The organism is Bradyrhizobium sp. HKCCYLRH3061 (genome assembly GCF_051168015.1).
Taxonomy (GTDB): domain Bacteria; phylum Pseudomonadota; class Alphaproteobacteria; order Rhizobiales; family Xanthobacteraceae; genus Bradyrhizobium.
Genome location: NZ_JBNPUE010000004.1, coordinates 227,682 through 284,045, shown reverse-complemented (window position 1 = coordinate 284,045; position 56,364 = coordinate 227,682). Strand labels below are relative to the sequence as shown.

At 66.5% G+C, this 56,364-nt stretch carries 54 protein-coding genes and 1 riboswitch (2 of these 55 running past the window's edge); of the genes, 31 read left to right on the top strand and 23 right to left on the bottom strand.

Translation table 11 applies throughout. The features are described from left to right. The 9 genes from ACQR2C_RS10605 to ACQR2C_RS10565 all read left to right on the top strand — a co-directional run. Positions 1–1,530 carry the 3' portion of a methylmalonyl-CoA mutase family protein gene (locus ACQR2C_RS10605; protein ID WP_434881072.1) on the top strand. Its footprint begins 339 nt before the window's first position, so only the last 1,530 of its 1,869 coding nucleotides appear in the window; its start codon lies beyond the left edge, outside the window; the stop codon is at positions 1,528–1,530. Continuing rightward, on the top strand, positions 1,527–1,991 hold the full coding sequence (locus tag ACQR2C_RS10600; protein WP_316218108.1) for a GFA family protein: 465 nt from the start codon (positions 1,527–1,529) through the stop codon (positions 1,989–1,991). Before ACQR2C_RS10605 ends, ACQR2C_RS10600 begins: the two co-directional genes overlap by 4 nt. 19 nt (positions 1,992–2,010) lie before the next feature. After that, on the top strand, positions 2,011–4,167 hold the full coding sequence (gene scpA / locus ACQR2C_RS10595; RefSeq protein WP_434881071.1) for a methylmalonyl-CoA mutase: 2,157 nt from the start codon (positions 2,011–2,013) through the stop codon (positions 4,165–4,167). 125 nt (positions 4,168–4,292) lie between these two features. Next, a complete protein-coding gene (locus ACQR2C_RS10590) occupies positions 4,293–5,069 on the top strand; it encodes an RsiV family protein (RefSeq protein ID WP_434881070.1) in 777 nt (258 codons plus the stop codon). 50 nt (positions 5,070–5,119) lie between these two features. Further along, positions 5,120–5,434, top strand: a complete 315-nt coding sequence (locus ACQR2C_RS10585) for a nucleotidyltransferase family protein (RefSeq protein ID WP_315804232.1) — start codon at positions 5,120–5,122, stop codon at positions 5,432–5,434. Between the two features lies 1 nt (position 5,435). Continuing rightward, positions 5,436–5,777: a HepT-like ribonuclease domain-containing protein gene (locus ACQR2C_RS10580; protein ID WP_434881069.1), complete on the top strand. Its 342-nt coding sequence runs from the start codon at positions 5,436–5,438 to the stop codon at positions 5,775–5,777. Position 5,778: 1 nt separating this feature from the next. Continuing rightward, complete coding sequence (gene meaB, locus ACQR2C_RS10575) at positions 5,779–6,762, top strand: methylmalonyl Co-A mutase-associated GTPase MeaB (protein WP_316238696.1); 984 nt, start codon at positions 5,779–5,781, stop codon at positions 6,760–6,762. After that, the gene (locus tag ACQR2C_RS10570; protein ID WP_434881068.1) at positions 6,759–7,406 is read left to right on the top strand and encodes a pyroglutamyl-peptidase I; all 648 of its coding nucleotides are present in this window, start codon (positions 6,759–6,761) and stop codon (positions 7,404–7,406) included. The genes meaB and ACQR2C_RS10570 overlap by 4 nt, the downstream gene beginning before the upstream one ends. Positions 7,407–7,518: 112 nt before the next feature. Next, entirely contained in the window at positions 7,519–8,895 is a 1,377-nt protein-coding gene (locus ACQR2C_RS10565) for a TIGR03808 family TAT-translocated repetitive protein (RefSeq protein ID WP_434881067.1), read from the top strand. A 13-nt stretch (positions 8,896–8,908) separates the two neighbouring features. Here the strand turns inward: ACQR2C_RS10565 and ACQR2C_RS10560 are convergent, their stop codons facing one another. The 6 genes from ACQR2C_RS10560 to ACQR2C_RS10535 form a co-directional block, all read right to left on the bottom strand. Next, complete coding sequence (locus tag ACQR2C_RS10560; protein ID WP_434881066.1) at positions 8,909–9,775, bottom strand: DMT family transporter; 867 nt, start codon at positions 9,773–9,775, stop codon at positions 8,909–8,911. 70 nt (positions 9,776–9,845) lie between these two features. Next, on the bottom strand, positions 9,846–10,406 hold the full coding sequence (locus tag ACQR2C_RS10555; protein ID WP_434881065.1) for a TetR/AcrR family transcriptional regulator: 561 nt from the start codon (positions 10,404–10,406) through the stop codon (positions 9,846–9,848). 177 nt (positions 10,407–10,583) lie between these two features. Further along, on the bottom strand, positions 10,584–11,156 hold the full coding sequence (locus ACQR2C_RS10550; protein WP_434881064.1) for a TIGR03809 family protein: 573 nt from the start codon (positions 11,154–11,156) through the stop codon (positions 10,584–10,586). Positions 11,157–11,643: 487 nt separating this feature from the next. Then, entirely contained in the window at positions 11,644–13,281 is a 1,638-nt protein-coding gene (locus ACQR2C_RS10545) for a S8 family serine peptidase (protein ID WP_434881063.1), read from the bottom strand. 33 nt (positions 13,282–13,314) lie between these two features. Further along, positions 13,315–14,154, bottom strand: a complete 840-nt coding sequence (locus ACQR2C_RS10540; protein ID WP_434881062.1) for a hypothetical protein — start codon at positions 14,152–14,154, stop codon at positions 13,315–13,317. Beyond that, positions 14,151–14,720: a sigma-70 family RNA polymerase sigma factor gene (locus ACQR2C_RS10535; RefSeq protein WP_008961196.1), complete on the bottom strand. Its 570-nt coding sequence runs from the start codon at positions 14,718–14,720 to the stop codon at positions 14,151–14,153. The genes ACQR2C_RS10540 and ACQR2C_RS10535 overlap by 4 nt, the downstream gene beginning before the upstream one ends. Positions 14,721–15,042: 322 nt before the next feature. Between ACQR2C_RS10535 and ACQR2C_RS10530 the strand changes: the two genes are divergently transcribed. Next, the gene (locus tag ACQR2C_RS10530) at positions 15,043–16,206 is read left to right on the top strand and encodes a GGDEF domain-containing protein (protein ID WP_315804239.1); all 1,164 of its coding nucleotides are present in this window, start codon (positions 15,043–15,045) and stop codon (positions 16,204–16,206) included. Then, complete coding sequence (locus tag ACQR2C_RS10525) at positions 16,203–17,312, top strand: DUF2336 domain-containing protein (RefSeq protein WP_434881061.1); 1,110 nt, start codon at positions 16,203–16,205, stop codon at positions 17,310–17,312. Before ACQR2C_RS10530 ends, ACQR2C_RS10525 begins: the two co-directional genes overlap by 4 nt. Positions 17,313–17,317: 5 nt before the next feature. Here the strand turns inward: ACQR2C_RS10525 and ACQR2C_RS10520 are convergent, their stop codons facing one another. After that, on the bottom strand, positions 17,318–17,956 hold the full coding sequence (locus ACQR2C_RS10520) for a DUF1109 domain-containing protein (RefSeq protein WP_315804241.1): 639 nt from the start codon (positions 17,954–17,956) through the stop codon (positions 17,318–17,320). A 2-nt stretch (positions 17,957–17,958) separates the two neighbouring features. After that, positions 17,959–18,504 (bottom strand): sigma-70 family RNA polymerase sigma factor, encoded by a 546-nt coding sequence (locus ACQR2C_RS10515; RefSeq protein ID WP_315804242.1) that lies wholly within the window; start codon positions 18,502–18,504, stop codon positions 17,959–17,961. Positions 18,505–18,841: 337 nt separating this feature from the next. On the opposite strand from ACQR2C_RS10515, the gene ACQR2C_RS10510 reads away from it, so the two are divergent. The 6 genes from ACQR2C_RS10510 to ACQR2C_RS10485 all read left to right on the top strand — a co-directional run bounded on the left by ACQR2C_RS10510 (position 18,842) and on the right by ACQR2C_RS10485 (position 23,705). Then, positions 18,842–19,231: a hypothetical protein gene (locus tag ACQR2C_RS10510; RefSeq protein ID WP_316218115.1), complete on the top strand. Its 390-nt coding sequence runs from the start codon at positions 18,842–18,844 to the stop codon at positions 19,229–19,231. 83 nt (positions 19,232–19,314) lie between these two features. Continuing rightward, the gene (locus ACQR2C_RS10505) at positions 19,315–20,094 is read left to right on the top strand and encodes an enoyl-CoA hydratase (protein ID WP_434881060.1); all 780 of its coding nucleotides are present in this window, start codon (positions 19,315–19,317) and stop codon (positions 20,092–20,094) included. Positions 20,095–20,343: 249 nt separating this feature from the next. Beyond that, a complete protein-coding gene (locus ACQR2C_RS10500) occupies positions 20,344–21,762 on the top strand; it encodes a TolC family outer membrane protein (protein WP_434881059.1) in 1,419 nt (472 codons plus the stop codon). A gap of 116 nt (positions 21,763–21,878) precedes the next feature. Then, on the top strand, positions 21,879–22,166 hold the full coding sequence (locus ACQR2C_RS10495) for a DUF3303 domain-containing protein (protein ID WP_316218117.1): 288 nt from the start codon (positions 21,879–21,881) through the stop codon (positions 22,164–22,166). After that, positions 22,163–22,570, top strand: coding sequence for a hypothetical protein (locus ACQR2C_RS10490; RefSeq protein ID WP_315804247.1), 408 nt, complete (start codon positions 22,163–22,165; stop codon positions 22,568–22,570). Before ACQR2C_RS10495 ends, ACQR2C_RS10490 begins: the two co-directional genes overlap by 4 nt. Positions 22,571–22,697: 127 nt before the next feature. Beyond that, positions 22,698–23,705, top strand: a complete 1,008-nt coding sequence (locus ACQR2C_RS10485) for a hypothetical protein (RefSeq protein ID WP_434881058.1) — start codon at positions 22,698–22,700, stop codon at positions 23,703–23,705. A gap of 36 nt (positions 23,706–23,741) precedes the next feature. Here the strand turns inward: ACQR2C_RS10485 and ACQR2C_RS10480 are convergent, their stop codons facing one another. The 4 genes from ACQR2C_RS10480 to alaS all read right to left on the bottom strand — a co-directional run bounded on the left by ACQR2C_RS10480 (position 23,742) and on the right by alaS (position 31,409). After that, positions 23,742–24,941 carry an adenylate/guanylate cyclase domain-containing protein gene (locus ACQR2C_RS10480; protein ID WP_434881057.1) on the bottom strand — a complete coding sequence of 400 codons (1,200 nt, stop codon included), beginning with the start codon at positions 24,939–24,941 and terminating at the stop codon, positions 23,742–23,744. Between the two features lie 195 nt (positions 24,942–25,136). Next, positions 25,137–26,483 (bottom strand): carbohydrate porin, encoded by a 1,347-nt coding sequence (locus ACQR2C_RS10475; protein ID WP_434881056.1) that lies wholly within the window; start codon positions 26,481–26,483, stop codon positions 25,137–25,139. Between the two features lie 1,015 nt (positions 26,484–27,498). Then, the gene (locus tag ACQR2C_RS10470) at positions 27,499–28,728 is read right to left on the bottom strand and encodes a cyclic nucleotide-gated ion channel (RefSeq protein WP_434848778.1); all 1,230 of its coding nucleotides are present in this window, start codon (positions 28,726–28,728) and stop codon (positions 27,499–27,501) included. Positions 28,729–28,730: 2 nt separating this feature from the next. Further along, on the bottom strand, positions 28,731–31,409 hold the full coding sequence (alaS, locus tag ACQR2C_RS10465; protein ID WP_434881102.1) for an alanine--tRNA ligase: 2,679 nt from the start codon (positions 31,407–31,409) through the stop codon (positions 28,731–28,733). A 181-nt stretch (positions 31,410–31,590) separates the two neighbouring features. After that, positions 31,591–31,702, top strand: a riboswitch (glycine riboswitch). 146 nt (positions 31,703–31,848) lie between these two features. Here alaS and gcvT point away from each other — a divergent pair. From gcvT to gcvP, 3 genes are all read left to right on the top strand, one after another. Then, on the top strand, positions 31,849–32,997 hold the full coding sequence (gene gcvT / locus ACQR2C_RS10460; protein ID WP_434881055.1) for a glycine cleavage system aminomethyltransferase GcvT: 1,149 nt from the start codon (positions 31,849–31,851) through the stop codon (positions 32,995–32,997). 9 nt (positions 32,998–33,006) lie between these two features. Further along, the gene (gene gcvH, locus ACQR2C_RS10455; protein ID WP_316238711.1) at positions 33,007–33,372 is read left to right on the top strand and encodes a glycine cleavage system protein GcvH; all 366 of its coding nucleotides are present in this window, start codon (positions 33,007–33,009) and stop codon (positions 33,370–33,372) included. 157 nt (positions 33,373–33,529) lie between these two features. Then, complete coding sequence (gene gcvP / locus ACQR2C_RS10450) at positions 33,530–36,403, top strand: aminomethyl-transferring glycine dehydrogenase (RefSeq protein ID WP_434881054.1); 2,874 nt, start codon at positions 33,530–33,532, stop codon at positions 36,401–36,403. Here gcvP and ACQR2C_RS10445 read toward each other — a convergent pair. Then, complete coding sequence (locus ACQR2C_RS10445; protein WP_434881053.1) at positions 36,382–37,461, bottom strand: DUF1835 domain-containing protein; 1,080 nt, start codon at positions 37,459–37,461, stop codon at positions 36,382–36,384. The genes gcvP and ACQR2C_RS10445 overlap by 22 nt on opposite strands. Before the next feature lie 287 nt (positions 37,462–37,748). Continuing rightward, complete coding sequence (gene recA / locus ACQR2C_RS10440; RefSeq protein WP_315804259.1) at positions 37,749–38,837, bottom strand: recombinase RecA; 1,089 nt, start codon at positions 38,835–38,837, stop codon at positions 37,749–37,751. Positions 38,838–39,401: 564 nt separating this feature from the next. Between recA and ACQR2C_RS10435 the strand changes: the two genes are divergently transcribed. Together ACQR2C_RS10435 and ACQR2C_RS10430 are read left to right on the top strand one after the other, a co-directional pair. Further along, complete coding sequence (locus ACQR2C_RS10435; protein WP_315804347.1) at positions 39,402–39,695, top strand: hypothetical protein; 294 nt, start codon at positions 39,402–39,404, stop codon at positions 39,693–39,695. 1,268 nt (positions 39,696–40,963) lie between these two features. After that, positions 40,964–41,203 (top strand): DUF6894 family protein, encoded by a 240-nt coding sequence (locus ACQR2C_RS10430; RefSeq protein ID WP_012045383.1) that lies wholly within the window; start codon positions 40,964–40,966, stop codon positions 41,201–41,203. A 339-nt stretch (positions 41,204–41,542) separates the two neighbouring features. Here ACQR2C_RS10430 and ACQR2C_RS10425 read toward each other — a convergent pair whose 3' ends face one another. Next, a complete protein-coding gene (locus ACQR2C_RS10425; protein ID WP_315804260.1) occupies positions 41,543–41,788 on the bottom strand; it encodes a hypothetical protein in 246 nt (81 codons plus the stop codon). Positions 41,789–41,899: 111 nt separating this feature from the next. Further along, positions 41,900–42,196, bottom strand: coding sequence for a hypothetical protein (locus tag ACQR2C_RS10420; RefSeq protein WP_316182504.1), 297 nt, complete (start codon positions 42,194–42,196; stop codon positions 41,900–41,902). A 272-nt stretch (positions 42,197–42,468) separates the two neighbouring features. Between ACQR2C_RS10420 and ACQR2C_RS10415 the strand changes: the two genes are divergently transcribed. Together ACQR2C_RS10415 and ACQR2C_RS10410 are read left to right on the top strand one after the other, a co-directional pair. After that, positions 42,469–42,909: a PaaI family thioesterase gene (locus tag ACQR2C_RS10415; protein WP_315804262.1), complete on the top strand. Its 441-nt coding sequence runs from the start codon at positions 42,469–42,471 to the stop codon at positions 42,907–42,909. A gap of 147 nt (positions 42,910–43,056) precedes the next feature. After that, positions 43,057–43,308 carry a PilZ domain-containing protein gene (locus ACQR2C_RS10410; RefSeq protein ID WP_315716061.1) on the top strand — a complete coding sequence of 84 codons (252 nt, stop codon included), beginning with the start codon at positions 43,057–43,059 and terminating at the stop codon, positions 43,306–43,308. A gap of 15 nt (positions 43,309–43,323) precedes the next feature. On the opposite strand, the gene ACQR2C_RS10405 is transcribed toward ACQR2C_RS10410, so the two are convergent. Together ACQR2C_RS10405 and ACQR2C_RS10400 are read right to left on the bottom strand one after the other, a co-directional pair. Further along, positions 43,324–45,297 (bottom strand): pyrroloquinoline quinone-dependent dehydrogenase, encoded by a 1,974-nt coding sequence (locus ACQR2C_RS10405; protein ID WP_316218156.1) that lies wholly within the window; start codon positions 45,295–45,297, stop codon positions 43,324–43,326. 279 nt (positions 45,298–45,576) lie between these two features. Then, positions 45,577–47,073: a caspase family protein gene (locus ACQR2C_RS10400; protein ID WP_316218125.1), complete on the bottom strand. Its 1,497-nt coding sequence runs from the start codon at positions 47,071–47,073 to the stop codon at positions 45,577–45,579. Between the two features lie 243 nt (positions 47,074–47,316). Between ACQR2C_RS10400 and ACQR2C_RS10395 the strand changes: the two genes are divergently transcribed. The 3 genes from ACQR2C_RS10395 (at position 47,317) to ACQR2C_RS10385 (ending at position 50,338) form a co-directional block, all read left to right on the top strand. Continuing rightward, positions 47,317–47,706, top strand: a complete 390-nt coding sequence (locus ACQR2C_RS10395) for a hypothetical protein (RefSeq protein ID WP_316182498.1) — start codon at positions 47,317–47,319, stop codon at positions 47,704–47,706. Positions 47,707–47,916: 210 nt separating this feature from the next. Continuing rightward, complete coding sequence (locus ACQR2C_RS10390) at positions 47,917–48,963, top strand: HD-GYP domain-containing protein (RefSeq protein WP_316182497.1); 1,047 nt, start codon at positions 47,917–47,919, stop codon at positions 48,961–48,963. Between the two features lie 139 nt (positions 48,964–49,102). Further along, positions 49,103–50,338, top strand: a complete 1,236-nt coding sequence (locus tag ACQR2C_RS10385; RefSeq protein ID WP_434881052.1) for a GNAT family N-acetyltransferase — start codon at positions 49,103–49,105, stop codon at positions 50,336–50,338. Here the strand turns inward: ACQR2C_RS10385 and ACQR2C_RS10380 are convergent. Together ACQR2C_RS10380 and ACQR2C_RS10375 are read right to left on the bottom strand one after the other, a co-directional pair. Next, positions 50,316–50,981 carry a DsbA family oxidoreductase gene (locus ACQR2C_RS10380; protein ID WP_434881051.1) on the bottom strand — a complete coding sequence of 222 codons (666 nt, stop codon included), beginning with the start codon at positions 50,979–50,981 and terminating at the stop codon, positions 50,316–50,318. The two genes, ACQR2C_RS10385 and ACQR2C_RS10380, sit on opposite strands and share 23 nt — an antisense overlap. 66 nt (positions 50,982–51,047) lie before the next feature. Beyond that, the gene (locus tag ACQR2C_RS10375) at positions 51,048–51,866 is read right to left on the bottom strand and encodes a helix-turn-helix domain-containing protein (protein ID WP_315804268.1); all 819 of its coding nucleotides are present in this window, start codon (positions 51,864–51,866) and stop codon (positions 51,048–51,050) included. 100 nt (positions 51,867–51,966) lie between these two features. Between ACQR2C_RS10375 and ACQR2C_RS10370 the strand changes: the two genes are divergently transcribed. The 3 genes from ACQR2C_RS10370 (at position 51,967) to ACQR2C_RS10360 (ending at position 53,359) form a co-directional block, all read left to right on the top strand. Then, the gene (locus tag ACQR2C_RS10370; RefSeq protein WP_316218128.1) at positions 51,967–52,197 is read left to right on the top strand and encodes a hypothetical protein; all 231 of its coding nucleotides are present in this window, start codon (positions 51,967–51,969) and stop codon (positions 52,195–52,197) included. Positions 52,198–52,224: 27 nt separating this feature from the next. Further along, on the top strand, positions 52,225–52,623 hold the full coding sequence (locus tag ACQR2C_RS10365) for a hypothetical protein (RefSeq protein WP_316218129.1): 399 nt from the start codon (positions 52,225–52,227) through the stop codon (positions 52,621–52,623). Positions 52,624–52,741: 118 nt separating this feature from the next. After that, positions 52,742–53,359, top strand: a complete 618-nt coding sequence (locus tag ACQR2C_RS10360) for a class I SAM-dependent methyltransferase (protein WP_316182487.1) — start codon at positions 52,742–52,744, stop codon at positions 53,357–53,359. A 26-nt stretch (positions 53,360–53,385) separates the two neighbouring features. On the opposite strand, the gene ACQR2C_RS10355 is transcribed toward ACQR2C_RS10360, so the two are convergent. The 3 genes from ACQR2C_RS10355 to ACQR2C_RS10345 all read right to left on the bottom strand — a co-directional run bounded on the left by ACQR2C_RS10355 (position 53,386) and on the right by ACQR2C_RS10345 (position 55,335). Continuing rightward, on the bottom strand, positions 53,386–54,051 hold the full coding sequence (locus tag ACQR2C_RS10355) for an SET domain-containing protein (protein ID WP_434881050.1): 666 nt from the start codon (positions 54,049–54,051) through the stop codon (positions 53,386–53,388). Positions 54,052–54,288: 237 nt separating this feature from the next. Next, on the bottom strand, positions 54,289–54,573 hold the full coding sequence (locus tag ACQR2C_RS10350; protein ID WP_434881049.1) for a hypothetical protein: 285 nt from the start codon (positions 54,571–54,573) through the stop codon (positions 54,289–54,291). A gap of 45 nt (positions 54,574–54,618) precedes the next feature. Continuing rightward, the gene (locus tag ACQR2C_RS10345) at positions 54,619–55,335 is read right to left on the bottom strand and encodes a TetR/AcrR family transcriptional regulator (RefSeq protein WP_315804274.1); all 717 of its coding nucleotides are present in this window, start codon (positions 55,333–55,335) and stop codon (positions 54,619–54,621) included. A gap of 121 nt (positions 55,336–55,456) precedes the next feature. On the opposite strand from ACQR2C_RS10345, the gene ACQR2C_RS10340 reads away from it, so the two are divergent. Continuing rightward, a protein-coding gene (locus ACQR2C_RS10340; protein WP_434881048.1) for a carotenoid oxygenase family protein crosses the window boundary here: on the top strand, positions 55,457–56,364 show its 5' portion. Its footprint extends 517 nt past the window's final position; only the first 908 of its 1,425 coding nucleotides appear in the window; its start codon is at positions 55,457–55,459; its stop codon lies beyond the right edge, outside the window.

Genomic DNA, 56,364 nt, shown 5'->3' with positions numbered 1-56,364 from the left:
CTCGCCGCCAACGCCGACGCGGTGGCGCGCGTGCTCGACGGCGTGCATCTCGATGCTGCGATTGCAATCGAATTGCAGCTCGGTGACTCGCTGTCGCCCGCCTCGCTTGTCACCGATATCGTCAAGCAGCGCGGCATCCCGGCCACGGACTGCGACATCCGGTTCGGCCTCGATCCGATCGGGGATGCCGCCGCTCGCGGCGCAAGCTCACACGACGCATCGACGCTCGGCGGCAACTCGGGCGCGCTGGTCAGGCAACTGCATGAGGCCGGCTTCAAAGGCCCGTTCTTCGCCGCCGACGGCCGCGTCGTGCACGACGCCGGCGGATCGGAGGCGCAGGAGCTCGCCTTCGTGCTCGCCTCAGCTGTCGCCTATCTGCGCGTGCTCGAAGCCGAAGGCATCGCGCTCGAGACCGCGCGCGGCATGATCTATGGCCGGCTCGCCGCCGACACCGATCAGTTCCTCACGCTGGCGAAATTCCGCAGCCTGCGGCGGCTGTGGGCGCGCATCGAGGAAGCGTGCGGACTGGCACCGAGGCCGCTCTTCATCTCGGGCGAGACGGCGTGGCGCATGCTCACCCGGCGCGATCCTTACGTGAACATGCTGCGCGCCACCATCGCGACGTTCGCGGCCGGGCTCGGCGGCGCCAACGCGGTGACGGTGCTGCCGCACACGGCCGCGCTCGGCCTGCCCGACGCGTTCGCGCGCCGTGTCGCCCGCAACACGCAACTGGTGCTGCTGGAGGAAAGCAATCTCGCCCGCGTCGCCGATCCGGCCGCCGGCGCTGGCGGCATCGAGGCGCTGACCAGCGAGTTGTGCAGCGCCGCCTGGGCCCTGTTCCAGGAGATCGAGAAGGCCGGCGGCGTGGGCGCGGCTCTGCAGACCGGGCTGATCCAGTCCAAGGTCGCCGCGGTCAAGACGGTGCGGGATGCCAACATCGCGAGGCGCCGCGACGTGCTGACCGGCGCCAGCGAGTTTCCAAATCTCAACGAGGCCGCGGTCGCGGTCGAAGCGCTCGCACCGGTGGCGCCGCAACCGATCGACAAGGCTTCGCTCACCTTCGCCGCGCTCGCGCCGATCCGTCTCGCGGACGGTTTCGAGAAGCTGCGTGATCGCTCGGACGCGCTGTTGGAGCGCCAGGGACAGCGCCCCTCGGTGTTCCTCGCCAATCTCGGCACCGCCGCCGACTTCACCGCGCGCGCCACCTTCGCCCGCAGCTTCTTCGAGGCCGGCGGTATCGCCGCGATCGACGGCCAGGGCGGCGCCGATCCGGCCGCGCTCGCAGATGCCTACCGCGCCTCCGGCGCCGCGATCGCCTGCCTTTGCTCGTCCGACAAGGTCTATGCCGACGCCGCGGTTCCCGCTGCCAAGGCCCTTCAGGCCGCCGGCGCGCGACATATCTATCTGGCAGGCCGCGGCGGCGAACAGGAAGCTGCGCTGCGCGAGGCCGGCATCGGCAGCTTCGTGTTCGCCGGCGGCGACGCATTGAAGACGCTCGCGGACGCCTACGCGCATCTGGAGTCAGCATGACCGACGAAAGCAAACCCGTCCTCACCGGCGGCTGCCAATGCGGCGCGATCCGCTACGCGCTGATGTCGGCGCCGAGCAAGGTCAGCATCTGCCATTGTCGGATGTGCCAGAAGGCTTCGGGCGCGCCGTTCGCGTCGTTCGCCGAAATCAACAATGAGAGCTTCGCCTGGACCCGCGGCCAGCCGGCCGCGTTCCATTCCTCCTCGATCGCGATGCGCGACTTCTGCAGCCAATGCGGCACGCCCCTGAGCTTTCGCCGCATCGACGGACCGCGCATCGAGATCATGACCGGGACCTTCGACCGGCCGGACCGGGTGGTGCCGACGCGGCAATATGGCTCGGAGTCGCGGCTCGGCTGGGTGGTCGCGATCGCCAACCTGCCGAGCCAGACGACGCAGCAGAACTACGGACCGGAGAAGATGGCTGGTATCGTCAGCCATCAGCATCCGGATCATGATTAAGCGATGAGGACACGAGGCCATGAGCCGCATTCCTGATTTCAGCGCCATCGCGTTCGAACCCATCGCAGCCCCCGCGCCCGCGGGGGCCGCCGAGCCGTGGCTGACGCCGGAAGGCATCCCGGTGAAACCGGCCTATGGCGAGGCCGATCTCGCCGGCATCGACTTCCTCGACACCTGGCCCGGCATCGCGCCCTATCTGCGCGGCCCCTACCCCACGATGTATGTCAACCAACCCTGGACCGTCCGGCAATATGCCGGCTTCTCCACGGCGGAGGATTCCAACGCCTTCTACCGGCGCAACCTCGCCGCCGGGCAGAAGGGCCTGTCGGTCGCGTTCGATCTCGCCACCCATCGCGGCTATGATTCCGATCATCCGCGCGTCGGCGGCGACGTCGGCATGGCCGGCGTCGCGATCGACTCGATCTACGACATGCGCACCTTGTTCGCCGGCATTCCGCTCGACCAGATGAGCGTGTCGATGACCATGAACGGCGCGGTGCTGCCGATCCTCGCGCTGTTCGTCGTCGCCGCCGAAGAACAAGGCGTGCCGCCGGAGAAGCTGTCGGGCACCATTCAGAACGACATTCTGAAAGAGTTCATGGTGCGCAACACCTACATCTATCCGCCCTCGCCCTCGATGCGGATCATCTCCGACATCTTCGCCTTCACCTCGCAGCGGATGCCGAAGTTCAACTCGATCTCGATCTCCGGCTATCACATGCAGGAGGCCGGCGCGACGCAGGACCTCGAGCTCGCCTACACGCTCGCCGATGGCGTCGAATATCTGCGCGCCGGCATCGCCGCCGGCCTCGACGTCGACCGCTTCGCGCCGCGGCTGTCGTTTTTCTGGGCGATCGGCATGAACTTCTTCATGGAGGTCGCCAAGCTCCGCGCCGCGCGGCTTTTGTGGGCCAAGCTCCTGAAGCCGTTCAATCCGAAGGACGCGCGCTCGCTGTCGCTGCGCACGCACAGCCAGACCTCGGGCTGGTCGCTGACCGCGCAGGACGTCTACAACAACGTGGTGCGCACCGCGGTCGAAGCGATGGCCGCCACGCAAGGCCACACCCAGTCGCTGCACACCAACGCGCTCGACGAGGCGCTGGCGCTGCCCACCGACTTCTCCGCGCGCATCGCCCGCAACACGCAATTGTTCCTGCAGCAGGAGAGCGGCACCACCCGGATCATCGATCCCTGGGGCGGCTCGTACTACGTCGAGCGTCTCACCCGCGATCTCGCCGCGAAGGCCTGGGGCCACATCCAGGAGATCGAGGAGCTCGGCGGCATGGCCAAGGCGATCGAGGCCGGCGTGCCGAAGCTGCGCATCGAGGAGGCCTCGGCCAAGACCCAGGCGCGGATCGACACCGGCCGCCAGTCCGTCATCGGCGTCAACAAGTACAAGCCGGCCGACGAGCCGCCGCTCGACGTTCTCAAGGTCGACAATTCCACCGTGCGCCGGCTGCAGATCGACAAGCTGTCGCGGCTGAAGTCCGAGCGCAAGCAGGCCGAGGTCGACGCGGCGCTGGCGGCGCTGACGCGCTCGGCCGGCGACGGCAACGGCAACCTGCTGGCGCTCGCGATCGACGCCGCGCGCGCCAAGGCCACCGTCGGCGAGATCTCCGACGCGCTGGAAAAGGTGTTCGGCCGCCACCGCGCCGAGATCAAGTCCATCACCGGCGTCTACAAGCGGGAGATCGCCGCCATGTCCGGCAAAGCCGAGAAGCTGCAGGCGCTGATCGAGGCGTTCGAGGAGGCGGAAGGCCGCCGGCCGCGCATCCTCGTCGCCAAGATCGGCCAGGACGGCCACGACCGCGGCCAGAAGGTGATCGCGTCCGCTTTCGCCGACATCGGCTTCGACGTCGACATCGGGCCGCTGTTCGCTACCGCCGACGAGGCGGCGCGGCAGGCGGTCGAGAACGACGTCCACATTCTCGGCGTGTCGTCGCTCGCCGCCGCGCATCTCACCGCGGTGCCGGAGCTCAAGGCCGCGCTCAAGAAGCAGGGCCGCGAGGACATCATGATCATCGTCGGCGGCGTGGTGCCGCCGCAGGATTACGACGCGCTGTACAAGTCCGGCGCGGAAGCGATCTTCCCGCCGGGCACCGTGATCGCCGACGCCGCCGAGGAACTGATCCACAAACTCAACGCGCGGCTCGGCCACAGCCAGGCAGCGGAATAGTTTTTCGAATCCGCGAGCGCAGCTCTCCGGCGTACGATCGTCAGATCGTGCGCCGCTACGTTTTTGCAGATGAACCTCAGCATTCCCTGGCGATACGCATCTTCACCCATCGGATATTGATAGCCATGACCCGTTCGACACTTTGCGCCGCTGCGCTGCTTGGCCTGTTCCTGGCCGCCCCGGTCCTCGCCGCCGATCCCAAGCCGGACGCCAGCATCAACACCAAGGCGGTCGAGGCCAACGTGACGCTCGATGCCCGGATCAGGGCGGACGCGCCGCTCGCCGCCTACTGCCTCGCCGACGGCAAGAAGTGGATTGACAAGAACGCCGCTGACGCCGCCAAGGAGCGCAAGGAGGATCCGGAAACGTTCCGCGACGGCAAGTGGTCGTTCGAGCGCAGATATTCCATTCGCTCGGTCGTCGCCGACCGCTACGTCAGCATCCTCCGGGACGACTACATGGACACGCGCGCCGCGCATCCCAACAGCGACGTCAACACCATCCTCTGGGACAAGTCCGCGGCCAAGCCGATCAGCATCCGCCCGTTCTTCACCGACACCGCCGACAACGGCCCCACCATGAAGGCGATGCTGAGTGCGGTGATCACGTCGCTGAAGGCCGAGAAAAAGAAGCGCGACGCCACGGAGACGGCGACCGCCGAATGGTTCAAGGGGCTGGAGCCGAAGCTGCTGAAGATCGGCGCCGTGACGCTCGCTCCCTCCACGGAGGCCGGCAAGAGCTCTGGGCTGACCTTCCACTACCCGCCTTATGCGGTCGGCCCCTACGCCGAGGGCCAGTACGTCGCCTTCGTGCCGTGGGACACGCTGAAGCCCTATCTGTCACCGGAGGGCCAGGCGATCTTCGGCGGCGCCAGGCCGAAGGGGGATGCGGAAGACCAGTGAAGCCAACCGGCGGCCGTGCAGCCGATGGCTGGATATGCTAGACTGTTCTCATGAACGACGTCGCTGACATTCGCCTCATGACGATCATCGGCCGGCTGCAGGCCCTTGCGCCGGCCCTGCGAAAGGCCGGCATCACGCGACTGTCGCTGTTCGGTTCGCGTGCGCGCGGCGACTCCCGTCCTGACAGCGACCTCGACGTTCTCGTGGAAACCACGCCCCCCGGACTCCCTCCCGCGTTCGATCACTTCAAGGCGCAGCACCTTATCGAGGACGACATCGGACTGCGCGTCCAGATCACGCAACGGGCGCTGTTGAAGCGGCGGATCGCCGATCGAATTGCTGATGACCTGATCGAGGTGTTTTGAGGTGCCTCCGACCGTCGAAGACCGGCTACGGGACATTGCCGAAGCCATTGCGGAAATCGAACAGCTTGTCGCCGGCGCCGATCTCGCGGCCTTCAGCTCTGACCGCCTGTTGCGCCTGGCAACCGAGCGCCTGCTCGAGATCATTTGCGAGGCCTCCCGCAACATTCCCGACAGCATCAAGAGCGAGAGTCCGACCATCCACTGGCGGAAAATGATCGACTTCGGAAACCTGCTGCGGCATGCCTATCATACCACCGACGTCGCCGTCGTCTGGGATGTCATAGCCAGTGAACTGCCGGCTTTGAAAACGTTCGTCAGCGGCAAGCTCACCGACTTGAAGTAGAATGATCTCGCGGGGCACCGACACCACCTCATTGGCCGATGCGCTCCGCGCCGGCAGCCGCGCCGCGCTGGCGCGCGCGATCACGCTGGTCGAGAGCCGCCGTGCCGACCACCAGGCCGCCGCGCGCGAGCTGGTGCAGGCGCTGCTGCCGCAGACGGGGCACGCGATCCGCGTCGGCATCACCGGCTCGCCCGGCGTCGGCAAGTCGACCACGATCGATGCGCTCGGCATGTACCTGATCGGACAGGGCCACAAGGTCGCGGTGCTCGCGGTCGACCCGTCCTCGGCGCGCACCGGCGGTTCGATCCTCGGCGACAAGACGCGGATGGCGCGATTGTCCCATCACGAGCACGCCTTCATCCGCCCCTCGCCCTCGTCGGGCACGCTCGGCGGCGTCGCCGCCAAGACGCGCGAGGCGATGCTGCTGTGCGAGGCTGCGGGCTTCGACGTGATCCTGGTCGAGACCGTCGGCATCGGCCAGTCCGAGACCGCGGTCTGCGACATGACCGACTTTTTCCTTGCGCTGATGCTGCCCGGCGGCGGCGACGAGCTGCAGGGCATCAAGAAGGGCCTGGTCGAACTCGCCGACATGATCGCGATCAACAAGGCCGATGGCGACAACATCAAGCGCGCCAACATCACCGCCGCCGACTATCGCGGCGCGCTGCATCTGCTCAGCCCGCGCTCCGAGCACTGGCATCCGCCGGTCGTCACCTACTCCGCGATATCAGGCACGGGCATCGCCGAGCTGTGGCAGAAGGTGATCGATCATCGCAAGGCGATGGTCGCGTCCGGCGAGTTCGCCGCGCGCCGCCGCGACCAGCAGGTGAAATGGATGTGGACCATGCTGGAGCAGCGCCTGATGGCCCGGCTGCGCACCGACCCCTCCATTCGTACGAAAGTGAAGAAGCTGGAGACCGACGTTGCCGAGGGCCGCGTCGCGCCGGCGCTGGCCGCCGAGCAGCTTGCGGAGATGCTGAATTGACCGAGCGGCTGCGCCTCCTGATCACCGGATTCGGCCCGTTTCCCGGCGCGCCGTCCAACCCGACCATGCCGCTGGTGAAACGGCTCGCGGCGCTGCGGCGCCCGGCGCTGGCTGATGTCGACATCTCCAGCCACATCTTTCACGTGACCTACGATACCGTCGATCGCGAGCTGCCCGCATTGATCGCCGAGCGGCGCCCGCATGCGCTGTTGATGTTCGGCCTCGCGGGACGAACATCCTATCTGCGGATCGAGACCCGTGCCCGCAACGCGGTCACCACCACCTTTCCCGACGCCGACCGCCACGTCGCGCGCAAGGCCGTGATCGTCCCGGGCGCGCATCCGATGCTGTTCGGCCCGCACATGGCGCGGCTGCTGCGCGCGGCGCGCGCTACCGGCATCGATGCGCGGGCTTCGCGCGATGCCGGCAGCTATCTCTGCAACTATCTGAGCTGGCGCGCGATCGAGGCGACAAAAACGAAAGGGGGCCCGCGGCTCGCCACCTTCATCCACATCCCGCCGCTGCCGCGCTCCGGCACGGTACTGCCACAAGGCAGTCCCCGCATCACGCTGGACGCGCTGGTCGATGCCGGCGAAGCCATGCTGATGGAGCTGGTGAAGCTGGCGCGGCCAGGTCGAGCGTAAAGATTTAACCCTACCCGCAACAAACAGCCGCTGCGACCGTCCGACCAGGCCGGCCGTGAGCGCTTTTGCGTTATCCCGACGAACGAGAACTGACCAACGCGAGCCCGACATCATGCACGTCAACCGCCGCAACCTCCTCGGGGCTTCCGCTGCCGGCGCCGCCGTCGCGCTGGCGCTGCCGAGTGAACCTGCGCAGGCTGTCCCCTTGATCTCCACGCTCGGCCGCGACGCCACCCAATTTGGCGTCAAGCCCAACAGCCCGGATGACCAGACCCGTGCCCTGCAGCGCGCGATCGACGAGGCGGCGCGGGCGCAGGCGCCGCTGGCGCTGCCGCCGGGCACCTACCGGAGCTCGATGCTCAGGCTCGCCAAAGGCAGCCAGTTGGTCGGCGTCCGCGGCGCCACGAAGCTCGTGTTCACCGGCGGCGGCCCGTCGCTGCTCTCGGCAGAAGGCGCCGATGGCCTCGGCATCAGCGGCATCGCGCTCGACGGCGGCGGCATCGCCCTGCCCCAGCGGCGCGGCCTGCTTCACGTTGCAGCCGGCAACGATGTCAGAATCCGGGACTGCGAGGTCACGCGCTCCGGCGGCAGCGGCATCTGGCTCGAGCAGGTCTCCGGCGATGTCAGCGGCAACGTCCTGACCGACGTCGCCGTCACCGCGATCGTGTCGTTCGATGCCCTCGGCCTGATCGTGTCGCGCAACACCATCAAGGGCACGCGCGACAACGGCATCGAGATCCTGCGCACCGCGATCGGCGACGACGGCACCATGGTGCTCGACAACTTCATCGCGGACATCAAGGCCGGCCCCGGCGGCTCGGGCCAGTACGGCAATGCCATCAACGCCTTTCGCGCCGGCAACGTCATCATCAGTGGCAACCGCATCAGGAATTGCGACTACTCGGCGGTGCGCGGCAACTCGGCCTCCAACATCCAGATCGTCGGCAACAGCGTCAGCGACGTGCGCGAGGTCGCGCTCTATTCCGAGTTCGCGTTCGAAGGTGCCGTGATTTCGGGCAATACGGTGGACGGCGCCGCCTTCGGCGTCTCCGTCTGCAACTTCAACGAAGGCGGCCGCATCGCGGTGGTCCAGGGCAACATCATCCGCAACCTCATCCCGAAGCGGCCGATCGGCACCGCACCCGACGACGATGCCGGCATCGGCATCTATGTCGAGGCGGACTCCGCGGTGACCGGCAACGTGGTCGAGAACGCCCCGTCCTACGGCATCGTCGCCGGCTGGGGCCGCTATCTGCGCGACGTGGTCATTTCCGGCAACGTGATCCGCAACGCCCTGGCGGGCGTGGGCGTGTCGGTCGTCCCAGGCGCAGGCACGGCGATGGTCGGCAACAACGTGATCTCCGGCACGCCACGGGGCGCCGTGATCGGGCTCGATCACATCAAGCCGGTCACCTCAGACCTGACGCAGGACGGCGCGCAGCGATTTGCGCAGCTCGTGGTCAGCGGCAACGCCGTGCGCCCAAGCTGAGCCCGCCCTCCTCTCAGGCGCGTATTAGTCGAAGGCCAGGCCTGACTTGCGTCAGGGCGACGCCGATGATTGCGAGCAGCCCACCCGCAATCAACTGGGGGGTCACGAGGTCGCCAAGGAATAGAACGCTCGAAACCACGGCGAACATTGGGAGTAACAGGCCAAAGGGCGCCACGCGGCTCATCGAGCAGCGTGCGATCAACCAGAACCAAAGGCCAAACCCGACAATTCCTCCAATGAATATCGTGTAGGCGAGCGCCAGCCAGCCGCGCCCATCCGCTGCGACAAGGCTGCCCAGTTGCCCATGTTCAACGAGCAACGACATCAGCATCACCTGCGGCACCGTGAGCAGCGACGACCATGCCGTCAGCATCAGAGGGTCAAAAGGGCCGTAGCGCTTGGTCAGAACGTTGGACACCGCGAATGCGAAGGCTGCTCCAACCACCAGCAGCAGCGGAAGCACGTTTGCCGACAGGCCCGGCCCGGCCGCCAGCACGACCACGCCGACGAAGGCAAGCGCGACTCCAGCGGACGTGGTGAGAGACGGCCTCTCCGCGAGCAGCGGCCACGCCAGCAGAACGGTGAACGGCGTCGCGAGTTGATACGCAACGGCCGACATGCTGCCCGAGCCGAGCCCAAGGCCGACATAGAACAGCCCGAAGTTCAGTCCGCCGAGAAAAAGGGAAATTGCTGCGATATGACCGAGCTGTCGACGGGTGGGTGTTTTGACGAACGGGACGAGCAGCAGAGCGATCGCCAGAAAGCGAAGCGCGAGGAAGAACAGCGGCGGAAACTCCGTCACGCCGACCTTGATGACCACGAACTGATAACCCCAGAGCAAAGGAACGGCCACGGCGCAGACGATCTGGATGGCAGACATGGAACTCTTCCTTTCAAGACCGATCAGTCCAGATATTGACGCACCCATTGCCGAGTCCTCGATCTGTGATCTAGCTGATGAAACGATCGATCAGAGCGTCGACGGTGGCCTGCGATGTGATGGGTGTCGGACCTGGTTTGGCGACCACGCGCAGCCCCTCGACGAAACAGACGAGGATGCGCGCGGCGCTTGAAGGCTCGACGCCATCGGCCAGCCTGCCCGCCGCCATCGCACGAGACAATGCATCCGCCACCTTGACTTCCATCGCTTTGAAAAAGCCTGCAATGCGTCGGCCGGCTTCGGCATCCTGACCAGCAAGCTCCATGGCCGTGGCCACCAGCAGGCAACCGCGCCGGCCATTGGCGCCGCGCGTACGTTCGACGTAGCCGCTCAGGTAGACCCGCAACCCCTCGACAGGGTCTCTGCCATGGTCGAGTTCGCTCTCCATCCGTGTCAGGGCTTCGGCGATGTAGCGGTCGAGTGCGAGCAGGAACAGCGAGTGCTTATCACCGAAAGCGGCATAAAGGCTGCCGCGAGAGAGCTTCGTTGCGCGAAGAAGGTCCGGGAGCGCGGTGGCGTGGTAGCCGCGCGACCAGAACACACCCATGGCCCGTTCGACAGCGGCATCCACGTCGAAACTTCGCGGCCGGCCAGGTCGCAGCTTCGTCGGCGTTTGGTGGCTCATTGGCTATATATAGACCGATCGGTCCTTAAATCGCAAGCAACTTCGCGGCTGCGAACTCGCCGGAGATGAATGGTGCGCCCTGACGCGGCGCCGCTGAACAAGCCGACGTCCGAGGCCCGCCGCCTAGAATGCCACCGCCAGCGCCGGATAGCGGCGCTCGATGGCGTCGAGATCGACGGCCGGCTCGTCATATTCGGCGCCGGCATCGATGCCGATGCTCAGGGCCTGCGCCAGCGCCGCCATGTCGATGCGCGGCGCTGCGGCGGCCGGCTCAGGCGCGACGTCATCTTCCGCCATGTCGTCGGATTCCATGAGGTCGGCCGGCTCACGATCATCCTCGACCAGCTCGATCTCGGCTTCGACGATGATCTCGGAGCCGGCAAGGATGGTTTCGAGCGAACGTGGCAGCTCGATCGGGCGATGCACGATGGCCTGCGGCTCGGCCCGGCGCACCGATGCCGGCTGCACGGCGACGATCGCGGGCGGCGTCTGGCTGGGAACGATGCTCACCGCCTCGGGTTCGGACAGGGCCTGCCAGGTCTGCACCGCAGCCTTGGCGTGCCGGAGATCGTCGAGAAACGACTGCTCGGTGTAGTAGCGGCGCCAGCGGCCGCTATCGAACAGCTCGGTGAGATGGTCGAGGCGCCGTTCGGCAAGCGCGCACCAGCGCGCGGCCAGTTCGCGGCTGCAAGCCACGTCCGGTCGATGTGTCATAGGGGAGCCCGTGAGAGAAGGGGACGGACGCACTCGGCACGAATCAACGCAACGTGACGTGAATATTTTGTGGAAAAGGTTAACAAAGTCTAGCTAATGCCATGTTGTTTGGCGGCCAAACCGTAGTCGTGCGGAAATTTTGTCCGTGTTTTTTCGGGCATTGGCCAGGCGCGGCAACACGAAAGCGACCAACGGCATCCCTAAACAACCCAAAGATGTTCCCCTCAGGGGCGCGAGACACTGCCGGATATCGACGTTGCCGGGCTTCGACTTCGCCCAAAATGAAAGACCCGTCCGGGGGGACAACCGGACGGGTCGAGCCATATGGGCGCTTGGGGTGGATGGGCGCTCGCGCCGTATATAGCCTTGGGGAGGGGATCACCGCTCCCACATGCTTTCTGTCGTGACCGCCCCACTGCACGTTCAAAGCGAGCAGGAGAATTTCGGAACGTTCACGAAAACGTTGGCGTCATTGCTGCGCGGGCCGAAGCGCATCGCCGGCCGGAGATGCTTCGGTCACCGCGGCCGGGCGCAACTCGCGGGCCGGTGCCGGCTCCGCTTGCAGCCCCGCGGACGGCGCCGCAGCAGCAGGCGCATCCTGCGGCGAGACCACGGCCTGGACCGCCGCGAGGGCGTCCGCCTCCCCTGCTCCGAACAGATCGTCACGTCCGGGCGTGCCGAGATCGCGCGCGGTGCGCGTCAGCACGGTCCGCACCGTCTCGGGCTTCAGCGCCGGATTGCGCTCCAGCACCAGCGCCGCAAGCCCGCTGACATAGGCCGCGGAAAACGAGGTGCCGGAGATGATCTGATATTTTCCGTCGGGCGCCGGCAGGAATATCCCGGCGCCGGGCGCGGCCAGCGCGATGTAGTTGCCGCGGTTCGACGCCGGCAGCAGCTGGTCCCTGTCGTCGGTGGCGCTGACGGCGATGACGTTTGGATTGCCCGCGGGATAGAGCGGCGGCGACTTGGCGCCGGCATTGCCGGCGGCCGCGACCATCACGACGCCCTTGGCAGCGACGGCCGCGATCGCGCGCTCGATCACCGCATCCTTCGGGCCGGCGAAGCTCATGTTGACGATCTGGGCGCCGTGCAGGGCCGCGTAGTCCAGCGCCTTCAGGATTACATAGGAGCTGCTCTCCGGCCCGCCGCCCTTCTTGCCGACGCCGAACGCACGGATGGCGATGATCCGCGCATAGGGCGCGCTGCCCATCAACCGCTTGTGCGATACGATCACGCCGGCGATGCCGGTGCCATGCACATCCGGCCCCTCGTCGCCGCCGAGCGCGTCGAACACGTCGAACGACGCGTCGGCGAATTCCGGGTGCCTGAGATCGACCCCAGAATCGATCACTGCGATGGTGACATTGGAGCCCTGGGCCAGCCTGTGCGCTTCCGGCAGCCGGAGCTTCGCCAGCGCGTATTGCGCCGGATCGCCCTCGACGGGTGCTGCGCTCTGCTGCTGCAGCGTATAGCGATAGTTCGGCTGCACCGAACGCACCCTGGCATCTGCCGCGAGCGCACGGCTGACCGCCTGCACCGAGCGGCGATCGGTGATCCTGAACAGACCGATGGTGGCGCCGATCAGCGGAAAGCGCTGCGAGCTGATGCGCTGCAGGCCATGGCGACGCGCCAGCGCATCGGCCTGGTCGGTCGAGAGAGAGTCATCGATTTCGGCGACGATCTCGTTGGCGATGGTCCGTAGATCGACCGCGGCCGCAACCTTCGGCTCGCGCCGCTGCGTCACCCTGGCGGAGCTGCCCTTGTCCAATTTTCCCTGGGCTCGCCGACCCTGCCCATCCCCCGTCACCGACGGGTGGTCGAGACATTCGCCCGAGACGCTGCGATCCGCCGGGTTGCAGGACGCCTGCAGGTTCGGTGCAAATCGCGCATTGGGCAAGGCCGGGCGCGGCGCCATCCCGGTCGGCGGCGGCGCGCGCAGCGCGGTGCCCGGGTTGATGCTCGGCACCCGGCTCGGGATGTTGATGGTGGGCGAACGCATCATCGCCTGGGCATGGGCACTGAGGTCGCCACCTGCGAAAGCAGGCATTGTGACGACGATCAGCATCGCAACCGATCTGGCGAAGCGTAGCGGCGAACTCGACGACATGAAGCCTCCGAATGAATTTCGGACGGCGCGGGCCTATTGCGCGGCCACCGCGAGGCTGACGATCTTCTCCCGCGCCAGACGGCCGATCAGGCTGTCGGCCTCGGCCTTCGACAACGGCCGGTCGCCGAGTTGCAGCTTGAACAGGCCGCCCTTGGCGCCCTCGACAATCGAGGCCTGATAGTTGTCGAGCAACGCCGAGATGTCGGCCATGCGCGCATCCGGCGCGAACCGCACCAGCGCATAGACGGGCGCGGTCGATCCGGCGACCTGCGGTCCAAGGCCGCGGATCAGCGGTGCGGCCGGGGCCGGGGCTTCGGCCATCCGCGAACGCGTCATGCTCTCGGGCGCCCGATCCGCCGGGGCCGGCGCCGCGGCGCTCGGCGACGGCGCGGCCATCGGCTTGCTCGCGGGCTCGGGCGCGGCGGTCTTGTCCTGGACCGAGGCGGTCTGATAGGTCGCGGTCTGCGAGCGCATCAGCACCGCGCCGATCACGCCGGCCTGCGCCAGCACCAGCAGCGCGCCGAGGCTGACGGTCCACGCCAAGGTCCGCGGCGACAGGCTGTCGAAGAAATCCATCAGCCGCGCGCTGAAGCCGCGCGGCGCGGCAGGCTTCTGCACCGGATCCGCCTCGATCGCCGCGAACAGCTTCTGCATCGCACGCATCGACGGCGCGCCGAGGCTTTCGTTCAGCGCGATGGTCTCGGCATATTCCTTCTGGATTTCCGCATACTGCCTGGCGAGATCGGCATCGTTGGCGAGAGCCTCCTCGACCCTGCGCATGTCGCGCGCGCTCAGCGTGCCGGCGGCATACCACGGCAGCAGGAGTTCGATCTCTCCGGGCTCTTGCTCCAGCATCTTGCTCAAAGCCATCATGGCCAGCCTCTCTCAATGCCGGCCGCTTTCAGGAGTTCGGCCAATTTCTTGCGCGCATAGAACAGGCGCGTCTTGACGGTGTTCTCCGGAATTCCGACGATCTCGGCCACCTCCTCCACGGACTTCTCGTGGTAGTAGACGAGATCGACGATCTCCCGGTGATCAGGCGAAAGCGCCGTCAGGCACTTGCGCAAGGCTTCGCCGGTATTCTTCTTCTGGACCGCGACCTCCGGATCGTCGGACGTATCCTCGATCGCGTTCGCGGCCTCGTCTTCCAGCTCAACGTCCTTCCGGCGCCGAAGTGCCGACAGGGCCTTGAACCGCGTGATCGCCAGGAGCCAGGTGGAGACGGCAGAACGGCCTTCGAACTTGCCGGCCTGACGCCACACGTCGAGAAAGACCTCGCTGATGAGGTCTTCCGCGACCTGCTCGTCCCGCACGAGCCGGAGCCCGAAACGGTACACCCTGACATGGTGCCGTCCGTACAGCACCTGCATGGCGAGCCGGTCGCCTTGAGCGATCCGGGCAATCAGGGTTTCATCTGACGCCGCTGCTGTCACGCTCAATGGCCGTCTCGCAAGATTGGTCTGGAGGATTGACGTCGCGGTTCGAACACAACCGCAAAAATCTTCAAAATACCGGAAAGATACGTCCCGAAATGTGAGTTGGCGCACAGACTTGCAGATTTCGCTGCAGCGCCCAGGTCGATCGCGACCAGCGGGTTCCCGCCTACCATGTTCCGCCCGTTCCCGCCAACTACCCGCCCTGAAAGCCGTAGATTCCCGGTCGCAGCACCACGGCGGCGGCCTCTTCGTCCATGCCCATAGATACCAAAGTTAAATGCTTTCCCACGTAGATATTAAGCCAACGACGAAGAATCGCGAGCACATGGGCACGACGGCACCGCCTTTTCCCAGTCCTGATATCGCTGAGGCCGGGGACGCGCAGCCGTCTCCGTCCAGCGACCTGCGCGCGCGTCGAGCCGGACGGCGCCGGCAGATGCTGGCGCTGGTCGCCGGATGCTACCTGATCGATGCCGTCATCCTGCTGATCTACGCCCAGGCGGGAACCGTCCCGGTCACGATCGCGCCAGCCTACGCAGCGATCGGCATTCTCACCGTCGCGCTGTGGACCGTCCTGTCGGAGAGCGGTTTCAACGACCGTTTCCGCGACCACTACCTCGTGGTGCCGCAATCGCTCGCCAGCATGATGCTCACGGTCGCGTTCTGCTACATCGCGCCCGAAGTCAGCATCCTGTTCCTATGCACGCTGTACATCGTCGTCGCCTTTGCCTCGCTGCGGGCGACGCCGCGCCAGAGCGCGATCTGCTGGACGTTCCTCGCGATCGGCCTGGCGGGATTGTTCCTGCTCACCGACAAGCCGCTCGGCATGCCGCACGGCAGCGGCCTCGAGCGGCTCGCGACGCTGCTGGTCTTCCTGCTCACCATCGCCTGCTGCATGTTCCTCGGCATCTTCTCCAGCGCGCTGCGCGAGACGCTGTACCAGCGCGGACAGAAGCTCAAGGAAGCCTATCGCCGCATCGAGGAGCTGGCCGAGCTCGACGAGCTCACCGGCGCGCTGAACCGGCACTCGATCATGCATGTGCTGGACGAGGAGATGGCGCAGGCGCAGCAGGGCGGCCAGCCTTGCTCGGTGGTGCTGATCGATCTCGACTGGTTCAAACGCATCAACGACACGCATGGCCATCCGACCGGCGACGATGTGCTGCGCACCTTCGCCATCACCATCTTCGCCAACATTCGCGGCAGCGACCGCTTCGGCCGCTACGGCGGCGAGGAATTCCTGCTGGTGCTGCCGGGCGCGCCGGCCGACGCCGCGGCGCGGCTCGCCGAACGATTGCGCCAGATCATCGCCGGCCTCGACTGGAGCGCGTTTTCGACCGGCCTGCAGGTCACGTTCTCGGCCGGCGTGGCCACCCCGCGCGGCGACGAGACCGCCGATTCGCTGCTCGCCCGGGCCGATCGTGCGCTCTACGACTCGAAGGCGCAGGGCCGCAATCGCGTCACCAGCGCCTGCGCCATCCCGGCATGACCCCGAAACCCGCCCCGAACGAAAGCCTGCTCGACGAGCTCGAGGACACGCTCGCGCACGGCACCGTCGCCCGGCGGGTCGAGACCCTGCGCAAGGTAACGGACCTGTTCGTCGACGGCGCGACGGACTTCGCCGATGATCAGGTCGCGCTGTTCGACGACGTGTTCGAATGCCTGGTCGAGCACATCGAGATCTCGGCCCGCGCCCTGCTCGCGCGGCGGCTGGCGCCGCTGGCGTCGGCGCCGCCGCGGACGCTGCACCGGCTGGCCGATGACGACGCCATCGATGTCGCAGGTCCCGTGCTGTCGAAGTCCGACCGGCTCGATGAGGCCGCGCTGATCCGCACAGCCGAGACCAAGAGCCAGGCGCATCTGCTCGCGATCTCGCTCCGGCGCGTGCTCAGCCGCGCCGTCACCGACATCCTGCTCAGGCGCGGCAACGACGAGGTCGTTCACAGCACCGTCAGCAATCCCGGCGCCGACGTCTCGGAGGCGAGCTTCGACACGCTGGTCGATCGCGCCGCGCTGGACGAAAACCTCGCCGCCTGCCTCGCCCTGCGGCCCAATCTGCCGCGCCACCTCTATCTGAAGCTGGTCGCCAAGGCGTCGGCCACGGTCCGCACGCGGCTCGAGGCGGCAAATCCGAAGCTCGCGCAGGAGGTCCCCTCGGCGGTGCGCATGGCGGGCCGGCGGGCGCGATCGAGCGCGGTGGCGCTGACCAGCCAGACCGAGATCGCGCACGCGCTGGTGCGCTCGCTGCATGCCGAGGGCCGGCTCGACGACCGTCTCGTCGTGCAGTTCACCGAGCAGCGCAAGTTCGACGAGGCCAATGCGGCGCTTGCGGCCATGGCCAACGTGCCGGTCGCGGTCGCCGAGAGCATCATGATCGAAAGCCGCGCCGAGGGCGTCATGATCCTCGCCAAGGTCGCAGGCCTGTCATGGCCGACGGTGAAGTCGATCATCCTGATGCGCGATGAGCTCGCCACCACCGCCATCGCCGATCTCGACGCCTGCAAGGCCACCTATGAACGGCTCCGGCGGTCCACCGCGCAGCAGGTGCTGCGCTTCCATCGCGTGCAGGATGCCGCGACGCCGGTGCAGGCGTAGCGCGCTCAATAGCGCAGCACCCTCGCGCCGATGAGCGCGCCAAGCCCGGCCACGATCAGCGCCGCCACCGTGTACCAGGTGGCCACGAACAGCGGCGAATCGTCGGTGCAATGCGCGGCATAGAGCGTCGCCGCCATGCCCGCCGAGACCAGCCCGGCGATCGCGCCGGTCATCGCCGGACGCGACGGCGCGCCATGGCGCAGGCCGAACAGCGCCGCGCCCAGCAGCGGCAGCGACAGCACGGGGATGGCGCTCATGCACACCATCGAATTGTGGCCGACCAGCCGCGCCATCATCGGCGTGCGCTGCGGCAGCATCATCTCCGCCGCCATGCCGCCGACGAGGACCACGATCGGCGCGATCAGGAGCCAGCTCCAGCCCTGCAGCGAGGCCTCGGGGCGCGACAGATGCAGGCTGATGATCAGCGCCGGGATCGCCAGCGCCGTGGTGACGACGAACTTCAGGTCGAAGAACGGATTGCGCACCGCGAGCCAGATGTCCGGCCGCACGCCGAGGCCGATGAGCAGCATCGCGGTCGAGACCGGCGTTGCCGCCATCAGGGCCAGCGCCAGCACGATGCCGACCGGCTGCGCGCGCTGCGCATTGTCGGCCGCGAGGGTGCGGATGAGCTGATCGGTGTCCATGGTCAGGTATCCCGTAGCTTGGCCGTGAGGCTTGCGAGCGCCCGGTGCAGCGCCACCCGCACCGCGCCCTCGCTCATCGAAAACTTTTCCGCGGTCTGCTTGATCGAGGCGGCCTCGACCGCGATCGACTGCAGCACGTCGCGCTGGCGCTGCGGCAACGTCTTCAGCTGCGCCTCGACCTCGCCGGCCGAGACGGTGGGTGCCGGCGGCTCGTCGGCCAGCGTCTCCGAGAAATCGTCGATGTCGACGAACACCCGGCGGCCGCGCCGGCGCAGCATGTCGATCAGCTTGTTGCGCGCGATCGCGAACAGCCAGGGCGCGAACGGCGCATCGACGTCCCAGGTGTGCCGCTTGAGATGAACCGCCAACAGAATTTCCTGCACGATGTCCTCGGCCTGGTCGGGGGGCTGGCCGGCGCGCGCCAGCCCGCGCCGTGATGCTGCGCGCAACACCGGCGTGACCGCCCTCAGCAGGCGATGATAGGCCTCGTCGTCACCGGCGACGGCCTGGCGCATCCAGCCCGTCCACTCGTCGTCACGCTCCCGCAATTCCGCTCCACCCCCAGCAATTCGCCCGAATCGTCAGCTTGTTACTCTCGCGGCATAATGATCACTAATTCGTGATGCGGACGTTGGCCTCGGAAGCATCCGAGTTACGCCACACCGAGAGCACGCCACCGGGCAAGTCTTGGAAACAGTTCCTTGGAACCGCTCCATAGCACCGAATCGCACGGTGCATGATCAGGTTTGATGGGCCGCATCGCAAACTGCGGCGCCGCCCAGCTTTTGCCGTGAGCGGCAGGAAGATACCCATTTTCTGCCCCGTTCTCGACATCTGTCGGGGTCTCACTCCGACTTGGGCTGGCGGGATGGGGAGAAGCCGACGATGACGATCCAAGCCAGTGGACGTTCAGCATTGATCATTGCCGCCGCGTTCGTTCTGGGCCTCGTTGGCACTGGATTGGCGCGCGCGGCCGAACAGCAGAGCTACAGTCCGTTCCTGCCGGTGGGGGCCGAGAGCGCCCCGGCGGCGAAGCAGGACGGATTCCCGGCGCCGATGCCGGCCGAGGCCCAGGCTCAGGCCGCGCCTGCGGCGGAATCGGCCGACGCCGCGCCGAGCGATGCGCCGACGGCCTCGGACGTCACCGTGAACATGGTCACGGTCAGCAATGACGACAGCTCGGGCTGGGACAAGGCCTCGATCATCGGTAAGATCTTCATCGCCTGCGGCACCCTGCTCACCCTGGGCTCGGCGGCACGGATGTTCATGATCTGAGGCGCCACGCGGCGCCGCACCTACTTGATGCGTAGCGATCCAGCGGGCACATTGCCCGCTGTTTTGATTTGCGGGGTGGGATCATGAGCGTTTACGAGCACATCATCGTCGAGGGCAAGGGCGCGGTCGGACTCATCACCCTGAACCGGCCGAAGATGCTCAACGCGCTGTCGTTCGGCGTCTTCCGCGAGATCGCCGCAGCCGTCGACGATCTCGAGGCCGACGACGCCATCGGCTGCATCGTGATCACCGGCAGCGAGAAGGCGTTTGCCGCCGGCGCCGACATCAAGGAGATGCAGCCCAAGAGCTTCATCGACATGTTCTCGAGCGACTTCACCGCGATCGGCGGCGACCGCGTCGCGCGCTGCCGCAAGCCGACGATCGCTGCGGTTTCGGGCTATGCGCTCGGCGGCGGCTGCGAGCTCGCGATGATGTGCGACTTCATCATCGCCGCCGACACCGCAAAATTCGGCCAGCCCGAGATCACGCTCGGCACCATCCCGGGCATTGGCGGCACCCAGCGCCTGACGCGCGCGATCGGCAAGGCCAAGGCGATGGACCTCTGCCTCACCGGCCGCATGATGGATGCGGCCGAGGCCGAACGCTCCGGCCTCGTCAGCCGCATCGTGCCGGCCGACAAATTGATGGACGAGGTGATGGCCGCGGCGGAGAAGATCGCATCGATGTCGCGCCCGGCTGCGGCGATGGCCAAGGAGGCCGTCAACCGCGCCTTCGAGACCCCGCTGTCCGAAGGCATGAATGTCGAGCGAAACCTGTTCCACGCCACCTTCGCGCTGGAAGACCGCGCCGAGGGCATGGCCGCGTTCATCGAGAAGCGCAAGCCGGTGAACAAGAACCGGTGAGATGGCTGCGGGTCACTCGCAGCTGAACGAATCGCTCTGCCTCTCGCGTCGACGGGTGCACCTCACCCGCTTACCAAGCGCGTATTCGCGCGGCCATGTCGCAGCACTGCGACAAACGGCCTGTGGCGAGAGCGCCACAACAAACCATGGAAAAGCCCGCCGGATTCCACATCCGCGGTTTGTGTGTGGCCGCCATCCGCCCTAAACAGGTAAACAACTGGTTAAGACAGTGAGACGCGGCGGAGTCGGATGGTGGGTCGAGCCAAACAATTTGGCGTCGGCAAGGTGCATGCGCGGCGGTTCGGCCTCGGCCTGACCGTGGCCGCCAGCTTTGTCGTCGCCTGCTCGCCCGCGCGCGCCGAGGATCTCGCGGCCGCGCTCGTCAAAGCCTATCAGACCAACCCGGCGCTGAACGCCGAGCGCGCGCGCCAGCGCGCCACCGACGAGAACGTGCCGCAGGCGCTCGCCGGCTATCGCCCGCAACTGATCGCGAGCCTCGGCGCCGGCCTGCAGGCCGTGCGCAATCTGCTGCCCAGCAACACGATCCAGACCGCAACGTTGAAGCCCTGGACCATCGGCGTCACCGTGACGCAGACGCTGTTCAACGGCTTCCGGACCGCCAACAGCGTCCGCATGGCCGAGTTGCAGGTGCAGTCGGGCCGCGAGGCGCTGCGCAACGTCGGCCAGGGCGTGCTGCTCGACGCCGTCACCGCCTACACCAACGTGCTCGCCAACCAGTCTCTGGTCGAGGCGCAGCGCTCCAACGTCGCCTTCCTGCGCGAGACGCTCTCCGTCACGCAGCGCCGCCTCAATGCCGGTGACGTCACGCCGACCGATGCCTCGCAGGCCGAGGCGCGGCTGGCGCGCGGCCAGTCCGACCTCAACGCCGCCGAGGTCAACCTCGCCATCAGCCAGGCGACCTATGCCCAGGTCATCGGCATGGCGCCGGGCCAGCTGCGCGCGGCCGACCCGATCGATCGCCTGCTGCCGGGCAGCCGCGAGGACGCGATTGCGCTCGGCAACAAGGAAAATCCGGCGGTGGCTGCGGCGAGCTTCGACGTCGACGTGGCCTCGACCTCGATCAAGGTCGCCGAGGGCGCGCTGCTGCCGACCGTGACCCTGCAAGGCGGCGTCAGCCGCAGCCGCGATTCGGATCAGACGCTGGGCACCTTCGGCACCGACCAGGCCTCGATCGTCGGCAGCGTCACCGCGCCGATCTATGACGGCGGCACCGCAGCGTCGCAGACCCGCCAGAGCAAGGAGCTCGCGGCGCAGAGCCGCCTCGTTCTCGACCAGGTCCGCAACCAGGCGCGCACCGCGGTGGTCAGCGCCTGGGTTGCCAATGAAGGCGCCAAGGTCGCCGTCAGCGCCTCGGAGGCCGAGGTGAAGGCCGCCACCGTCGCGCTGCAGGGCGTCTCGCGCGAGGCCCAGGGCGGCCAGCGCACCACGGTCGACGTGCTCAACTCGCAGGCCGATCTGATCCAGGCCAAGGCACGGCTGATCGGCGCGCAGCGCGACCGCGTCATCGCCTCCTACACGCTGCTCAGCGCGATCGGCCGGCTCGACGTCAAGAACCTCAATCTGAATACGCCGGACTATCTGCCCGAGGTGCACTACCACCAAGTGCGGGACGCCTGGCACGGCCTGCGTACGCCGTCGGGGCAGTAGAGCTCCCTCACCGCCGGTGCCGCAGCCGGTCTTTCGGACCGCGAGGCCACGCGCGAGACCTGGAACACCTGCTCGATTCCGTCCACACTCTGCGCCGGACCCAGGCGGAGGCGCGCATGCTGTTCATGGTGATCGAGCGTTTCAAGGACCGCGATCCGATTCCCGTCTACCGTCGCGTTCGCGATCCCGGCATCACCTTTCCCGACGGGCTGAAATATCTCGGCAGCTGGATCGAGCCGAACTTCGACCGCTGCTTCCAACTGATGGAATGCAACGACGCCCGCCTGCTGCAGCAATGGATCCTGTCCAACGCCCGCAACACCGGCATGACCTTCGAGATCGTCCCGGTGGTCACCAGCGCGGAGACGCGCGAGGTGGTGGCGCCGTTCCTGGATGAGAGTTGAGTCGCGCGACGATGCTCGACGTCCTGACGCAGATGCTCGCCGTCTGCCTGATCTCTTATGCGATCGCGGTGCTAATGCCATCGTGGCGGGCGCTGCTGGCGGCAACGCTGCTGCTCGCGCTGGCGACAATGATCGGCGGCCTGCGGGAATGGTGGACGCTGGAGCAAGGCAGCTGCAGCCGCGCGTGTACGCTCGAAGATCTGCTCGACATCCCGATGCTGCCGATCGCAAGAGCGGGCTTCATCACCGGAGCGATCGTCCGGGCGCTCACATTCCTGCCGCAGGCCCGCGGCCTGTCGCCGCGCGCCATCGTCACGATCTGTATTGCCGGGGGCGCATTTGCGCTCGCTGTGGCCTTGTTCGCGCCGAGCCTCGTCTGGTGGCGGCCGCTGCGAATCCTCTAGGCACGGCGACAGAGTCGTTCATTGCTGCGGCGAGCTGCGATGGCCTACACTGCGTCTCGCGCGAACGTCAGACGCCGAGGCGATTTCGCCGTATCTTGTCGGCTAGCAAAAACGAAAGGCTGATGTCGTGGACTGGTTCGAACGCCTGACCGGCTTCAAGGAGACCGACTATGCCTCGACGCGCGCCAGACTGGTCTGCGAAGATGGACGGCTGACGTCTCTGGTCAATGGCAAGAGCTACCAGACCGGGCGGCTGGAGCTTCCGAAATTGTCGGAGCTCCGGACCAGGGTCCAAGACTCGGCCTGTCGAACCGGACGGCTCCGCGTGAGCCTCGTCAGCGGCGATGTCCGCACCCTTCATCTGGTCCCGGAGTTCGCCGGCGCGCTGTTCCAGGTCGCCTCGCAGTTCAATCTGCTGGAGATGATCGGCCCCCACGCGACGCCGGAAGACGGCGTCACGATCTACCAGCACGACCCGACGCAGGGGCCGGCCTGCGCGATCGCCGCCGGCGCCGCAACGATCTACCGCAACTACTTTGCCCCGGTCGGCGGTGAAGCGGGCCAGACCCGCGACCGTCAGCTCGACGCGCTCGCAGATGTCGGGGCGGCTCTGAAGTCCCGTCTATCCCGCGGCGGCGAGCTTTGGGCGATGACGAACGGGTACGCCCTGTGCACGCGGACCGGACTCGAGACCATCACGGCCATCCTCGACGCAAGCGATGGCGATGAGATCGACGCATTGCGCGGACACCTTCGGATCGGCCTGCATTCCGACGTCGAGCTGACCGACGCGGGCGAGCCCCGACCGACAGTGTCGCAGGCCTTCTGCTCCGCGCTCCCCGTGGCCTACTGCTCCCCTGCCCCCCGATATTGGCAGACATTCGCCCGCCTGATCCTGGAGGCCAGCTACGAGGCGACGATCTGGGCGGCGGTCCTCAACGCGACACGCGGCTCGAACATTGCCCTGCTCACCAGCGTCGGCGGCGGCGCATTCGGCAATGAGGAGAGCTGGATCGAGGACGCGCTGCGCCGCGCGCTGCTGCTGGCGTCGAGCTTCGACCTCGACGTCAGGCTCGTCAGCTATGATCGCCCGACCGAGACATTCCTGCGGCTTCAGGACGAGTTCGGCCGCTGAGCCATGCCGTGAGCACGGCACAGCTCGTACGACGCCCTACCCCTCGAACGCAAACAGCTCGATCGGGTCGTTGAAGCCGCGCACCGGGTATTCGCCGACGCGTTCGAGCGCGAACGGGCCTTCGACGAGTTCGGCGAAGGCCCGCGACATCAGCACGGGACGACCGACCTGCTTGGTCAGCGCCTCCATGCGCGAAGCCATGTTGACCGCGGGTCCGATCACGGTGAAATCCAGCCGCGTGCGCGAGCCGATGTTGCCGTACATGACGTCGCCGACGTGGATGCCGATGCCGTAGCGCAGCGGCGCACGGCCGCCTTCCGCATGCCGCGCGTTGAGCGCCGCCATCGCCTGCCTGGCGCCGGTGACCGCGTGCAGCAGGTTCTCGCAGGCGCTGGGCTGGCTAAGCGGAAAGATGGCGAGCAGGCCGTCGCCGATGAACTTCAGGATCTCGCCTCCATGCTCTGTGATCGGCTCGACCATCGCGTCGAAATAGCCGTTGAGGAGATCGATCACGTCGTCGCGCGGCCAATTGTCGGAGATCTTGGTGAAGTCGCGGAGATCGCAGATCATGATCGCGGCGCTCACGGTCTCGCCGCTGCCGCGTCGGGTCGCGCCGGCCAGCACCATCTCGCCGGCATGCGGCCCGACATAGGTCTCGAGCAGGGTGCGCGCCAGCCGGTTCTTGATGCGGATCTCGCTGACCAGCGCCAGCACCGGCAGCAGCCGCTTCAGGGCGCCGATCTCGGCATGATCGAAGCCGCCGCGCTGGTCGGTCGCGAAGGTCACGCAGTGGCGCTTGCCGAGCGTGTGAAAGATCGGCCAGGCGACATAGTCGGTCAGCCCCTGCGCGCGCATGTCGTCATAGATGCCATGCTGCCGGCCGAGCGCGGGATCACGCGCCAGGTTTTCACGGATCTCGTCGGCGCCGTTGTAGACCTCGCTCACCGGGCTGCCGATGAACTCGGAACGCGAGCCGACGTCATAGTCGACGCGATTGATCTCGGAGCTCTCCATCCCGTCGCTCCACAGGATGCGCGCGCCGAGCCATTGCGGATGGTTGATCTGCACGTGCAGCGACGCGCGCTTCACCGGGATTCCGGCGCGCTGCAGGCGGATGCACATCTGCGCGAAGATGTTGTCGATGAAGCGTTCGTCGCGGGTGCCGCTGGTGAGCCAGTCCACGACCTCGTCGCCCAGTCGCTGGCCGGCGGCGAGACGGACGTCGGTTGCGGTCATGGCGGTCTCCTGGGCCGGCGCGGCAATGCCAGGGAGATGTCGTGTCGCAGCGAAAAAGAGTCAACCGATACCAACGCATCGCGCCCCTACCCCGATGGGCAGGCCCACCAGGTTCGGCGTCGGCAAAGGACGGCTCATCGTCTCAGCCCAGCGAGGGACGGATGCTGCACATCCGCCCCTCGCCTGACAGGCTTCTCAGAAATGCACCACCGTCCGCAGGCCGAGCACCACCGCATTGCCGGTCTTCAGGCCGGCGGCGTTGAAGCCGCGTCCGCCCGGATTGATGACATACTGGGCGTCGAACTTCAGGTTCATCCAGCCGGTCGCCTGCCAGCCATACCAGGCTTCGATCGGCACTTCGTTGCCGCCTGCATTCGGCGTCAGCGCCGCCGAGTTGACATGCGTGGTGCCGACCGCGAAGCCGACCTCGTCGTCGGGACGGAACGAGAAGGTGCCGGTGTGCTTGACGCCCCAGGAGATCTGGTAATCCTGATAGGACGTGCGGTGATCGGCCACGCTGGTGTTGAGGAAGGTATACCAGCCCTGCGCCTTCGGACCCTCGACGGTCAGCCGCTGCAGGATCGATTCGTAGAAGCCGTAGCGGCCGCGCTGGCTGCTGAGGTTCTGATCGCCCACGCCGGGACCGCCGGCGTAGACCCCGGTGATGCCGGGCAGACCGCCGTCGATGGTCGAAGCGCTGTCATACCAGCCGCCGAAGCGCCAGGTGCCGTTGAGCGGACCGCTCGGCTCCCACACCACTTCCACCGGCACCAGGACGCCCGAGGCCGGATTGGAGCGCGCGATGCCCGGCGCCAGGTAGACGCCGGCGTCCGACGTCGTCAGGTAGTTCGGATTGGCATCGTAGACGCCGACCGACAGCTTCCACTCCTTGGTGAAGTTGTAGTGCACGACGCCGGCCCACTGGCTGACCGGCCAGTTGTAGATGTAGCCGCCCTGGATGTTGCCGGGCTGGCCGCCGCAGAAGGTCAGGTTGATGAACTCGCACTGGCCGAAGAAGAAGTCGGAGCCGACCGGCAGCCGGCCGCCCTTGAGCACGAGGCGGTCGTCGAACAGCTTCTGCTGATAGTAGAACTCGGTAAGGCGCAGGATGTTGCCGCGGCCGAACACCTCGTTGGTCAGCTGCAGCGCCGGAATGCCGGCTTCGCTGTTGAGATTCTTGCCGAAGCGGTCGACCAGCGTCACGCCGATCAGGCCGCCCTGGATGCCGGCGAGCTTGGCCATGTCGAACTTGGCCTCGAACCACAATTGCCCGGCATTGGCCGCGGTGTTGCGCGAGCCACCTGACAGATTGGTGACGGCTTCGTCGCCGAGCGTGAGCGCGAGCGAGATGCCCTGCTCCTTCAGCCTGGTCCGGCCGAGATCGCCGAACAGATACGGCCGCGTCCAGAAATCATCGACACCGGCATAGGGAACCGGCGGCGCCTTCATCGGCAGATCGGCGGCGAGCGCACCGCCGCCCAACAAACAAGACAAAGCAATCCCTACGCCACACATACGTGCGGTCGTCGCAAACCCACTCATTTTTCCTGCTCCTCGCAGCGTCCCCAGGCTCTGGCTGTTGTTCTGTCGCGTCCGGCCCAGAGCCTCCGTCCCGGCACGCGCTTCCCCACGGCTCAATCCCGGCCGCCGCTCATTCGAGGAGCGAATTCGTCAACCTGAGATTGGATGGCAATCCTAGCAAGCGCCGAGGTGCCTTTGAATAGTCATATTATATTGGGGAGTCGGTATAACCGTAAGTGTGACATGGGCGTCACATACTGCGGTGCGGAATATTCGCCAGGTGCGCCGCTGTGCAGGGGACCGTTGGCACACTCGCTTCCCAAGGAAGAACGGCCATCTTGCAGCACGCACAGCTTTGAGGACGCGGCGCGTTGATTTGCCCGACGACCAGCGTGTCGAGGCGGATATGGCCTCGACGGTTCTCATCAGCTCGCGATAGCTGATGCGCCAACAACGTTGTTTCGTCATCCGCCTCAATGACATCACGCGATTCAAGAGGACGGCGCGAAAATAAATCACTTCCGAAAATCAGCAAATCATGTCTATTCTCTCCTCGTTCCGGTCCGGATGAGGGGCGTACGCGTCGTCACGAAACGTTGGACCGGCAATGCGGTGGACGTGAGGGCATCAGCGCGCTTTCGGGTGCGGACGAATGATGCGCTCGCGGACGTGAAGTCGCGTGGTCCTGGCATCCCGATGCTGATGTCCCGCGCGATGCGCTTGAAGCGCATTGTCGCGAACGGTGGCCAACAAGCCCGGTGCACCGAGGAGATCGCGTATAAGCGTTAAAACCGCCGCGCAGGGAATGCCGGATGATCCGGCTTTGCCTGTGGTACCTGCCGCCTGCATTTTTTCAGCAGGCGGGCCATGGGTGAGGCCCTCACCCGGCATTCCCTGCGCCCTCATCGTCTTTCGAGGGCGAGTGCTTTCCGCATCCCCCGGGCGCGACCGCGCCGCGGGACCGTGGGTGCACGCCCGGCTGTTTGACTGGTTGGAAGATGGGACGGGGGACTGCGAGCGATCCGGGAGCAGCGTCCTACGCGTCCGGCTGGTCGTCGCGTTCGGCCTGCGACAGCTCGGCGAGGGCAAGATCGCCGGAATCGGCCATACGCGCCTTGGCGATGGTCCGGACATGCGCGGCGAGCGCCGGCATGCGCGCGATCAGCGCATGGAAATCCTGCGCGTCGAGCACCAGCAGCCGGGTCTTGCGCGTCGCCGTCACGGTGCCCGAGCGTTTGGTCCGGTGCAGCAGCGCGATCTCGCCGAAGAACGTGCCGTCGGCGAGCTTGACGCATTGCGTCGGCAGCTCGATCTCGACCTCGCCCGTGGTGATGAAATACATCGAGGACGCCGGATCGCCACGCCGCACCAGCACCTCGCCGGCTTCGATCGTACGCGCACGCAACAGCCGCATGATGTCGGCGATTTCGGACGCCGAAAGATGCGAGAACAGCGGCACCCGCGCCAGCATGCCCCAGGTGACGACGAAATCGCGCCGCTTGATCTCCTCGGCGAACGCGGTGGAGATGATCGCGACCGGCAGCGCGATCATGGCAAAGCCCCAGATGATCGCGAACACCGTGATGATGCGGCCGAGCGGCGTCACCGGCACGACGTCGCCATAGCCGACGGTGCCGAGCGTCACGATCGCCCACCACATCGCATGCGGAATGGTGCCGAACTTGTCGGGCTGGACATCGCGCTCGACCGCGTAGAGCAGTGAGGCGAACAGCAGCACCGCGCCGGCCAGGATGACGAGGCAGCCGATCAAGATGCGCCGCTCGGCCTGCACGGCCGACAAGAGCGAGCGCAGCGCCGGCGAATAGCGCACCAGCTTCAGGAACGGCAGCACGATGCACAGCGCTTCCAGCGTGCGATCGCCGAGCACGAGCGCGATGGACGCCGGCACGAAGGACAGGAGATCGATCAGGCCGAGCGCGGACAACGCGTAGGCGAGCCGCTCGCGGTGCGGCGACTGGCGCCGCGGCATGTGCCCCGCCACGCTCCAGAGCCGAGCGACATACTCCGCGGCAAACACGATCAGCGAACAGACCTTGATCGCGCGCAGCAGTCCGCCAATGGCGGCCGCGATGTCCGGGTCCGAGGCCAGCACCACCGCCAGCACGTCGAGCGTGATGACGAGCACGATGAACTGGACGACGCGCGAGCCGTGCGTGCTCGGCAGATGGTCGTGCTCGAGCAGCTCGTACAGCCGGTCGCGCAGATCGGGATCGCGAACGCTCTCGCCCGGCCCGAGCGTCGGCACGATCAGCCTGCCTTGCCGATCGCACTCTCGATCGCGGCCAGCGCAGCCTCCGCCTTGGTGCCGTCGGGGCCGCCGGCCTGGGCCATGTCGGGACGGCCGCCGCCGCCCTTGCCGCCCAGCGCCTCGGACGCGGCGCGCACGAGGTCGACCGCATTGAAGCGCGGTGTGAGATCGGCGGTGACGCCGACCACGACGCCGGCCTTGCCGTCCTCGGTGACGCCGACGATGGCGGCGACGCCCGAGCCGAGCTGCTTCTTGGCCTCGTCGGCGAGCGACTTGAGATCCTTCATCTCGATGCCCGAGACGGCGCGCGCCATCAGCTTGACGCCGCCGACCTCGCGGACGCCGGCGGGAGCGCCGTTGCCGGTCTCCTGGCCGCCGCCCATCGCGAGCTTCCTGCGCGCGTCCGACAGCTCGCGCTCGAGCTTCTTGCGCTCCTCCATCAGCGCGGTGATGCGCGCCGGCACCTCGTCGACCGTGGTACGCAATTCGGCCGCGGCGGCCTTGGCGAGCGAGAGATTGTGGTTGGCATGCGCCCGCGCGCCGCGCGCCGTCAGCGCCTCGATGCGGCGGACGCCGGAGGCCACCGCGCTCTCCGAGGTGACCGCGATCAGGCCGATGTCGCCGGTGCGCTTGACGTGGGTGCCGCCGCACAGCTCGACCGACCAGCCCATGGCATTCGAGCCCAGCTCGCGCGCGGCATTGCCCATCGAGACGACGCGGACCTCGTCGCCATATTTCTCGCCGAACAGCGCGCGGGCGCCGGCCTCGCGGGCATCGTCGAGCCCCATCAGCCGGGTCGTGACCTCGGCATTCTCGAGCACGACGTCGTTGGCGATGTCCTCGACGCGGGCGAGCTCCTCCGGAGAGATCGGCTTCGGATGGACGAAATCGAAGCGCAGGCGGTCGGGCGAGACCAGCGAGCCACGCTGGGCGATGTGGTCGCCGAGCACCTGGCGCAGCGCCTCGTGCAGGATGTGGGTGGCGGAGTGATTGGCGCGGATCGCCGAGCGCCGGCCGTGATCGACGTCGAGCTGCAGCGCCGTGCCGAGCTTGAGCGTGCCCTGCTCCACCGTGCCGATATGCGCGAACAGGTCGCCGGCCTTCTTCTGGGTGTCGGTGATACGGACGCGGACGCCGTCGCCGGTCATCACGCCGGTGTCGCCGACCTGGCCGCCGGATTCGCCGTAGAACGGCGTCTGGTTGAGGACGATCGCGCCGCTCTCGCCGGCCTTGAGGCTGTCGACCTCGGCGCCGTCCTTGACCAGCGCGGTGACCGCGCCCTCCGCGGTCTCGGTCTCGTAGCCGAGGAACTCGGTGGCGCCGAGCTTCTCGCGCAGCGGGAACCAGACGGTCTCGGTCGCCGCCTCGCCGCTTCCGGCCCAGGCCGCGCGGGCCTTGGCGCGCTGGCGGTCCATGGCATCGGTGAACGAGGCCTGGTCGACGCTGATGCCGCGCGACTTCAGCGCGTCCTGGGTGAGGTCCAACGGGAAGCCGTAGGTGTCGTACAGGGTGAAGGCGACGTCGCCGTCGAACATGTCGCCCTTGGTGAGCGAGGCCGACTTCTCGTCGAGGATGGCCAGCCCGCGCTCCAGGGTCTTGCGGAAGCGGGTCTCCTCGAGCCGCAGCGTCTCCTTGATCAGCGCCTCGGCGCGGATCAGCTCGGGATAGGCCTGGCCCATCTCGCGCGAGAGCGTGCCGACGAGCTTGTGCATCAGCGGCTCACGGGCGCCGAGCAGCTGGGCGTGGCGCATCGCGCGGCGCATGATCCGGCGCAGCACATAGCCGCGGCCCTCGTTGGACGGCAGCACGCCGTCCGCGATCAGGAACGACGAGGCGCGCAAATGGTCGGCGATCACGCGAAGCGACGCCTTCTGCGGCCCCTGCGGGTCGGCATTGGTGAGATCCGCGATGGCGCGGATCAGCGCGACGAACAGGTCGATGTCGTAATTGTCGTGCTTGCCCTGCAGCACCGCGGCGACGCGCTCCAGGCCGGCGCCGGTGTCGATCGACGGCTTCGGCAGCGGATTGCGCACCCCGCCTTCGAGCTGCTCGTATTGCATGAACACGAGGTTCCAGATCTCGATGAAGCGATCGCCATCGGCCTCCGGCGAGCCGGGCGGGCCGCCCCAGATCTTGTCGCCGTGGTCGTAGAAGATCTCCGAGCACGGGCCGCACGGGCCGGTGTCGCCCATCTGCCAGAAATTGTCCGAACCGGCGATGCGGATGATGCGCGATTCCGGCAGGCCGGCGATCTTCTTCCAGAGCCCGAACGCCTCGTCGTCGTCGATGTAGACGGTCGCGGTCAGCTTGTCCTTCGGGAGGCCGAACTCCTTGGTGACCAGCTTCCAGGCGAGCTCGATGGCGTTCTCCTTGAAATAGTCGCCGAAGGAGAAGTTGCCGAGCATCTCGAAGAAGGTGTGATGCCGGGCGGTGTAGCCGACATTGTCGAGGTCGTTGTGCTTGCCGCCGGCGCGGACGCACTTCTGCGACGTCGTGGCGCGGTTGTAGGGCCGCTTCTCGACGCCGGTGAAGACGTTCTTGAACTGCACCATGCCGGCGTTCGTGAACATCAAAGTCGGGTCGTTGCGCGGCACCAGCGGCGAGGACGGCACGATCTCGTGGCCGTTCGCAGCGAAGAAATTGAGGAAGGTCGACCTGATCTCGTTGACGCCGCTCATAGCAATCCAATCGAAGAAGTCCGGGAATTCGGCGGCAATGCTTTTAGACAAGGCGACTTCGCGTGTCCAGAAACTGTGCAGAAACATCATGGGCTTGCTGCACGGCTCCTAAAGCTGGTTGAAAGCCGCCGTGACGCGTTGACAGCTTGCGCGGGCTGGTGTTTGGTCCCGGACATAGACGACAGTCGCGTCGGGAGAGACTGGCCTTCTGAGGTTCTGGTTGAACTTCAAGGGTCGGCGCCGAAGGAGCAACCGCCCCGGAAACTCTCAGGCAAAAGGACCCTCGCGACTGCAACTGCATCTGGAAAGAGACGCCGGCTGGGATTGATCCCGGGACGCGTCCGCCGACGGGATAATACTCTCAGGCACAGCGACAGATGGGGCTTCGGTGGCGTTTTTCGGGACTGGTCCCGAGGAACCGCGCGAGGACCCCTGATCGATGGCTGAACCGGCTGCCCCCCTTTCTTTGAAGCGAACGCCGCTGCATGCGCTGCATGTCAGCCTCGGCGGCAAGATGGTGCCCTTTGCGGGCTATGAGATGCCGGTGCAATACGCGCCCGGCGTACTCAAGGAACACCTCCATACCCGCAGCGCGGCCGGGCTGTTCGACGTCTCCCACATGGGCCAGGTCGCGCTGCTGCCGAAATCCGGCAACGTCGCCGACGCCGCGGCGGCGCTGGAGCGGCTGGTGCCGCAGGACGTCATCGGCATCCCGCCCGGCCGGCAGCGCTATGCCCAGTTCACCAACGCCGAGGGCGGCATCCTCGACGACCTGATGGTGGCGAATTTCGGCGAGCACCTGATGCTGGTGGTCAACGCCGCCTGCAAGGAGGCGGACATCGCGCTGCTGCGCGACGGGCTGTCCGACGTCTGCGAGGTCCAACCGCTGACCGACCGCGCGCTGCTGGCGCTGCAGGGGCCGAAGGCGGCGTCCGTGCTGACGAAATTCTGTGCAGAGGCCGAGGCGATGCGGTTCATGGACGCGGGGCCGCGCAGCGTCGATGGGCTTGCCTGCTACGTTTCGCGCTCGGGCTACACCGGCGAGGACGGCTACGAGATCTCGGTGCCTGCCGATCAGGCCGAGCGGCTCGCCGAGGCGATGCTGTCCGACAAGGACGTGCTGCCGATCGGGCTGGGCGCCCGCGACAGCCTGCGGCTCGAGGCCGGGCTCTGCCTCTACGGCCACGACATCGACACGGCGACAACGCCCGTGGAAGCTGCGCTGGAATGGTCGGTGCAGAAGGTCCGCCGCACCGGCGGCGCGCGGGCCGGCGGCTTCCCCGGCGCTGACAAGATCCTCGCGCAGTTCGATGGCGGTGCGACACGCCGCCGCGTCGGTTTGCGGCCCGAGGGCCGCGCGCCGGTGCGCGAGGGAGCAGCGCTGTTCGCTTCGGCCGATTCAGGCGAGCCGGTCGGCAAGGTCACCTCTGGTGGCTTCGGCCCGACGCTGAATGCGCCGGTCGCGATGGGTTACGTGCCGACCACTCTCTCTGCGCTCGACACCCCGTTGTTCGCCGATGTGCGCGGCCAACGCCTGCCGCTGCGGGTCGCCGCCATGCCCTTCGTTCCCAACACCTACAAGCGCTGAAGGACGTCCATGACTACGCTCTACACCTCCGACCATGAATGGCTCAGCATCGATGGCGACACAGCCACCATCGGCATCACCGACTATGCGCAGGCCCAGCTCGGCGACGTCGTGTTCGTGGAGCTGCCGCAGGTCGGCCGCGCGCTGAAGAAGTCGGAAGCCGCCGCCGTGGTCGAATCGGTCAAGGCCGCCTCCGACGTCTATGCGCCAATCACCGGCGAGGTGGTCGAGGTCAACCAGGCGATCGTCGACGAGCCTGCGCTCGTCAACACCGACGCCGGCGGCAAGGCCTGGTTCTTCAAGCTCAAGATCGCCGACAAGAGCGAGCTCGGCGGGCTGATGGATGAGGCCGCCTACAAGGCGCACACGGCGTGAGACGCGCGGTGCGTAGCCCGCATGAGCGGAGCGATATGCGGGACCGGCGGTCCCGGGGTCGCTGCGCTCGCCCGGGCTACGGCCTACCGATCTCGCCGTCGCTGTTTACTGGATGCCCCGCCGTCGCGGGGCATGACGAGGCATAGAGGATTTGCTCATGACCACGCCGCTCAAGCCGCTCGATGATGCCGCCGCCAGCTTCGCCCGCCGCCATATCGGTCCCTCGCCGCGCGACGTCGCGGCGATGCTGGAGACCGTCGGCGCCAAGAGCGTCGCGGAGCTGATGGCGCAGACGCTGCCCGGCACGATCCGGCAGGCGGCGCCGCTCACCCTCGAGCCGGCGCTGAGCGAAACTGAAGCCTTGTCGCACATGCGCGCACTGGCGACGCGGAATCAGGTTTTCACCTCGCTGATCGGCCAGGGCTATTCCGGCACGCTGATGCCGGCGGTGATCCAGCGCAACATCCTGGAGAACCCGGCCTGGTACACGGCCTACACCCCCTATCAGCCGGAGATCAGCCAGGGGCGGCTGGAGGCGCTTTTCAACTTCCAGACCATGATCTGCGATCTCACCGGGCTCGACGTCGCCAACGCCTCGCTGCTGGACGAAGCCACGGCGGCGGCGGAAGCGATGGCGCTGGCCGAGCGGTCGGCACGGGCGAAGACCAAGGCATTCTTCGTCGATCGGAACGTGCATCCGCAGACGCTGGCGGTGCTGCGCACCCGCGCGGAGCCGCTCGGCTGGCAGCTGATCGTCGGCGATCCCGCCAAGGATCTGGACGGCGCCGAGGTGTTCGGCGGCCTGCTGCAATATCCGGATACGACGGGCGCGCTGCGCGATCCGCGCGCCGCGATCGCCAAGCTGCACGACAAGGGCGCACTGGCGATTCTGGCCGCCGACCTGCTGGCCGTGACCGTGATTGCCTCGCCGGGCGAACTCGGCGCCGACATCGCGATCGGCTCGGCGCAGCGCTTCGGCGTGCCGATGGGCTATGGCGGACCGCATGCGGCCTACATGGCGGTGCGCGATGCGCTGAAGCGGTCGCTGCCCGGCCGCATCGTCGGCCTGTCCGTCGATTCGCGCGGTGCCCCCGCCTATCGGCTGGCGCTGCAGACCCGCGAGCAGCACATCAGGCGCGAGAAGGCAACGTCGAACATCTGCACCGCGCAAGTGCTGCTGGCGGTGATCGCCGCGATGTATGCGGTCTATCATGGCCCGGATGGGCTGAAGGCGATCGCCCGCACCGCGCATCGGCGGACCGCGGTGCTGGCTGCGGGGCTGCGCAAGCTCGGCTTTGCGCCGGAAAGCGAGACCTTCTTCGACACGATCACCGTCGAGGCCGGCGCCAAGTCCGAGTCGATCATCGCCCGCGCCGAAGGCGAGCGGATCAATCTTGGCCGCGACGGCAGCAGGCTGCGGATCGCGCTCGATGAGACCACGACGGCCGATGTCGTCGAAGCCGTCTGGCGCGCATTCGGCGGCGACCTCTCCTACACGACGATCGAGGCGGAAGCCCGCGAGGCGCTGCCGGCCGAGCTCAAGCGGCAGCGGCCGTACCTCGCGCATCCGGTGTTCCACGCGCATCGCTCCGAGACCGAGATGCTGCGCTATTTGCGCAAGCTTGCGGACCGCGACCTCGCGCTCGATCGTGCGATGATTCCGCTTGGCTCGTGCACGATGAAGCTGAACGCGACCACCGAGATGATCCCGCTGACCTGGCCGGAATTTTCCAGCCTGCACCCGTTCGTGCCGCGCGCGCAGGCGGCCGGCTATCACACGATGTTCGCCGATCTGACCGACTGGCTGTGCCGCATCTCCGGCTATGACGCCGTGTCGCTGCAGCCGAACTCGGGCGCGCAGGGCGAATATGCCGGGCTTCTGGCCATTCGGGGCTACCATGCCGCGCGTGGCGAGGGCCACCGCACGATCTGCCTGATTCCCTCGTCCGCTCACGGCACCAACCCCGCCTCCGCGCATATGGCCGGCATGGAGGTGGTCGTGGTCGGCTGCGATGCAGGCGGCAATGTCGATCTCGCCGATCTCGCGGCCAAGGCGGAAGTGCATAGCGCCAAGCTCGCCGCCATCATGATCACCTATCCCTCGACGCATGGCGTGTTCGAGGAGCACATCCGTGACATCTGCGACATCGTCCATGCCCACGGCGGACAGGTCTATCTCGACGGCGCCAACCTCAATGCGCAGGTCGGCCTCTCCAGACCCGGCGATTACGGCGCCGATGTCAGCCATTTCAACCTGCACAAGACGTTCTGCATTCCGCATGGCGGCGGCGGCCCTGGCATGGGCCCGATCGGCGTGAAGGCGCATCTGGCGCCCTTCCTGCCCGGTCACCCAGCGACCGACGGCGCGAGCGCGCATCCGATCGGGCCGGTCTCGGCCGCCCCCTACGGCTCGGCCTCGATCCTGACCATCTCCTACATCTACATGCTGCTGATGGGCGGCGACGGCCTGACCCGCGCCACCGAGATTGCGATCCTCAACGCCAACTACGTCGCGGCGCGGCTCGATGCGCATTTCCCGGTGCTCTACCGCAATGAGCGCGGCCGCGTCGCGCATGAATGCATCATCGACCCGCGGCCGCTCAAGCAGAGCAGCGGCGTCACCGTCGACGACATCGCCAAGCGGCTGATCGACTACGGCTTCCACGCGCCGACTATGAGCTTCCCGGTGGCGGGCACCCTGATGATCGAGCCGACGGAATCGGAGTCCAAGGCTGAGCTCGACCGCTTCTGCGACGCTATGATCGCGATCCGCAAGGAGATCGCCGAGGTCGAGCAGGGCCGCTTCGGAATCGAGGCCTCGCCGCTGCGCCACGCGCCGCACACGGTGCACGACATCGCCGACGACGATTGGAACAGGGCCTACCGCCGCAGCGAGGGTTGCTTCCCCGCGGGCACCTCGCGCACCGACAAGTACTGGTGCCCGGTCGGCCGCGTCGACAACGTCTACGGCGACCGCAATCTGGTGTGCTCCTGCCCGCCGGTGGCGGACTACGCCCAGGCGGCGGAGTAAGCTTCCTCACGCATGTTCCGAGCGATCGGGCGCCACGGCTCGCGGCAAACAATGACGTCAGACGAGCCCGGATCCGGAGCGATGAGCACCGCATGCCAACGCCAGAGATTGGCGTTGATCAATTCGGTGCCGCCCCACCAGCGCCGGATCGGATTATGGCTGCTGAAATCCTCCTCGCCGGCGAGGATCGCCTTGCCGAGCGGCGTCAGCGACAGCCTGCTGGCCTTGTAGCGCTCGAGGCGTTCACGGCTGTCGTGCATCTCGACCGAGAACGGCCATTCGTCGAGGCCCGAAATTGCCGGCACCGGCGCGAGTGCCAGACCGTCAAGCAACGTGCCTCCTTCCCAATAGTCATAGACGCGGCGTTGAAAGCGATCCCGATGATGCGGCAACAGGTCGAAGGGGTGCTGATAGCCGGCTGACAGCAATTCGAGGATTCGCAGTTCCGATGCTCCCAGGCCCGTGGCAACACCGGGAAGCTCATCGAGCATCTCCTGCACGCAGCGGCGAAGCTGCGGCAGTGCACTGAGATCCTGCTTCAACAGATCGAACCAGGCTTGCGGCGTCGGCGTCCGAAACGCCTGCCATGCCAGATGGCCCAGGTCGAGATGCTCACGCGCGAGCGCCACGCCGGCAATGGTCCGGCCGGCGGGTTGTCTGGCCAAGGCGTCGAAGACTGGCGCATCGAGGTGTCGCAACACGATCTTCGTCGCGATCTCGGCGTAATCGCGCAGATAATCCAAGAGCCAGATCAGCACCAACTGATCGTTCGGACGGGTCCCCATCCACAGTTCGACGCTATCGCAACGGTCGACAAGTTCGAGAAAACTCTGACTCCGCCCGCCGACCGCCATGAAGTCGACGCGCGAGGCGAAATCCAACCAATGCCCCCGCTTCCGTCGCACGGTGCGCTGGACGAGATAAGCCGATAATTCGGCATCGGATGGCAGCGGTCCCCACACGAAACGATGGAGAATTGGCACCACCAGGTCGGCAAAGCCGCCCCTCCGAAGCGCTCCAGCGCTGGGATCATCGGCCGCTAAAATCAAACGTGTCATGCTGTTGGCTCCGGCACGACCTGATTGGCTCAAGGCGCTATCAACACGTTCGCAATCGGCTCCCGGCGCCCAGGACCGGCGCCGGAAACGTCGGTGCCGCCGCGCGGATCCGGTCCGCTCGCACGCTTTCGATTATTCGCGCTGAAGATCGTATCCGGCGCTCAGAAACCCGGGCTCACTGCATTGGTCATGCAGCAACGCAGATTTCGGCAGAACACTACACATCTGCAAACGGGCGCCGGAACGTCGGCAACACGACGTCCATGGCACCCGCCGCCGTCGTAGCTCTACTCCTCCGCCGGCTCCTCGCCGTCGGCGTCGCGCTCGGCATTGCCGGCCAGGATCTGCTCGGCGATCAGGCCGGAGTTCTGGCGGATCGCGGCTTCGATCTTGGCGGTCATGTCCGGATTGGTCTTGAGGAACGATTTCGAATTCTCACGTCCCTGCCCGAGACGCTGGCTATCGTAAGAGAACCAGGCGCCGGACTTCTCGACGATGCCGGCCTTGACGCCGAGATCGAGGATCTCGCCCATCTTGGAGACGCCCTCGCCATACATGATGTCGAACTCGACCTGCTTGAACGGCGGCGCCAGCTTGTTCTTCACCACCTTCACACGGGTGGAATTGCCGATCACCTCGTCGCGCTCCTTGATCGCGCCGATGCGGCGGATGTCGAGGCGGACCGAGGCATAGAACTTCAACGCATTGCCGCCGGTGGTGGTCTCCGGCGAGCCGTACATCACACCGATCTTCATGCGAATCTGGTTGATGAAGATCACCATCGTGTTGGACTTGTTGATCGAGGCCGTCAGCTTGCGCAGAGCCTGGCTCATCAGGCGGGCCTGCAGGCCCGGCAGCGACTCGCCCATCTCGCCTTCGAGCTCGGCCTTCGGCACCAGCGCCGCCACCGAGTCGACCACCAGCACGTCGACCGCACCGGAACGCACCAGGGTGTCGCAGATCTCCAGCGCCTGCTCACCCGTATCCGGCTGTGAGATCAGGAGCTCATCGATGTTGACGCCCAGCTTGCGCGCATAGACCGGATCGAGCGCATGCTCGGCATCGATGAAGGCACAGATGCCGCCCTTCTTCTGCGCTTCCGCCACCGTGTGCAGCGCCAGCGTGGTCTTGCCCGAGGATTCCGGACCGTAGATCTCGACGATGCGCCCTTTCGGCAGCCCACCGATCCCCAACGCGATGTCGAGCCCGAGCGAGCCGGTCGACACCGTCTCGACATCCATCGAGCGGTCGTTCTTGCCCAGCTTCATCACCGAGCCCTTGCCGAACTGACGTTCGATCTGGGACAGCGCAGCAGAGAGCGCCTTACTCTTATCCATTGAGGAACCTTCGACGATACGCAGGGCGGTGGCGGACATTGGCGCTCCTTATGGCGGGGATTCGCGAGATGGACAAACGGTTAACGAGGTCGGCCAGCAATCTTGAGGTGAATGTACTCCATCCGTTCTTTGTTCGCAATATGTTCTTCTCGACAATCACGACTCTTCTCTTCGCAAACCCCTGACAACCGCGGGGACACGCCTGCCGCTCGAGGGGCCGGCGCCCAGTGCACCGAGCACCGCCGAGGAAGCGCTGCCCGACGAGCGCGCCCGGAAGCGAAGTCGGACGCCGATGACGGCGACCGCGAGAGGATCCTGGCTCGGCTGAAGGCGGAGGCCATGCGCGCGAGCGGCGCAGCCGCCGACCGGCGATCATGCGAATTACGACCGGCCTGTCCGAGCGCTCCAACCTCGCCTCTCGCGCCAGTGACAGACGCCACTTCAATTATAAGTTGTTATTGTGGTCTCGACCGTGCCCTATCATCCTGCTGGTCCTTCTCTGTGAGCCCCCTACCGCTTCCAATTTTCGGGACCAGCATGACCGGATCCAACAAGGAACAGACCCTCACGCTGTGGCGCCCGGTCGGCCCAAAGGAGTTCGCCTTGATCGCGGCCTCGGGCATGCGGGCGTTTCCGCCGCGCCTTCCGGAGCAGCCGATCTTCTACCCGGTGCTGACCGAGGCCTATGCCGTGAAGATCGCGAGGGACTGGAACGTACCGGCGAGCGGCTGCGGCCATGTGCTGCGCTTCGCGATCCTGCGACGCTTCATCGACGCGTACGAAGTGCATGAGGCCGGCGGCCGAGAGCATCTCGAGTACTGGATTCCCAGCGAAGACCTCGCCGACTTCAATGCCGCGATCGTCGGGCCGATCGAGCTCGTCAAGACTTTTCCTTGAAACTACCAAACTCCTACACGCGTGCGTAGATCGCACGGTCCGTGGTTCTCCTGAGAAGAACGAAGTTCCCTCGCCTCTTCTGCTTTTGTTCGGCTCATCGTGCGTGCAGACGCACGATTTCGATGCAGACGTGCAGCCGCCCTGCACGCGGCGTCCGGCCGCGAAGTTCCGCAGCACGCGGATCCGACCAGCTCGGCGGCCGCCATATGACGAGCGACAGATGAAACGACGAACCTCGGACAACTTCGTGTCGGACCACGCCCGAGGGATGGGTTAGCGTGCCATTCGCGCAAGCTCCTCATGCCGGCCTGAGGAACGGCCTGGACGAGACCCGCGTGACCCGCATCACGCGGCGCCCCCGCGCCCACGACATCTTCAAGCCACAAACCATTGTCATAAACTTTGGGTTGCGTTATATAATCGTGGTTGTCGTACGTCTGAGCAAATTTTTGATCAGCCCCGGATTTGTTTGTTCGTTGCGATGATGGCTGACCCGTATTGTCCGTGATGTATTGTCAGTGATGCGGCGTCGACCGATCCCTTGCAGCCTGCCAGCTCCAACATTTGCAGGCTCCGTCACCCGTAGGCGCACGGCCCTGAAACCATCCGCGCCGAAAGAAAGCCCCGGACGACGTCCGGGGCTTTCGACGTTGATAGCTCCGCTCGGGATGCATCTCCCTCCGTCATTGTCGTGATGTCGGGGAACGGATTGCGGGCGCTGCGCTTCATATCGGCGATGACAAGAGATGACGTGACGTGTCCGTCCTGCAGGGCCGGCCTTCAAAGGATCGAGCTTCACTCGCAGCAAGGCGCCGCGGGAGAGAGGCGTTGTCCGGCCTGCGACGAACTCCTGGAAATGGTCGACGGCGCGACGCAGATTGCCTACCGACTGACAGTCGTGCCGGAACGGATCTTCGACCGCAGCCAAGTGCGTCCCGCGGCGGTTGATCGAGATTGCAACCTTGATCTGACGCAAGGCACGCCGACAGGTTTCGTACTAATTTAATTGTGTCATTGCCGAACTGCCCTTGCTGGGAAGCTACGACGTTGACGCCGAGCCTCGGACCGCGGCGGTCCGAGGCTCATTCGTCGGCCTTCGCTGTGCCCGGTTGCGCCGCACATCACCAACGGCAATCAGCCTAACCGAAGCGAACAGCGCGACCGACCGTATTTTACCGGAATTGATCCGAGTGGGTTTTGCGCTTCCATTTGTGGTGCGTACATCAAACCCAGCGGCCTGGGGCGGTCAGGGCTCACCGGTTTTGGCAATGCCGCTCTATTTCTTTCGTATCCGCAACGGCCACTTCTCAGGCGCGTCCGAGTATGGGACCGAGTGCGCCGACCGCAACGCAGCCTGGAAAGAGATGACCACCGTCTGCGCCGACATGGCCAGCAGCATCTCGCGCAAGCTCGCCGAAAACTCCGAATGGCAGATGGAGCTGCTCGACGAGGCACGGCAGCCGGTCTTCCGCATCCGGATCGTCGCCGAGTCGCTGGATCAGGCCTGACGGCTCGCCAGACCTCTTGTGGATTGTCACCGACGAGAACCACAACCTCAGCCTGTGGCCGGCGAGGTCGACTGCGCGTCATTTCGGCAGCCGAGCTTGATCGAGATCAAAATGCCTGTCTGCATCCTGGCAGACATTTAAATTTGTATGGGTAATCTGATCTTCAAATGTCCGCGAACGGGGATGAACGTGCAGCATTGGCTGGAAGAGCCGAAGCCAGGCGATCCCACGTGCTCCTATGAAACCGTGGTCTGCAAGGCCTGCACGCGGCTTCATTTCATCAATCGCGACACACGCAAGCTTCTTGGCGAAAAGGAATGAGGCGCTTGCCGGAATCGTTCAATCGGCGCTGGGAAGCCGCCGCATCGTGAACTCGATCGCCCCGTCGGGAAGCTCGCGCCAGCTTTCGACGGCGCTCATGTAGCCGGCCTTGGGATAGCGGGTCAGATAGTCGCGGGCCTTGGCGCGCGCTTGCTCGCGCGGCAGCGTGAACGTGTCGCGAACGTAGCCGTCGCGAGCCTGTGCGGCGCCCTTCTGGCGCCGGGCCGCCATCCGGCTGGCAATGTCCCGGGGCCGCATCCCCATCGACGAACTCCAACGCGCTGCCACACCGTCAATATAGACGGGGCCGCGAGGAATCCGAGTCCGCAATCGGCCCGGAGGGTCAGAGCCCGCCCGACCCGAACGCGATAAATCTCAATTGGTGCTGCCGACAGCCTTCGGCTTCTTGGCCGCGGTGGTCTTCATGGCAGGCGCCGCCTTGGGCTGCTCCGCCGCGCGGACGTTGCCCCAGGGATCGGCGCTCGTCTTGGCGTCCGGAATCTTGCGCATGGTGTCCTTGTAGGCCTGCTCCCGCGCCGCTTCAGCTTCCTTTTCCTCGGGCGTCTTCGAGGGACCGTCGGCGAGAAGGTTGATATTGGGCATTTGCGCCATCGCGGGAACCGCCCAGCCTGCCAGCACGGCGACCGCCATCGTCACGATCAGCTTCTTCATTGGTTACTCCCCGGTAGAGGCGCCTTATACCATCGCCTCGCCATGCGCCAAGCCCGCGGCACTGTGCCGAAACGGTGGACCGCAGGCCGGGATGTTCGCGGCCGCACCGTCTGCGCGCACCTGCCGTCTGTTCCACGGTGTGCCATCATCATAGTTTTCCAACTCCGGCCTTTTCAAGCCGCCGCTCTGCGGCAACATTCCGGCGGCTCCGCCGATCGCGGCGACAAAAGTCGACGAGACAAATCGACAAGACCATGGGAGGACCTCCGCGCGTGCCGAATGAGACCCCGAACTTCACCATCGACGACGCGAGGCGAATCCTCGATGACGTGTTCGCTCCCTGGATCAAGGATCTTGGCCTGATCGTCGAGGACATCGCGCCCTCCCCGCTGGGCGAAGCCGGCGCCATCCTGCGCATGCCGTTCTCGCCGCGGCTCTGCCGCGACAATGGCGTTGTCTGCGGCCAGGCGCTGATGGCTTTTGCTGATACCGCGATGGTGATCGGGATGGTCACCGCCAGCGGCGGCTACCGGCCGATGACCACTGTCGACCAGACCACGCATTTCATGCGCGCCATTGCATCCGCCGACGTGCTGGCGGATGCGCGCGTGGTGCGGATGGGCCGCACCATGAGCTTCGGCCGGGTCACACTGACCAGCGCCGGCGATGGCAAGCCGGTGGCCATGGTGTCGAGCGCCTTCGCGATGCTCTGATCCGCGCGGCCCGGCCGGGGTTAACGAAACGTGAAGGCGACGGCCCGGGCCTCGCGGGCCGGATTCATCTGATCGAAACGCGAGCGTGATTTATTTTAGGTGCTTTTGACGCGAAAGGTGACGCCATTCGGCACCGGGTTACAGGCCATGAGCGAGACGAGTGACAAGCGCATTGCACCGAGGCATCGGGTGCTGAAGCAGGGCAGGCTGGCGTTCGACGGCGGCGGCGCGGTCGATTGCATGGTCCGCAACATGTCCGATACCGGCGCCAGGGTCGAGGTGGTCAGCCCGGTCGGTCTGCCCGAAGCCTTCACGCTGGTGATCCCGGCCGACAAGTTCACGCGGCGCTGCCACGCAGTCTGGAGCCACGACAAGCGGATCGGCGTCGCATTCGACTGATGGCGGTGCGGAGGGCTAGGCCCGCCGCAGGCGCCATCGCCACAACGCCACGAACAGACCAACCAGCACAATGGCCGCGAGCAGCACACCGGCGGCAAACCGTCCGCCGGGGCGATCAATCGTCCGTGACCATAGCGAGGGCCCTTCGCCATCCCGCGCCAGCCGAAACGCCACGACGCTGTCGCCGAGCGACGTTCCCGCCTCCGAATGCCCCCCCGCTGCGATCACCACGAATTGCTCGCCCTTCCATTGATAGGTCATCGGATTGGCGACGCCCGGCGCGGGCAACCGGCCCTGCCAGAGCTCCTGACCTGAGACAGCGTCGAAGGCGCGCAGATAGGCGTCCATCGCGCCGGTGAAGACGAGGCCGCCGGCTGTGACCACGACGCCGTTGACGAGCGGCGTGCCCCACTTGAACGCCAGTCCGAGCGGAGCGCGATCCTCGGTGGTGCCGACGGTCGAGCGCCACAGGATCTTTCCGGCCTTGAGGTCGACCGCAACCATTTCGCCCCATGGCGGCCGGTTGCACAACAGGCCGAGCCTGGACACCGCGACCGCCCGTGTCACGGCGAACGGCGCTCCGCGCTGCAGTCCAAAATCAACACCGAGCGGCGCCTTCATCCGGTCGGCTTCTGCGCGCGGGATCAGCCTGACGATGTGGATGGCGCGGCTGACATTGGCGTAGAGGATCTGGTGGACGGGATCGAACGCCGCGCCGCCCCAGTTCACGCCGCCGCCGGTCATCGGAAACAGCAGCGTGCCCTGAGTCGTCGGTGGCGTGTAGAGACCCTCATTGCGCAACGGCGCGAGCTGATCATCGCAGGAGGAATCCAGGACGCGCGGCACGGCCCTGAAAATATCACCCGCCGCGAAGCGCTGATCGAGCAGCGGCGGCACATGGGTCGGGAACGGCTGCGTCGGCGACAGAACGTCACCCTCGACCGCGCCTTGCGGCACTGCGCGCTCCTCCACCGGCCAGACCGGCGCGCCGGTGTCGCGGTCGAGCACGAACACGAAGCCTTGCTTGGTCGGCTGCATCACGACGTCACGCGCCCCCTGCCCGGTCTCGATCCGCGCCAGCATCGGCTGCGCCGGCAGATCGTAGTCCCAGACGTCATGATGGGTGGTCTGAAACGACCAGGCCAGCGCGCCGCTTTCGATCCGCAAAGCGACCACGGAATCGGCGTGCCGGTTGTCACCCGGACGCGCACCACCGAAGAAATCCGGACTGGGCGAGGAGGTCGGAAGGAACACGAGGCCGCGCGCCTCGTCGACCGACATCGGCGCCCAGACGTTCGCATGTCCCGCCGCGATGCCGTCATGGATCAGCGGATCGAAGCTCCAGCGCAGCTCGCCGGTGCGGGCATCGAAGCCGCGGACCGTGCCTCTGGGCGCATCGACCCGCACGTTGTCGCCGATCGATGAGCCGACCACGACGACGTCCCTGCCCGCCACTGGCGCCGAGGTGATCTGGAACTCGCCCGGCCACAGCAGGTCCTTGCCGATGTCGATCCGCACTTCGCCGTCCGCTCCGAAGCCGGCGCAGGGCTGTCCCGTCCGGGCGTCGAGGGCGATCAGGCGCGCATCGACCGTACCCATGAACAGCCGGCTGCGGCATGCCGTGCCGGCGGGCGCCCGCTCGTCCACCCAATAGGCAACGCCGCGGCAGGCATAGCGATTGGCCGGGCGCCGTCCGCTACCGACCTTGGGATCAAAACGCCAGCGCTGAACGCCGGTGCCTGGGTCGAGCGCCACCACCTCGTTGAACGGCGTGCAGAACACCAGGCTGTCCTCGACCAGGATCGGCGTCGCCTCGAACTTGGTGCGCAAGGCTGCCGCGGGCGGCCGGCTCTGCAGATCCCCGGTGTGATAGTCCCAGGCGGGCACCAGCCGATCGACATTGGAAGGCGTGATCTGCGCCAGCGGCGAGAACCGCGTTCCACCGGCATCGCCGCCCCAGTGCTGCCAGCCAAAGGCCGGCACGAACATCAGCTGGCTCCAGACGAGGCCCGCGCAAACACCCGCTCGACGCAACGACATGACCCTTCCCTCCCTCAGACGGCATCCGAAGCGACGCACCGGCACGATGAAAGCAGCCTTCGCGGACGGATCGAGCGGGATGGGACGGACGGCGGCATCCGCGGGACGAGTGGTGAGGAGCGATGACGAATGGCGGAACCCAGAGGATGACCCGAACGAACGCCTCCCGCCCAACGTCAATGGCCGCCCCTGCGGGCGGCCACCTCGATGCACGGATGTCAGCAAGCTTCAGTAGCCGTAGCCGCGCCGTGCCGGATAGTTCTGAGGCACCCGTCCATAGCCGCCGCCATAGCCGCCGCCGATCCCGATGCTCACCGGCGGCGCCACGCGCACCGGCGGTCCATAATACACGCGCGGCGGAGGCGGCGGCGCATAGACGACGACATCGTCGCCAGGGTCGCGCCGGGGCGGGCGGCCGGCGCGCTTGGGCGGGTCCTCGTCGCGCTTCCTCGCCGGCTTCTCCTCGACCCGCTTCTCCAACTTCCGGGCCGGCGGAGGCGTCTGCGAGCATGGGCAGGTGGGGCCTGCCGCGGCCACGGCCGGCACGACCGGCGGGGCTGCCGAAGCGGCCGGGATCGCCGCATTGGCGGCCGCCACGACCGGCGTCACCACGGGCCGGTTGCGCAGGCGCTCGATCAGCTTGCGCGCGGTCGGGGTCAGGTCGCTGTTCGGATAGCGGTCGAGAAAGCCCTGATAGGACGCCACCGTATTGATCAGCACCGCCTCGTTCCAGGCGGCCATCCTGTTGTGGAGGTCGAGCCATTCCCGCGCCTGCGGGCCATAGGGCGGCGCGGTGTAGAGCGCCACGAACGCCTCATAGGCCTCGACGCTGCCGTCGCCGACGATGATTTCGTTGGCGGCCTCGATCGGCTTGCCTTCCAGGCTGCGCTTCCATTCGTCGACGCTGCGCTTGGCGACGGCCGGCCGCGGGCCCGCATTGGCAGCGCCCGCATCCGTCGCCCCGACGAAGCGAAAATCCTCCGTCAGGGACGACGAATCCCATGGCGTCTGACGGCCCTCAGTGACCTTGTTCACCGCGACGCGCACGCGCTTGAATGCCTGCTCGATCGGGAGGCCCGGCTCCCGCGCCGCCTGCAGCAGTGCCGTGGTGTAGGGGCTGTTGGCGCCGGTGCCATCCTCGGCTTCCGCGCCGGGCGAGGTCGAGTAGGACAGGAAGGTGCCCGGCGCTCCGGTCTTGGTGTCGACCAGCGCAAGGCCGCGGCCCGCGTTCTGGCTGATGGCGGGAAACGGATTGTTGCGGCAGGCGTCGAGCAGCAGGATGCGCATCCGGCTCGGTACCGAATTGAGCGTGTTCAGGAGATCGTTGAGACGCACGGCCTGCAGCGGAATGTCGGCTTCACGCCGCGGATCGACGTCGACGGGTACGAGATAGTTCTCGCCATCGATCTGCAAGCCGTGGCCGGCATAGAACACCAGCGCCACCGTGTCGGGTCCCTTGGCCGCGATCTTGGCAGCAAAGTCGCCCACCTCCCTGTTGAGGTCCCGCTGCGACAGATCGGCGGCGGTCGTCACGTCGAACCCCGCTTCACCCAGCATCTTCGCCATTGCCTTGGCGTCGTTGGCGGGGTTCGGCAGCGGCGTCACCGAACGATAGGCCGACTGCCCGATCACCAGCGCCAGCCTGCTGCCTTCGGCCAATGCGGGAGCAAGGCCGGCAAACAGGCCGCCGGCGAGCAATGCAGCCCTGAGAGCGTGCCGAAACATGGGATCTCCAATCTGCTCATGGCGTGCCTGTTGGTCGGGCCGGTTCGCGGCCGGGTTCATCCCGACGGGCACAATCCGGTGAGCACGATGCCGCACGGCAGGCGCCGTTCGCGCGCGCATGACGGCCTCCGGCCGCGACCGGACATCGTTGCTTCACGGGATCCCCGCAGCAATGCCGCGATCACCCGCTAGCGTCCGCGCCGAAACGGGGGGCGAGGCGACATGCGGCGGATTGCGTCACACGTGGGGCTGCTCTCGGCCCTGCTTCTGACCGGCTGCGCCGCCGACAGCAATGCGCGCCTGCCGGCCTTCATGCGAGCCAAGGCGCCCGAGCCGCCACCGCCCGAAGCCGCGCCGGACGTCGCGCTTCTCGTGCGCAAGAATCTCGACATGATCTTCGTCGCAACGACGCTGCCGCGCGATCTCGAGGCCACATCCGCCCGACATTCCGATGGCGGCGATACATGGACCGCCTGCGTGCGGGCTCAGATCACATCCGCCAGTGGAACCGCGCTTCGGCGCCAGACCTATCGGCTCATGATCAGGCACAACGAGATCATCGACCGGCGGCGCGCGGCGGCCAGCAACGACTGTGTTTCTGAAGATTACAAAGCCGTCCTGCCGACGAAGTAATTCCCTCCGAAGACGAGCTGGATCCGCCAACTCGACTGGAACTCGCCCTGTCGGCGGGCGTGCAGGAACGGACTACCGCACCGCTCGCAGATTGTTAGTTCTTAGCTAACGCAAATCCGCAACCGCACAGCGAACGAATGGCTCAAATTTAACGATTCCTGCGGAACATCGGGGCCCACAAACGCGGAATGACCCTGGACCTGGTTTTCCATGAACGTTCACCTCGTCGGCGATGACACGGCCAAGCTCGCTATGCTTCGCGGCATGCTGGCCGAACGCTGCTCGCTCACATCTGAACTGATCGGTGATGCCGACTTCAAAGGCGGCGACATCGACGCGATTGTCGTGGCCGCCGATCTGCGCCACGTCGACAACATCACCGCATTGAAGGAAATCTCCGACCGGCTCTCGCGTATTCCGCGGCGGATCTTCCTGACCAACAACAAATCCCGTCTGTCGACGGTCCAGGCCTATGCGCTCGGTGCGACCAGCGTGCTGTCGAGCACGCCGAGCCGCAATCAGTTGCTCGGAAAGCTGCTCGATGCGCGCCCCGGTTCTGCAGCCAAGAGCATCGCGACCGACGACCGCCAGGCTGCATTTGCGGGCGCGTCCTGCATCGCCTCGATGTTCGCAGCCGTGCTGGGCGGTACTGCGATCGACGTCGAGGAGACCCGGCGGGCGGGCAAGCGGATCGCCGACTGTATAGCGGAAAACGGTCTGTCCGACTGGCTCGCCACCGTTCGCCGCCATCACGAAGGCACCTATCAGCACTGCCTGCTGGTGACCGGCATCACCGTGGATTTCGGCTTGAGCCTCGGCGTCCACAGCTCCGATCTGGAGCGTCTCTACATGGCCGCGATGTTCCACGACATCGGCAAGGCCAAGATCCCGCTCACCATTCTCGACAAGCCGGGCCGGCTCGACGTCAAGGAACGCACGCTGGTGGAAACCCATCCCGTGGCTGGTTACGATGCACTGAAGGACAACGCAGCGATCACCGACGAAGTGCTGAAGGCGGTACGCAACCATCACGAATTTCTCGACGGCAGCGGCTATCCCGACGGGCTGATGGCCGACAACATCCCGGACCTGACGCGCATCCTCACCATCTCCGACATCTTCTCGGCGCTGATCGAATATCGCAGCTACAAGCCGGTGATGACGCGCGAGAAGGCCTATGAGATCCTCCAGGGGATGGAGGGCAAGCTCGAGAAGCCGCTGATCGGCGCCTTCCGCGAGGTCGCGCTGATCCGCTGACCGCATCCAGCGACATGCTGAACCGACCGTTAACGCATCGATTCGAATTGTTGGCCGGCGGCAAGCGTCTCTTGTCAGCTTTGCGCTAGTGTCGCCCACGCGGTGCGGGTTGTCCGCCTCGCGAGGGGATTATCGGGACGTGGCCGAGATCATCGATCGCGCGATGGCGACTGCTTCATCGACGTCAGGGAACCAGCAGGCCGGTCCGCTCGCGCGCGAGCGCGCCGCCGACCTGGTGCCGTTGGAGACCGTTTCACCGCAGGCATGGCAGGATCTGGCGGAGCGTGCGCGCGAGCCGAACGGCTATTACCTGCCCGGCTGGGAACGCGCGGTGAACGCCACGGCGCGCGGCCGCACCGGAACATCGGCGCTGTGCGCATGGGATGACGATCAGCCCTCGCGTCTCATCGGCCTGATGCCCACGACCTCTTTATGGCATGCCTGCAGGCTTCCCCTGCCTGCGCTCGCCAGCGGCCATCCCTACGGCACGCTGTGCACGCCGCTGCTCGACGCCGGGCGCGCGGAGCGGGCTGCGGCGCAACTGCTCGATGCCGCGCGACGAACGGGCGCTCGGGCCCTGCTGCTGCGCGACATGTCGCTGGCAGGCTCCGTGATGCAGGCGTTCGAGGCGGCGCTTCGTCGCGGGGATCTGCGCCCGCGTGTGCTGCAATCCTATGAAAGAGCCTTTCTCGATGCGACCGGCGTCGGCGACCAGGTGCTGCATGACGCGCTTGGCGCCAAGAAGCTGAAGGAGCTGCGCCGCCTGCGTCATCGGCTGGCCGAGCATGGCGAGGTTCGCTTCGAGGTCGCGCGTTCTCCCGGAGACGTTTCGACTGCGCTGGAAACGTTTCTGGTGCTGGAGGCGAGCGGCTGGAAGGGACATCGCGGTACTGCGCTGATCCAGCACGACGGCGACGCGGCGTTCATCCGACGCGCCGCACCGGCGCTGGCGCGGCACGAGGCCTGCGAGATCATCAGCCTCATGGCGGGCGACACCACCGTTGCGGCGGGCGTCGTCTTGCGGCATCAGGATCGCGCCTTCTTCTTCAAGCTCGGCGTCGACGAGCGCTTCGCGAAATACTCGCCCGGTGTCCAGCTGACACTTGACCTGACGCGGCACCTTTGCGCGGATCCGAAGATCAACGCCGCCGACTCCACCGCCGGTCCCGACCATCCCATGATCAACCCGATCTGGCGCGAACGCCTCGCCATCGGCGACGTGATGATCCCGCTTTATGCGCGCGATCCGGTCGTCGAGCTTATTCACGGCGCGTTGACTGCGCGACGCGAAGGCCTGGCCATCGCGCGCCGAGCGGTGCACGGGATCCGCGCCCTCCGAAAGCGCCGGCCGACTACTCAGCCGCCTCGGCGTTGACCTCCGCCGACACCTGCCGGATGGCGCGCGCCAGCATCTGTGGATCCTGCGCGCCGGAGACGGCGTATTTCTGCGCGAAGACGTAGGTCGGCACTCCGGAGATGCCCTTCTCTGCGGCCTCCTGCGCCTGGGCCGAGACCAGCGCCACATCCTCGTCCGTCGCCAGCATCTTGCGGACCACCTCGGCATCGAGCCCGCAATCCGCTGCGGCCTGTACCAGCACCTCGACGTCGGTCAGATCACCGCCGTCGCGGAAATACAACTCCATCAGCCGCTGCTTCATCTCCGGCGCCCTGCCGATCTCGCCGGCCCAGCGGATCAGGCGATGACAATCGATCGTGTTGGGCTGACGGGCGACACGATCGGGATGATAGCTCAGCCCCTCCTGCTCCGCGGCCGCGACCACGCGGCCTGCGATTCCCTTGTAGGCTTCGACCGATCCGAACTTGGTCGTGAGGTACTGCTCGCGGCTGATGCCCTCGCGCAGCACCCAGGGATTGAGGAAGAACGGCCGGAAGTTCACCTCGACCGGCACGTCAGGCACGAGCTTCAGCGCCTCCTCGATGCGCTTCTTGCCGATGTAGCACCAGGGACAGACGACATCGGAGACGACATCGATGATCAGCGGCTTCAAGGTGCTCATGCGCGTGCCTCCAAGTTCCCATGGCTGTGCCCAACATAAGCCCACGCGCGGCCAACACAAGCGGGGTCACGGCGAGGTAACCATCTCCTTCAGCCTGAGCGCAGTGAGCTCATCGGCGGGAAAGAAGGTCTCCAACGCCAGCTCCGACAGCGTGATGTCGACCGGCGTGCCGAACACCATCGTCGTCGAGAAGAAGCTCAGCACGTCATCGCCGACCCGAAGCCGCAATGGGATCGCGACGCTGTCGGCCGCGAGCGGCGCCGATCGCGCGGGGAATGGATAGGACTTCAGCTCCTCATAGAGCTTCAGCAGATCCGCATCCGCGGTGGCCTCGCATTGCCGGTGCAATCGCTCCAGCAGATGGCCGGCCCATTCGGCGAGGTTCACCGTCCGCGCCGCGAGCCCCTCCGGATGCAGCGCCACCCGCAGCACGTTGAGCGGCGGCGCAAGCAGCCGCTCGGAGACCCCTGTCAGCAGCGGCGCGATCATGCGGTTCGCCGCGACCAGGTTCCAGTGCCGGTCGATCGCCAGCGCAGGGTTGGGCTCGTGCGCCTTGAGCACGAGGTTCATCGCCTCGCGCGCGGGCTTGAGCGCCGGATCATCCAGCGGGCGCTGCTGGAAGGCGGGCGCGTAGCCGGCCGCCACCAGCAAAACGTTGCGTTCGCGCAATGGCACGTCCAGTCGCTCCGCCAGTTTGAGGACCATGTCGCGCGACGGCGCGGAGCGGCCGGTTTCCACGAAGCTCAGATGTCGTGCCGAGATCTCGGCATCGAGTGCGAGATCGAGCTGGGACAGATGCCGGCGCTGCCGCCATTGCCGCAAGTGCTCGCCGACATGAGCGGGTCTGGCGCGGTCGGCGCGCGCCGAAGCAAGCTGTGCATTCATGATCCGAGACCTATCACGCTGACGTCAGCGCCTCCATGATCTGCCAGGTAATCGAAATGCCTCCCGGCGCAGGTCATCGTCCTCACCACAGGAGATGACGATGAGCAGGCAGCGCGATCCCGAGACCCTTTCCTTCCCCTTCACCGCCGCCAGCCAATGGCTGGCGGGTCTCGCGACATCGCTGCTGGCGCGCTCGCTCAACATGCCGGAGTCGCTGCTGCACGTCACGGGCAGCCTCGTCTTCGCACAGGTGTACGCGATCGAGACGAGAGCCGCGCGCTCGCTGCGCCCGGCGCGGCTACGGCGTCAGCTCCTGGCCTGGTTCCGTTGAACCGCCCCCAACTGAAGGAGACCCGACATGATCACCTCGTCCGCTCTGCTCCGCCGCGCCCTGCTCGCCGATGCCGCCTTCAGCGGCGTTGCCGGACTCGCGCTCACCTTCGGCGCTTCGCCGCTGGCGACGCTGCTGCAACTGCCTGACGCGCTGCTGCTCGAGACCGGGCTGTTCCTGATCGTCTACGCGGGCTTCGTCGGCTGGCTGGGCTGGCGGCAGATGGCTCCAAGGCCGCTGATCCTTCTGGTCATCGCCGGCAATGCGGCGTGGACGGTCGGCAGCATCGCGTTGCTGTTCTCGGGCGTCGTCACACCGAACGTGCTCGGCGAGATATTCGTCGCGGTGCAGGCGGTGGGCACCGGCGTCTTCGCCGAATTGCAGTATATGGGCTTGCGCCGGAGCACCGTCGCGGTCACGGCCTGACCGGTGGTGAGCGCCGGGCTTCATGATCGAGCGGCCCGGCGCTCGCGACCGAACCGAGATTGACATGCGCGGCGAATGCATCTTCTGCATAATCTGAGATCGACAGGGGATCGCAGCGATGCAGCCGCAGGTGATCGGAACGGAAGGCTACGCCACCGAGGCCGACAGTCTCTTCGTGCGCTACGAGAGCATTCCGTCGGAACAGGTCCATTCCGCCGTGCTTCACCTGCTGCCCGCCGCGCCAGCGCGCGTGCTCGACATCGGTGCGGGCACGGGCCGCGACGCCGCCTGGTTTGCGAGCCTTGGACATCAGGTGGTGGCCGTCGAGCCGACCGAGGCACTACGCGTCGGCGCCATGCAACTGCATCCCTCCCCCGCCATCACCTGGATCGACGACAGCCTTCCCGATCTGGCCGCACTGGCCGCTCGTGACGAGCAGTTCGACCTGGTGATGCTGACCGCCGTTCTGATGCATCTCGACGAGGCGCAGCGGCGACGCGCGCTGCCCAACATCGCGGCACGGGTCGCCCCCGGCGGACTGCTGATCATGACGCTGCGGCATGGGCCGGTGCCGCCGGGCAGGCGGATGTTCGAGGTCGCGGCCGAAACGATCATCGAGCCGGCGCGCCAGCTCGGGCTGACGCTCCGGCTCAACCGCCTCGGCGAGTCGCTCGGCGCAGAGAACCGGGCGGCCGGAATCACCTGGACGACGCTGGCCTTCGGCAAGCCGTCCTGAGAGATCCCGGAAACGGGCCCGCCAGATCAGGCCGCCTTGGCGCGGCTGGTCAGCGTCTTTGCGGGAGTGGATTTGGTCTTGCCGCGACTGCCGGCAGCCGCCCGCCGGGACTTGGCTTTGCCGCGAGCCGCCGCGCCCGATTGGGCTTTTGCCTTGGACCGCTGCTTGGCCTTGTCCTTGACCAGCTTCTCGGCCTTTTTGTTCGCCTTCTTCTCGGCCTTGCGCGCGTCCTTCGCCTTCACCCGCGCCCGCTCGGCGCGCGCCTCGGCCTTCTTCTTCGCCCGCTTCTTCTCGCAAGCATCGCATTTGCAGCCGATCGGCTTCAGATAGGCTTTGAAGTAGTCCGTGCCGTAGTCGTAGTTGATCTCCTCGCCGGGCTCGATGTTCTTGATGGCCCGGATGAAGATCTTCTTCTTGCGCGGCTTGACGTCGGACTCGGCGTTCGGCTTGCAGGAATGATTGATGTAGCGGGCGACGTTCTCGCGGATCGAACCGTCGATGGTCCAGCGCTTGTCGAGCTCGAACAGATATTTGTTCTCGATCGCATCCTCCTCCGCCTTCTTCGAATCCAGGAGCGGTCCGAAATAGCGGATGATCTTGGTGCCCTTCTTGATCGGCTGGGTGGCAAACAGGCCGAGCCCCGTCTTGGAGCGGCCGATGCGATAGGGTTTGGATTGCGGGATGACAGGCATGAGTGATGAGAAGACTTGGACCTCGCGAGGCCGCCGTTCTAGGATAAATTCGCGACGCTGTCAGGTGTTTCCCGCCGCCGTTTCGCGCCGTCCCCAGCTTGCAGCGTCCTGCGCAGGACGAGTTCCGGTCATCAGGGGCCCTGCCGCTCGAAATCCTTCGGCATCGCGACGTGGCGCGAATCAGCGCCGCGCTTATGCTCTAGGCTGCGTCCGTCGGCCGGGCGGCCGCAGCGAACGTCACTTCGCGGTCTTGCGCACGGCGGATGTGCGCCTGCTCGCTGGCTTCGATGCGCTTTTCCCGGTCTTCGATTTCGCCACCCGCTTGCGGCCGCTGGTCTTGGTCGTTGCCGCCTTCTTGGCCAAGACGCGCATGTTGTCGACCAGATTGGGATAGCGCCGTCCGGCGCGCCGGGCGCGGGCCTTGGCCGTCGCCTTCTCGGCCGGAGTGAGATGGGTGGAGGCCTTGCCGGCGCGCTTGCGCGGATTGGCCTTGCTCCAGGGAGCGCGTGGGGTTCGTGCCATGCATTGCCAACGCATGATCCCCCACCCGGTTTCCGGTGCGTCGAACTACGCGCCCGGCGGCAGCTTCGGCACCGTGGCCCTGAGCATCGCCTCCAGCAGCTTTTCGGCCGTGGTGCCCGGCGGCGAGCGGCGCAGGATGTCGGCAAGGCGGCCGTCGAGCAGCAGCATCGTGTAGCCGTGCACCAGCGACCAGGCGCGGGCGATCGCCGCCGACTGATCGAGCGACAATTCCTCGTCGCCGACCGGGCCTTCGCTGCGCGCGGCGACCGAGCCCGCGAGTCCGGCAAACGAGGCTTCCGCGGCCTCGTGCAGCGCGGGGCGGGAATAATCCAGACGCTCCGTCCGGAACATCAGTCCATACATGCCGGGATTGGCCTGCGCATAGGCGACATAGGCGCGGGCCCGCGCCATCGCCCGCTCGATCGGCGTGCCCGGCTGCTCGCCGGCCGCTTTCATCGCTGCATTGAACCGCGTGAATCCGATTGCCGCGAGCTCGCTCACCAGCCCGGTGAGATCGCCGAAATGATGCGTCGGCGCCGCATGCGACACGCCGGCCTCGCGCGCCACCGCGCGCAAGGTCAGTCCGGCCAGCCCGTCGCGCTCCAGCACGCGCTCGGCCGCTTCGAGCAGCGCATCGCGCAGCGCGCCGTGATGATAGGGGGCGGCCGGCTCGCCCGCGCTCACCGCGCGCCGCGATCGCGTCCGGGCCGCCGCCGTCGTCGTCCGGTGCCTGCTCAGTCTTGCCTGTTCGATCTTCGTCATGCTTCTCCTTATACAAGCAATTTTGACAGCGTAAAGATTAGCCTTGACCTCGGGCTTCTCGGCCGGTAGCTTTATCTTTACATCGTAAAGATAAAGCTGGCATCGAGGGGAAGGACACGCCATGAATGGACCGTCGAAAGAAACAGTCCAGCGCCGCACTCCGCGCGACAACATCGCGCCGATCCCGTTCGAGGCCGACGCGCCGTTCCTCGCCATCACCGGCGAGCTGCCGCGCGAGCTGAACGGCACGCTCTATCGCAACGGCCCCAACCCGCAATTCTCTTCGCCAGGCTCGCACTGGTTCGTCGGCGACGGCATGCTGCACGCGTTCCATCTGGAGAACGGCCGCGCGTCTTATCGCAACCGCTGGATCCGCACCCCGAAATTCGAGGCCGAGCGCAAGGCCGGCCGCGCCCTGTTCGGCGGCTTCGGCCGCAGGCTGCCGGATGCGCCGGCCGACGTCACCGATGGCGGCGTCGCCAACACCAACGTCATCGCCCATGCCGGCCGCCTGCTCGCGCTCGAGGAGGCGCATCTGCCGACCGAGATCGAGCCGGGCACGCTCGCCACGCGCGGCTATCATGATTTCGGCGGCCGCCTCCGCGGCGCCTTCACCGCGCATCCGAAGACCGATCCGGTCACCGGCGAATTGCTGTTCTTCGGCTACAACGCCGCCGGACCGCTGACGCCGGCGCTGTCCTACGGCACGGTCGATGCGGCCGGCAGGCTGACGCGCCTCGATCGTTTCGAGGCGCCCTATGCCAGCATGGTGCACGACTTCATCGTCACGGCCAACCACGTGCTGTTTCCAATCCTGCCGCTCACCGGCAGCATCGAGCGCGCAATGTCCGGCAGGCCGCCTTATGCCTGGGAGCCCGACAAGGGCGCCTATGTCGGTGTGATGAAGCGCAGCGGCGACATCAAGGACATCGTCTGGTTTCGCGGTGACGCCTGCTACGTCTTCCACATCATGAACGCCTGGGAGGACGGCAACCGCATCGTCGCCGACGTGATGCAGTTCGAGGAAGC

Excerpts from the sequence above, each read along its gene's own strand:
- ACQR2C_RS10600 (WP_316218108.1), top strand. The coding sequence starts at position 1,527 with ATGACCGACGAAAGCAAACCCGTCCTCACCGGCGGCTGCCAATGCGGC.
- scpA (WP_434881071.1), top strand. The coding sequence starts at position 2,011 with ATGAGCCGCATTCCTGATTTCAGCGCCATCGCGTTCGAACCCATCGCA.
- ACQR2C_RS10590 (WP_434881070.1), top strand. The coding sequence starts at position 4,293 with ATGACCCGTTCGACACTTTGCGCCGCTGCGCTGCTTGGCCTGTTCCTG.
- ACQR2C_RS10585 (WP_315804232.1), top strand. The coding sequence starts at position 5,120 with ATGAACGACGTCGCTGACATTCGCCTCATGACGATCATCGGCCGGCTG.
- meaB (WP_316238696.1), top strand. The coding sequence starts at position 5,779 with ATGATCTCGCGGGGCACCGACACCACCTCATTGGCCGATGCGCTCCGC.
- ACQR2C_RS10565 (WP_434881067.1), top strand. The coding sequence starts at position 7,519 with ATGCACGTCAACCGCCGCAACCTCCTCGGGGCTTCCGCTGCCGGCGCC.
- ACQR2C_RS10560 (WP_434881066.1), bottom strand. The coding sequence starts at position 9,775 with ATGTCTGCCATCCAGATCGTCTGCGCCGTGGCCGTTCCTTTGCTCTGG.
- ACQR2C_RS10545 (WP_434881063.1), bottom strand. The coding sequence starts at position 13,281 with ATGTCGTCGAGTTCGCCGCTACGCTTCGCCAGATCGGTTGCGATGCTG.
- ACQR2C_RS10540 (WP_434881062.1), bottom strand. The coding sequence starts at position 14,154 with ATGATGGCTTTGAGCAAGATGCTGGAGCAAGAGCCCGGAGAGATCGAA.
- ACQR2C_RS10530 (WP_315804239.1), top strand. The coding sequence starts at position 15,043 with ATGGGCACGACGGCACCGCCTTTTCCCAGTCCTGATATCGCTGAGGCC.
- ACQR2C_RS10525 (WP_434881061.1), top strand. The coding sequence starts at position 16,203 with ATGACCCCGAAACCCGCCCCGAACGAAAGCCTGCTCGACGAGCTCGAG.
- ACQR2C_RS10520 (WP_315804241.1), bottom strand. The coding sequence starts at position 17,956 with ATGGACACCGATCAGCTCATCCGCACCCTCGCGGCCGACAATGCGCAG.
- ACQR2C_RS10510 (WP_316218115.1), top strand. The coding sequence starts at position 18,842 with ATGACGATCCAAGCCAGTGGACGTTCAGCATTGATCATTGCCGCCGCG.
- ACQR2C_RS10505 (WP_434881060.1), top strand. The coding sequence starts at position 19,315 with ATGAGCGTTTACGAGCACATCATCGTCGAGGGCAAGGGCGCGGTCGGA.
- ACQR2C_RS10500 (WP_434881059.1), top strand. The coding sequence starts at position 20,344 with ATGGTGGGTCGAGCCAAACAATTTGGCGTCGGCAAGGTGCATGCGCGG.
- ACQR2C_RS10495 (WP_316218117.1), top strand. The coding sequence starts at position 21,879 with ATGCTGTTCATGGTGATCGAGCGTTTCAAGGACCGCGATCCGATTCCC.
- ACQR2C_RS10480 (WP_434881057.1), bottom strand. The coding sequence starts at position 24,941 with ATGACCGCAACCGACGTCCGTCTCGCCGCCGGCCAGCGACTGGGCGAC.
- ACQR2C_RS10475 (WP_434881056.1), bottom strand. The coding sequence starts at position 26,483 with ATGAGTGGGTTTGCGACGACCGCACGTATGTGTGGCGTAGGGATTGCT.
- alaS (WP_434881102.1), bottom strand. The coding sequence starts at position 31,409 with ATGAGCGGCGTCAACGAGATCAGGTCGACCTTCCTCAATTTCTTCGCT.
- gcvT (WP_434881055.1), top strand. The coding sequence starts at position 31,849 with ATGGCTGAACCGGCTGCCCCCCTTTCTTTGAAGCGAACGCCGCTGCAT.
- gcvH (WP_316238711.1), top strand. The coding sequence starts at position 33,007 with ATGACTACGCTCTACACCTCCGACCATGAATGGCTCAGCATCGATGGC.
- gcvP (WP_434881054.1), top strand. The coding sequence starts at position 33,530 with ATGACCACGCCGCTCAAGCCGCTCGATGATGCCGCCGCCAGCTTCGCC.
- ACQR2C_RS10445 (WP_434881053.1), bottom strand. The coding sequence starts at position 37,461 with ATGACACGTTTGATTTTAGCGGCCGATGATCCCAGCGCTGGAGCGCTT.
- recA (WP_315804259.1), bottom strand. The coding sequence starts at position 38,837 with ATGTCCGCCACCGCCCTGCGTATCGTCGAAGGTTCCTCAATGGATAAG.
- ACQR2C_RS10430 (WP_012045383.1), top strand. The coding sequence starts at position 40,964 with ATGCCGCTCTATTTCTTTCGTATCCGCAACGGCCACTTCTCAGGCGCG.
- ACQR2C_RS10425 (WP_315804260.1), bottom strand. The coding sequence starts at position 41,788 with ATGGGGATGCGGCCCCGGGACATTGCCAGCCGGATGGCGGCCCGGCGC.
- ACQR2C_RS10420 (WP_316182504.1), bottom strand. The coding sequence starts at position 42,196 with ATGAAGAAGCTGATCGTGACGATGGCGGTCGCCGTGCTGGCAGGCTGG.
- ACQR2C_RS10410 (WP_315716061.1), top strand. The coding sequence starts at position 43,057 with ATGAGCGAGACGAGTGACAAGCGCATTGCACCGAGGCATCGGGTGCTG.
- ACQR2C_RS10405 (WP_316218156.1), bottom strand. The coding sequence starts at position 45,297 with ATGTTCGTGCCGGCCTTTGGCTGGCAGCACTGGGGCGGCGATGCCGGT.
- ACQR2C_RS10400 (WP_316218125.1), bottom strand. The coding sequence starts at position 47,073 with ATGTTTCGGCACGCTCTCAGGGCTGCATTGCTCGCCGGCGGCCTGTTT.
- ACQR2C_RS10390 (WP_316182497.1), top strand. The coding sequence starts at position 47,917 with ATGAACGTTCACCTCGTCGGCGATGACACGGCCAAGCTCGCTATGCTT.
- ACQR2C_RS10380 (WP_434881051.1), bottom strand. The coding sequence starts at position 50,981 with ATGAGCACCTTGAAGCCGCTGATCATCGATGTCGTCTCCGATGTCGTC.
- ACQR2C_RS10375 (WP_315804268.1), bottom strand. The coding sequence starts at position 51,866 with ATGAATGCACAGCTTGCTTCGGCGCGCGCCGACCGCGCCAGACCCGCT.
- ACQR2C_RS10370 (WP_316218128.1), top strand. The coding sequence starts at position 51,967 with ATGAGCAGGCAGCGCGATCCCGAGACCCTTTCCTTCCCCTTCACCGCC.
- ACQR2C_RS10365 (WP_316218129.1), top strand. The coding sequence starts at position 52,225 with ATGATCACCTCGTCCGCTCTGCTCCGCCGCGCCCTGCTCGCCGATGCC.
- ACQR2C_RS10360 (WP_316182487.1), top strand. The coding sequence starts at position 52,742 with ATGCAGCCGCAGGTGATCGGAACGGAAGGCTACGCCACCGAGGCCGAC.
- ACQR2C_RS10355 (WP_434881050.1), bottom strand. The coding sequence starts at position 54,051 with ATGCCTGTCATCCCGCAATCCAAACCCTATCGCATCGGCCGCTCCAAG.
- ACQR2C_RS10350 (WP_434881049.1), bottom strand. The coding sequence starts at position 54,573 with ATGGCACGAACCCCACGCGCTCCCTGGAGCAAGGCCAATCCGCGCAAG.
- ACQR2C_RS10345 (WP_315804274.1), bottom strand. The coding sequence starts at position 55,335 with ATGACGAAGATCGAACAGGCAAGACTGAGCAGGCACCGGACGACGACG.